Origin of the sequence: Pseudomonas sp. IPO3749, from assembly GCF_013386605.1 — a bacterium.
GTDB classification, from domain to species: Bacteria; Pseudomonadota; Gammaproteobacteria; order Pseudomonadales; family Pseudomonadaceae; genus Aquipseudomonas; species Aquipseudomonas azotoformans_A.
Window position 1 is genome coordinate 56,488 of record NZ_JACARN010000022.1, and the last position, 49,898, is coordinate 106,385.

Below are 49,898 nucleotides of genomic sequence, written 5' to 3' on the forward strand. Positions count from 1 at the left end.
AGTTGAGGAATGTGTTAGCTGACCCACCGTATTCGCGAGCAAGCCCGCTCCCACATTTACGGTGTTGTGCCTGGTGGAATTATGCGGCGCGTTCTTCACCGGGATTGCGCAGGAAATAGCGCTTATATTCCCGACTGAACTGCGACGTACTCTGATACCCCACGCTATGCGCCGCCTGCGCCACACCCATGCCGTCCACCAGCAACAGTTGCTGGGCCTTGAGCAAGCGCAGACGCTTCAAGTACTGCACCGGCGACAACAACGTACAGCGCTTGAAATGCTCATGAAACGTCGACGCACTCATGTGCGCATACCCCGCCAGCGTCTCGATATTCAGCGGCTCGGCGTAATGGGCATGCAAGTGATTCAACGACGTGGCGATCCGCGAAAACTGCCCCTGCTGTTCCACCAGCGCCCGCAATACATCCGCCTGCGGGCCCCGCAACGCGGTGAACAACACTTCCCTGACCCGCGCCGGGCCCATGATCCGGCTTTCCAGCGGATCGTGCAGGCATTCCAACAGGCGTTCGACGGCGCCGCGCATCGCGTCATCGAGCATTACCGAACTCATCGACTCCAGCGTCTGCGCCGTCGGTGGCGGCCCGGCCTGAATGCCCATGGCCATGACCAGTTCCCCCAGCACCACGCGGTCAATGCCCACCGTGACGCCGTACAACGGCGCGTCGGAGGCCATGGCAAAGGTCTCGCATTCGAACGGCACCGGCATCGCCTGGATCAGGTAATGCCCGGCGCCATACTCCAGCGTACGCGGCCCGAGGTAGGCGACTTTGCTGCCCTGGGCCACGAACATCAGGCTCGGTTCATAGATCTGCGGCCCACGCGCCACGTCGCAACTGGCGCGCAGCACTTGCACGCCGGGCAGGTTGGTTGGGGAAAAACCGTCGCAGGGCGTAAGCCCCTCAATCAAGGACACCAGTGTGGCGTTGGCGTCGAGATGGCGGGTGAGCAGCATGGCAAAAAACTTCGCGAAAAGGGGATGAGAACATCATCGCAGGTCTGGCGTCACAAGGATCCAAACACGGGGCACTCCCGGACGAATAGGCATGAGACTCGGAGCAATCGCCATGGCCGCATCAGGACCCGGCGCGGAGAATGCGCCGCCTCACCTGTCATTGCTTTTGCGAGGTTTCCCCATGTACACCGCCATCGGTTATGCCGCCCAGTCGGCCACCACTCCCCTCGCCCCCATGTCGTTCCAGCGCCGCAGCCCGCGTGCCGATGACGTGGCCATCGAGATCCTGTACTGCGGCGTCTGCCACTCCGACATCCACCAGGCCCGCAACGAGTGGGGCATCGCCGTGTACCCACTGATGCCTGGCCACGAGATCGTCGGCAAGGTCACCGCCATTGGTGCCAACGTCACCGCGCACAAAGTCGGTGACCTGGTGGGCGTGGGCTGCATGGTCGATTCGTGCCGTCACTGCGACGCGTGCCAAGCGGACCTGGAGCAATACTGCCTCGAAGGCCCGACCATGACCTACGCCACCCCAGACCGCGTCGATGGCAGCAACACCATGGGCGGTTACTCCGACAGCATCGTGGTCAGCGAACATTTCGTGGTGAAGATCCCGACCAAGCTTGACCTGGCCAGCGCCGCGCCGATCCTGTGTGCTGGCATCACCACCTACTCGCCGCTCAAGCACTACGGCGTGAAGGCCGGCGATAAAGTCGGCGTGCTGGGCATGGGCGGCCTCGGCCATATGGGCATCAAGTTTGCCAAGGCCATGGGCGCGGAAGTGACCTTGTTCACGCGCTCGGCAAGCAAGGCCGAAGAAGGCCGTCGCCAGGGCGCCGATCACGTGATCGTGTCCACCGACGAAGCCCAGATGAAAGCCGCCGCCGGCAGCTTCGACTTCCTGCTGGACACCATCCCTGTGCAGCACGACCTGAACCCCTACCTCGACGTGCTGCGCTTTGACGGCGTGCATATCCTGGTCGGCCTGATCGAGCCGGTGGACCCGCCCGTCAACGCCGCCAAGCTGGTGCTGGGCCGCAAAGTGCTGGCCGGTTCGTTGATCGGTGGTATTGCCGAAACCCAGGAAGTCCTGGATTTCTGCGCCGAGCACGGCATCACCTGCGACATCGAAATGCTCGACATCCGCAATATCAACGAAGCCTACAGCCGCATGATCGCCGGCGACGTGAAGTACCGCTTTGTCATCGACATGGCGACGTTGAAGGCCTGATCAGGCCTTCGCGCCCAACTCCGCCGACAGCCGGGCTGCGACCTGTTTGACCACAGGAATCAGCTCGGCCATTTTCTCCAGCGGCATGTAGGGCACGGTACTGGCGATGCTGATGCCGGCGACGATGCGCCGGCTGGCATCGCGCACCGGAGCGGCCACACAACGGATCGACGGTTCGTTGTCTTCCAGGTCGAACGCATAACCGCCCACCACGTATTCATGCATGCGCTGCTCGAACTGTGCCCAGGATTGCTCCGGGTGCTGCGGCCATTGCAGGCTTTTCCCACCCGCCGGCAGGCTGACTTCGTACAGGCGCTGCCACTCTGCGACCGTGTCATCCAACAGCAAGGCCTTGCCGATCCCGGTGCGTGCCAGCGGCATGCGATGGCCGACCCGTGAGCGCATTTCCGGGCCGTTGCGGCCGGGGTTCTTGTGCAGGTACAGCACGTCGTCGTATTCGCGGATGGCCAAGTGGATGGTGTCGCCGGTCAGCGCCGACAATTCATCCAGATAGGGGATCGCCAGAGTCACCAGCGGCAGCTCTTCCCGTGCCTGGAAACCCAGCTCGATCAACTTCGGCCCCAGCAGGTAACCGACCTGTGGCACCACCCGCAGGTAACGCTCTTCCACCAGGCAACTGGCCAGGCGGTGGGTGGTGCTGCGGGTGGTGCCGATGCGCTTGGCGATCTCTTTCAGATCCCGCGCACCGGCCGCCACCGCTTGCACCACGCCCAGGCCACGCAGCAGGGTCTGGGTGCCGGTGGGCGCGGCGTCTTTGACGGGGGTGTGGGCGTTTTCCTGCATATCGGGCCTATTGGGGAGTACGAAAACGGCGCCATTATGGCAAATCACGGACCTCAATACAGTGGAGATCCAAATGTGGGAGCGGGCTTGCTCGCGAAGGCGGTGTGTCAGTCAAAGATGTACTTACTAAAGCACCGCATTCGCGAGCAAGCCCGCTCCCACAGGGGTTAGGCGGTGTTCTTCCTAGCGCTGTTTCATGCGATCGATGATGACCGCAAGAAGCAGGATCGAACCCCGGATCACATACTGGTAAAAGGTGTCGATGTTCTTCAGGTTCATCGCATTCTCGATGATCGCCAAAATCAGCACCCCGGCAATCACGTGACGGATCATGCCGATGCCGCCGCTCAGCGACACCCCGCCCAGTACACACGCCGAGATCACGGTCAGCTCAAAACCTTGCCCAATCATCGGCTGGCCCGAGGTCATGCGCGAGGCGAGGATCACCCCGGCCAGGGCGCCGATCAAGCCGTGCACGGCAAAGATGATGATCTTGGTGCGATCAACGTTCACCCCGGCCAGCAACGCCGCTTCCTGGTTACCGCCGATGGCCATGGTGTTGCGCCCGTAGGTGGTGTAGTTCAGCAGCCAGCCAAAGAACACAAAGCACAGCACAGTGATGATGATCGGCACCGGCACACCCATCAGCTGGCCGTTGCCGAACACGAAGAAACCTTCGTCCATCACGCCGACGGCCTTGCCGTTGGAAAAGATGTACGCCAGGCCGCGTACGATCTGCATGGTCGCCAAGGTCGCAATCAACGCGTTGATGCGCAGCTTGGCGATGACAATGCCGTTGATCAGCCCCACCACCAGGCCCATTGCCAACGCGGCGGACACGCCGAGCACCACGCTGTCGGTGTCGCGGATCACAATGCCCGCAACCACGCCAGCACAGGCGATCACCGAGCCCACCGACAAGTCGAAGTGCCCCGACGCCAGGCAGAACAGCATGGTGCACGCCGCAATACCCACGGTAGAAATCGCCAGGCCCAACCCGCGCATGTTCAGCGGCGAAAGGAAGTTATCGATAAACAACGCGCTGAGCACAAAGATGCCCAACGCGGCGAGCAGCATCACCCAGTCATCGAGGAACTTACGCTGGTTGAAACCCGGCCAGAAGCCCTTTGCAGTTTTTACCTCAGACATCATTCACCTCGAATTCTTCAAGCCCGCGAACGCGGGAGAGCCAGTTGCAACAGCCGAGCCTCATCCGCTTGGTCGCGGGTGAGTTCGCCGGTCAGGGCGCCTTCGCTCATCACCAGGATGCGGTCGCTGATGCCCATGACTTCCATCAGGTCGCTGGACACCACGATCACCGCAATACCGCTGGCGGCGAGGTTGTGGATGATCTGGTAGATCTCCGACTTGGCGCCGATGTCGATGCCACGGGTCGGCTCGTCCAACAGCAGCACCTTCATCGGCATCGACAGCCAGCGGCCGAGAATGGCCTTCTGCTGGTTGCCGCCGGAGAGGTACATGATTTTCTGTTCGGCGTTGGGCGTCTTGACCTTCATCGCCTTGATCTGCCGGTCGGCGTTGGCCGTTTCCCAGCCGTCTCGCAGCAGCCAACCAAAGGTGGAATGGGCGCCCCGCGCGCTGATGTTGATGTTCTCGGCCACGCTGGACAGCGGAATAATGCCCTCCTTCTTGCGGTCTTCCGGGCACAGCAGCACACCGGCTGCGATGGCGTCACGGGGTGACTGCAAGCGCAGCGTTTGCCCGCAGAGTTCAAGGCTACCGGCGGTGCTGCGGGTCAACCCGCTGAGCAGCCGAAACAGCTCCGTACGCCCTGCACCGACCAGTCCGAACAGGCCAAGAATCTCGCCCTTGTGTACCTGCAGATTGACCGGCTCACGCAGGCCCGGCCCGAGCAAGCCCTCAACCTTCAGCGCCACTTCGCCCTGTTCCCGTGGCCGGTAATCGTAGATATCCTGGATATCGCGACCGACCATGCAGGTCACCAACTGGTCGTGAGTCAGCGCATTCATGTCATCGAAAGTGCGCACATAACGGCCGTCCTTGAACACCGTCACCGCGTTGCAGATGCGGAACACTTCTTCCATACGGTGCGACACATAGAGCACGACTTTGCCCTCATCGCGCAGGCGGGTGATGATCGCCATCAAGCGGTCGATCTCCCGCGCCGACAAGCTGCTGGTGGGTTCGTCGAAGGCAATCACATGGGCGCCACGGGACAACGCCTTGGCGATTTCCACCAGCTGGCGCTGACCGAGGGACAGGCGACCGAGCTTTTCGTCCGGGTCGATTTCATCCGCCAGGCCTTTGAGGCAGGCCAACGCTTGCTTGCGCAACTGGCTGCGGTTGACCACCCCGAAACGCGTCGGCAAATGCCCAAGGAACAGGTTCTCGGCCACGGTCATTTCCGGCACCAGGTGCAGCTCCTGGTGGATCACCGCCACACCGCTGGCAATGCTGTCGGCGGCCGACTTGAAGTCCATGGTCTGCTCGCCGATCTGCAGCGAACCACTGCTCGGCAAGTAAGCACCGCCGAGGATCTTCAGCAGCGTCGACTTACCCGCGCCGTTCTCGCCCATCAGCGCATGCACCTCGCGCGGCCGCGCTTCAAAGCTGATCTGCGCCAGGGCTTTCACACCGGGAAATTCCTTGCCGATGCCGTTGAAGCGCAGAGCCGCGCCGGTCATTTCCACAGCCCGATTTTGCTTAACTCTTCCTTGAAGTTGGCGCGGGTGATCAGGGTCACGTTGTCCAACGCGGTGAACTTGGCAGGCTCGGTGCCCTTGGTGACCCACTCGAACATGGCGCTGGCGGTTTTATAGCCGGAGGCGTCAGGGCTCAGCAGCATCGAGCCGTAAAAGCCGGTGTCGGTTTTCTTCAGCTCTTCAATCGCATCGGTGCCGTTGATACCCACGCCGATCACGTTCGCTGCCTTGAAACCAGCGCTTTCGGTGGCGCGCACGCCGCCCAGTACGGTGCTGTCGTTCATGCCGCCAATGATCAGGTTTTTCGCGCCACTGGGCAGTTTCACCAGGGCCGAGTTGGTGGCGTCCATGCTGCCCGGTACGTCGAGGGTTTTCTGCGCGCTGAACAGGATGTGGTCGGCGGGCAAGCCGGCAGCCTTGAGGCCTTCGACCGAACCGTCGGTGCGTTTCTTGCCGGTTTCCAGCTCATCGAAGGTGTTGATGACGGCGTAGGTTTCTTTCCAGTCCCAGTTGCGATGCTTGGCTTCGGCGGCCATGGCTTCGCCTTGTTTCTGGCCGATCTTGTAGGCATCCAGGCCGACGTAAGGCACGTCTTCCATGGGCTTGCCCTTGGCGTCGACGAAACGATCGTCCACCGCCAGCACTTTGAGGTTATTGAGCTTGGCCTTGGCCATGATCGCCGGGCCGAGGGACACGTCCGGCGGGCAGATCACGAAGCCCTTGGCGCCATTGGCGGCCAGGGTGTCGATGGCCGACAAGGTTTTTTCACCGTCCGGCACGGCGATCTTTATGACGGTGAAACCCTGGTCCTTGCCGGCTTTTTCGGCGAAGGCCCATTCGGTCTGGAACCAGGGTTCTTCGGCCTGCTTGACCAGGAAGCCGATCTTCACTTCCTCGGCGAGCGCCACGCTGCTGAACGCCATTGCCAGCGCCAGGGTGCCTAGAGTCTTCTTGAACATGGACCACCTCCTTCTTGTTATTGGAAAACGCTTTAGTCGTGGTACATCACAGAACGCCCGCCATCGATCATCAGGCAGGTTGCATTGATAAAGGGCGCCTCGTCAGTCGCCAGGAACAGTGCCGACATCGCCACCTCCACCGGCTGGCCGATGCGCTTGGGCGGGTGCAGGTCGAACGCGCGCTGACGCTCAGCGTGGGGGTCGGCGAAACCGTTCCAGTAGTCGACGTTGAGCTGGGTTTCGATGTAGCCCGGCGCGATGGCGTTCACGCGGATGCCTTTGGGCGCGTATTCGATGCCGAGGGCGCGGGTCAGGCCGAGCAGGCCGTGCTTGGCCACGGGATAGGGAAAGCAGCCGGGGATGATGTGGCTGGAATGGGTGGACGCAATGTTGATGATGTTGCCGATGCCCTGCTCGATCATGTGCGGCAACACCGCGCGGCAGCCGAACCAGGCACCGTCGAGGTCGATGGCGAAGCAGCGGCGCCAGTCTTCGTCGGTCATTTCCAGCGGGTCGCGGAACACATTGACCCCGGCGCAGTTGACCAGCACATCCACCCGACCGAAGCGCTCGATGGCCAGGTTTACCAGCGCCTGCCATTGATCTTTCGAGGTGATGTCGACGGCCTGCGCGTAGACGTCGGCGCCGCGCTCACGCCAGTGGGCGGCGACCTTCTCGACTTTTTCGCCCTGGATATCGGCGATGATCAACCGCGCCTGCTGCGCCTGGAAACACGCGACGATCGCCTCGCCAATGCCTTGGGCGGCGCCGGTGATGATCACCACTTTGCCTTTGAGCCGCTCGCCGTAGGTGGGCTCGGGCACGGCGGGGAGTGACAAGGGTTGTGCCTGCATCGCTTCACCTGTTTTATTTTTGGTAGTGAGTGCTGATGCAGCCGACTATAAACCCATCATTTGAAATATCTCAATATATAAATTTGCATCCCATATAATGAGCATTAAAATAAAAAAACCGGCGAATCGTCGCCGGTTATTTGTAGGGCCTTCTCCGTCAGCCGAGGGCGAAGTCGCGCAGTGCGTCGCCTTCCATGCGGTAGCGCACCCACTCTTCCTGGGGCTGGGCGCCGATGGATTTGTAGAAGGCAATCGCCGGTTCGTTCCAGTCCAGCACGCTCCACTCAAAGCGCCCGCAACCGTTATCAAAGGCGATCTTCGCCAAGTGGCGCAGCAGCTTCTTGCCCGCCCCGCCACCGCGCTGTTCCGGGTTGATGTAAAGGTCTTCCAGATACAGGCAGTTGCTGCCCAACCAGGTGGAATAGCTGAAGAAGAACACTGCAAAACCAATCGGCAAGCCGTCGCGCAAGCAGATCAGGCCATGGGCGGTGGCGCCCTCGCTGAACAGGCTGCGCTCGATGTCCACCACACTGGCGATCACTTCGTGCCGGGCTTTTTCGTACTCAGCCAGCTCCGTGATGAAGGTCAGGATTTGCGCAGCATCGCTGGGCACGGCGGGGCGAATCTCGATGGTCATGGGCGAGCCTTGGCAATTTCAAAGCACACATACTAAGGCGCTTTCGTGACGGATTGCAGTGCAATTTCACCACGTGCCCTTACTCCGCCCACAGGTAACGCTGGCACCAGCAACCCCACAACAATCGGCCAAGCGGTGCATGGTAAAACGTCCGGCATAACGCCAATGACTTCCAGGCCATCCCATGCATTCCAAATCTGCAGTGAGCACGCCGTTGTTCGCCCTGTTTTGCCTTGCCAGTTTTCTATTGTCGCTGTCTTACGGCTCGACCTTTCTGTTGTCGTTGCTGATTCATACGCGCGGCGGCAACGAGCACGATGCCGGCAGTGTGATCTCCATGGCAATGCTCAGCACCTTTGTGGCCGTGGTGGTCTCCGGGCATTTGGCCGATGCGCTGGGCGCGGCGCGGGCGATTGCGGGAATGGGCCTGCTGTTGGTGGTGGCGTGCCTGGGTTTTGCACTGATGCCTGGGTTCGGCCAGGGCTTGATGGGGTTTGGCCTGGCGCTGGGGCTCGGTTGGGGAGTGTTCTATACCTTGGGGCCGGTCATCGTGGCCCTGCTGGTAGAACCGCAACAGCGGGCGAAGTATTTTGCTTTGTTGTCCGGCAGCATGATGAGCGGAATAGGGGCCGGCCCCTTGCTCGGCCGCGCGGCGAGCGCGTTGGGGCTGCCGCTGACCAGCGCGTTCTACATCGCGGCCTGCGCCAGCCTTGTCGGTGTGGTGATGTTCTGGCGACTGGGCGCTCATCTCAAGCAAGACGCAGCAGTGGCAAAAATCTCCTGGCGTGCCACGCGCCAGGTGCTGTCATCGAAGGCTGTGTTCGCGATCATCATGGTCGGCCTGGGCGGTTGTGTGTTCGGTGGGTTGTCCTCGTTCCAGACCAGCTATGCAGCGGCGCATTCGTTGGACTATTCGCTGTTCTTCCTGGGTTTCCTGAGCGCGGCAATTACCAGCCGTTTGTTGATTGCAGGGCTTGTCGTCAAGCGGGATGCCTATCGCTCGGCGTGCGTGTTGTCGGGGCTGATGCTGGTGTCGGTGTTGATGTTCGGCTTCACGGTATCGGGGACCTTCAGCTACCTGCTCGCCGCCATCACCCTGGGCGTGGGTTATGGGCTGACGTACTCGGTGATCAACGGACTGGTGGCCAATGAAGCGCCCTTCGGCACCACGTCCCAGGCGTTGCTGCTGTTCAGCCTTGGGTACTTCGTCGGGGTATTCGGTTTCCCGCTGCTGGCCGGGCGGATCATCGTCGAATATGGCCTGCAATCGCTGCTGCTGAGTGTGACGGCAGTGGCGTTGATCAATTGGTTGATCAGCGTCGCCAGGCTGGTCTGGCGGCGGGCCTCGGCACACAAAATCTTACAGGTGAGCTAAGACCGTTCGTCGCCACCCAGGCACGAACACCAAGGCCGGGCTGACCAATAGAGGGTAAGGACATTAATCATATGGAGACATCCTCATGAAAAATTCCAAGTTTGCTGCCCTCGCCCTCACGGGCCTGTTGTCTGCTGCGTCGCTGAGCGCCTTTGCCGCCAGCTCGACCACCGGGCCAACCGATCCAACGCCGAATGCCACCACTGAGTCGCAGAAATCCATGGGTACCGGCATGGACACCAATGGTGGCGCGGTCATTGAGCCCGGCGCTGACCCGCGCACCCAAGGCAACGATAACCAGCGCCAAGCGCCTGCCGCCGTCGGTAACGGCAAAATGGGCCCGGCGGTCAATCAGCCCAATATCAACAAGGGCGATGACTCCAACGTCCCAGGTGCGCCGAAACAACCTGCGCCTTGATCCATCGAACGCAAGACGAACACCCGATCATTTCCCAGTGAAGAGGTACGCATGAACGTCGATAGAAACCTTGAGAAAGAAGTCCTCACCCGCCTGCTGCACGCTCATCCGCAAGGGCTGGGCAAGGAGGTGCTGGATAACTACCGCGGCGAAAAAGAGGTGGCCAGTGTCTTGGCATTCCTGCAGGACCGTGGGTTGATCAAGGATGGGCATGTGACCACTGACGCGGCCGGTGAGTATGCGTTGAATCTGCCGATCAAGCTGACGGCGTCCGGGGTGGATGAGGCGCGTAAGTTGGAGTCTGAAACGCTCTAACAGCCCTCATACAAAACAAAATGTGGGAGCGGGCTTGCTCGCGAAGGCGGAGTATCAGTGGCAAATCTTTGCCTGACACTCCGCCTTCGCGAGCAAGCCCGCTCCCACAGTTTTGTCCGCATTCAGCCAGCGAGTAGAGCATCGACCTCCGCAGTGCCGGGTGAGGTTGCTGGCCCCCAGCGTGTCACCGCCAACGCCGCTGCCGCATTGGCACGACGTGCCGCTTGAGCGGGTGCCAGGCCATTCGCCAACCCTGCAATAAACACCCCCGCATGGGCATCCCCCGCGCCATTGCTGTCCACCGCCTTCACCTTGAACCCCGGCACATGCTGCGCCTGGCCATTGCGGCTGACCCAGCAACCATTCGGTCCATCCCGCACCACCAGCAAGGCCTCCACGGGCAGGTGACGATTGAGATCGACCAGCGCATCCGCCACCGTACCCGCCCCGGTAAAGGCCAGGGCTTCCGGGCCATTACTGGTCCAGATATCGATACGCGGCAGCAACGCCACCATCAGCGTGGAGTCAGGCGCCTTGACCAACGGGCCCGGATCGAACACCACGGTGATCGCTCGCGGCAGCGCCAGCAGCCAGTCGAGCAATGCCTGCGCCTTACCTTCCAGCAACAGGCTGTAGCCGCTGACATACACGTAATCGTCCGGTTGCGGGACCACGCGCGCCAGGTCCTCGGCACTCAAGTCACCTTCAGCGCCGAGATGGGAAATGAAGGTGCGCTCGGTGGTGGCTTCGGTCAGCGAGACACACAAACCGGTGTCTTTATCGGTGCTGGGCGCCTGGGCCATTTCGACCCCTTCGGCCTGCATCGCCGCACGGGCCAGGTCACCAAAGCGCCCATTGCCATGACGGCCGAGGTAAACCACCGGCAACCCATTGCGCCGCGCGGCCGCCATCACATTGAAGCCCCCTCCGGCCTCAAAGCTGGCCGATTGCGCCAGCACATCGCCGCCGGTGGCGGGCAAAGTATCGAGGGCCATGACCAGGTCGACGATGACTTGGCCTGTGTGCAGCAATCTAGACATTAGGACGCTCTACCAAAGCCGGGCGACGGTCAGCTGCGCCACCCAGTACTGCATAAATCCCGCCGGCCACCACGAAGGTGACAATCCAGCCCAGACCATTGTGGCCCAGCCAGGAGTCGGACAAAGGCCCGGCGAACCAGATATTTTCGGCGGTGGTGCCGATGGTGGTGAAGCTGAAGCCCAGCACGATCGCCACCGCCCAGGCGCCGAACGCACGCCATTCCACACCGCCGCGATACCAGTAGACGCTGCTTGGGCTCACGTCCAGCAGGTCCTTGGGGCTGTAGTAGTGACGGTGGATCAGGTCAACCACGAAGATGCCGACCCACGCCGTAATCGGCACGGCCAGCAACGAGATGAAGGTGATGAACGGGCCGTAGAAACTGTCGGCGATCAGCATGAAGTAGATCGAGCCGGCGAAGATCGCCACGATGTCGACGATCACCGCATGCACGCGCTTGACCTTCAGCCCCAGCGTCAGCGTGGTCAGGCCCGCCGAGTACACCGACAGGTTGTTGGACAACAGCAGGCCACCAAACGCGGTGATCAGGTACGGCACCGCCATCCAGGTCGGCAGCATGTCGCGGATCGCGACGATCGGGTCGGTGGCCGAGGCCAGGTCGTTGTTGCCCACCGACAGCAGGCCGCCGAGGGTGATCAGCAACACCAGCGGAATGCCCGCGCCAAACGCGGCCGAGGCCACCAGGCGCACAGCCGTGACGCTGCGGTGTTGGTAGCGCGACATGTCGGCGCCAGCATTCGCCCAACCGATACCCGTACCGGCGGCCATGGTACCGACGCCGATGATCATCGCGCTCAACGGCGCCGGGGTCGCGTTGAACACCGCGCTCCAATCGATGGTGGCGCAGAGGAAGCCGCCCACCAGGATGTTCAAGGCGCCGAAGACGTAGGTGGCCCACTTCTGAATCACCAGCAACGTGGCGTGGCCCAGACCGGAAACCGACAGGGTCAGCAGCACGAAGATCGCGATAAAGATCAGGGTCAGCACCGGTGCGCTTTTCGCCTCGACCGGCGAACCAAACAGGATCGAGCACAACGACAGCAGCACAAACGCGGCCGTGGTGGTGTTGACGGTTTCCCAGCCCAGGCGCGACATCAATGACACCAGCGTCGGCCCGATATTGCCACGCACACCGAAGATGGCGCGGGACAGCGTCAGGCTCGGCGCACGTCCACGACGACCGGCAATGGAGATGATGCCCACCACCGCGAACGAGCCGGCAGCGCCGAGGATCGCCACGATAATCGCCTGCCAGATCGCCAGGCCGCGAAACGCCACCAACGTGGCGCCGAGCGGTAAGCCGAGGATGCTGATGTTGGCGGCGAACCACACCCAGAACAGTTGCAGCGGGTGCCCGTTGCACTCGCCTTCAGGGACCGGTTCGATGCCGCGTGTTTCCAATTGCCCGGCACTTTGGCCGGAAGAGGTGCTGCTCATGAGGGGGTGCTCCTGGTGCCTGTATTGTTGTGGTTGTGGCAGGGGTACAAAGCGAATCGTGTTTCCGGTCGTCCTGACTCAGCGCATTTTCAACAGCTCTTGAACCAGCGGCTGCAACTCCAGGCCATTGACCTGCTTGACCTGTTCGATCATCGCCTCAGGCCAGCACTGCAGGCCCAGGCACGCGCCCAGCATGGCGCCGAGAATGGCGGCAATGGTGTCAGTGTCGCCGCCAAGGCTGGCGGCCAGACACAGCGCTTCGAGGGCGTTCAACTCGCCCACCGCCACTTGCTGGGCCAGGGCGAACGAGACCACCACTGACTCCTGGGAGGCGACGGAGGTGCCGATCAATTCGTACAACAAGTCGGCGAACAGGGCTTTGTCGCCGCTGCCGACGCTCAAGGTGCGCGCCCAACTGATGCGCGTGGAAATACGCCCGCCGGCAATCCAGTGACCGTGGCCTTCCGCTTGCTGGGCAATCTGGGTGCCGATGTTCAGTGCTTCGCCCAGGTCCACGCCGTTGATGCCGGCCGAGACCACCGCCGCCACCGCCGCCGCGCTGGAAATCCCCAGGGTGGTGTTATGGGTAACCTGGCAGGCCTGGATCACCGCCTGAATAAACCGCGCCGGGTCGCTGACGTCGGCGGCGATCCCCACCGGGGTGATGCGCATCGCAGCGCCGTTAGTGGTGCCATACCGACCGGACTCTTCAGGGGTGTGACCGGCGAGAATCATGTCGATCGCACGCTTGGTGGACGGGCCGAGCAGATCCTGCGAGCCCTTGGCGCGCATCACCGCTTCCCAGTCGATCAAACGCTGGGCGAGCACCGTCGGCTCGATCACGCCCTGCCCTTCCACCAGCAACTCGCCCACCAGAATCGCCTGCTCGGTGTCATCGGTGATGGAACCGGCGGGCATGTTCGGCGCAATCGGCTGGTCGGCGTCGGCGTCTTCCAGGCCAGTGATGGCACCGAAACGCGCGCGGACCTGCTCGCGGCTCAAGGACTGGGTCGGCATGCCCAGGGCATCGCCCAACGCCAAGCCGTAGAAAGCGCCCAGGGCGCGAGTGTGCGGGGTCATTTCGGGTTTCCAAACTGAAGGTGCAGGCGAAAGTGCAGCGGGTCGAGCAAGCTTTCGACATGCTCCATGAAACGCTCACGGCGGTCGTAGGTGGTCCGTGAGGCCTTGAGAAACACCGTGCCCGCAGGGCGGCCGAGCAATTCGGCGTCTTCGTCGCTGAGGGGTTCGGCGCCGATCCACTGATCACCTTCGGCGCCGACGTAACCGTAGGCGGCCAGGGTGATGGTCAGGGAATTATCGATCAGGCCGACTTTAGGCAAGCTTTCCAGGCCGCCAGATGCAGGCATCAACGAGCGTTCCAGCGAGACTGCCGTGCCGTCGGTGGTGCGGCGACGGCGATCCAGGGCAATGAATTGGTCACTGCCGAAACGACTGAACAGGTCGGGACGGGTCACCGCTTCCAGGCGCAGGATGTCGGTGTTCACTCGCGCGCCTGTGTCGGCCAGGGCCTGCGCCCAACCGCTGCGTTGGTCGAGCACCATGCCGTCAAAGGTGACGATGGAGCCGACGCCGCTCTGGGTCGCGATGTAGTTACGTCGCTTGAGCTCGGCGAGGGCTTCGCGCAGGGTGCCACGGCTGACCGCAAACTCTTCGGCCAGTTGGTGCTCGCCCGGCAACAGGAAACCGTCGGCCATCACCCCACCCTCGATACGGCGGATGAGCTCGTCGACGACGCGTTTTTTCTTATCAAATCGGACATGTCTAATCATGTACAAATTGATAACCGAAAGCGGCCGTTTGCAGCAAGCGAATTATTTCAGGGAGATGAAAAAACCGGCCTCAGGGCTCCAGGCCGATACGGAAAAACTCGCCGCCGCTCCAGACGCCCAGCCAGTTCTGACCGTTGATCGGACGGCTCACCGCCAGCTCCACCAATTGGTAGAACGCATTGCGATGCACCAGGGCTTCGAGGTTGGTGCGCACCCGCAGATAGGGCGCAGGTTCCTGGGTGACTGGGTCGATCACCACCCGCAAGGGGTGTTCAAGGCCCGCTTCGATCTGATCGTCCACGTTGGTGGTAAAGCGCAGCACCTGGCTTTCGCCCTGCCCTTCGACCTCCAGCGTTACCGCCACGAACGGCGCATCATCGACGCTGATGCCGACCTTTTCCACGGGAGTGACCAGGAAGTAATCATCGCCATCGCGGCGAATGATGTTGGAGAACAGTTTCACCATAGGCTTACGCCCGATCGGCGTGCCCTGGTAGAACCAGGTGCCGTCGCGCGCGATGCGCATGTCGATGTTGCCGCAGAAGTCCGGGTTCCACAGATGTACCGGCGCCGGCCCCTTGCCTTTGGGCAGTTGGGCCAACAGATCGTTGGCCTTGGCGGAATCGGTCATGGGGTTCTCCTGGTGCTTATTGATCACTCATGCCCAGCAGACTGCGAGCGTACTGGCGCAGCGGGCGGGCAATCAGATCTTCTGGCTTGTTGTCGTGGAACGTCAGTAAACCGCCACGACTGCGAATACGTGCAGTATCAATCAAATACTGGGTGCTGGTCTCGATCAACATGATCTGGATGACGCCGCTGTCCAACCCGACACGGTCGAGGGCTTCCTGGTCGGCCCACTCATCGGCGTTGCCGATACGGTCATCCGCCTTGGCGAAACGGCAGTACAGCAGGTAGTGAGCACCGGCCGCGCGGGCTTCGGACATTGCCTGCTCCAGGCCTTCCGGCTGACGGGCGCGACGCACCATGGGGAAATACTCGATAAAGCCGTTGAAGGCTTCCTCGGCCACCACGTTTGGACGCGGATAAGCGCTGCCCGGCGGCACAAAGGCGCCTTGGGCGATAAATACGAATGAGTCCGGCTGTATGCGAACCGAGGCGGTGCGACGGGTATCGCTGTGATCCAGCAAACCGGCATCGCTCATCTGATAGCGGGTGCCTTCGGCCATATCGCTGACGGTCATGCAACCACTCAGCGTCAACGACGCCAGCAACAAAACCAGACTACGCATCCTAATCCTCCAGAAGCCGGTGACGGAAAACCGGCGAATGGGCGTGAGATGCAGGTTCTGCGCCAGCTTGGAACACTAGCCGCCGATGATCTTCATGATGGTCGCGCCACCGGAGAAGGCAACTTCCTGTTTATCGCCCAACGCCTTCATCAACAAGCCCTGCAGCGCCGGCAATGCTTGATGGCGAGGCTTGTCCAGCAGGTCGCCGACATAGTGGCGGTTACTCGACGACAGGCAACCGTGCAGCCACCCCGTGGACGACAACCGCAACCGCGAGCAGGTCCGGCAGAACGGCACGCTTTCGTTGGCGATGACGCCGAAATAGCCCTTGCCGGGTATTTCATAACGCACCGCCGTCGCGTCAATGGGCGCACTGGCTTGCAGGTATTCATGCTGTTCACCGATCAGGCCGAGCAGTTGTTGCAGGCTGACAAATTGCTGCAGGAATGCGTTGGAGTCCTTGGCCAGGTGGCCCATGCGCATCAGCTCGATAAAGCGCAGTTCATAACCCCGCTCCAGGCAGTACTCGAGCAGCGGCATCACCTGGTCGAGGTTCTGGCCGCGCAATGGCACCATGTTGACCTTGATCTTGATTCCGGCGGTGCGGGCCTGGTCCATGCCGTCGAGCACGGTGGCCAGGTCGCCGCCACGGGCGATGCTGCGGAAGGCGTCCGCATCCAGAGTATCGAGGGAGACGTTGATGCGTTTGATCCCGGCGTCCACCAACAGCGGCAGTTTGCGCGCGAGCAGTTGACCATTGGTGGTCAGGCTGATGTCACTCAAGCCCATTTGCCCGACGGCACCCATGAAGGCTTCCAGCTTGGGACTGACCAGCGGTTCACCGCCGGTGATGCGCAGGCGGTCGATGCCGGCTGCCTCGATCAGGTAAGCCACGCCACGAGCCATGGCCTCGGCCGAGAGTTCGTCCTGGGCAGCCACCAGCCGCTTGCCGTTGGGCACGCAGTAGGTACACGCGTAATTGCAGGCTGAGGTCAGGCTGATCCGCAAATTGCGAAAACGCCTGCCTTGACGATCAACGATCATGGATCACTCCGGCAGAGGATGATTCGGGCGCGCTAAAAGCTGACTGATAAATCAGCTTTTAGCAAGAGTCCTTGCCTGAGTATATTCCTGGGGTACTACGCGTGGCAGCAAATCATTACGTGGAAGGCGATTCCAGCGGCGGCTGCTCGGTGCTGTGCTTGCGCTTGTTGCCCATGCGCACGCCGATATCCATCAGGAACTGGAAGAAGCCTTCCTGATCTTCCAGCACATTGCTCCAGAACGGCGAGTGATACAGCGCCACGGCGCCGTGCACCAACGCCCAGGCGGCGCAGTAGTGGAAATACGGCGGCACGTCTTCGAGCTTGCCTTCGCTGATGCGACCCTTGATCAACAGGGTCAGGCGTTCGAAGTTCGACGCACGGATCTTGTGCAGTTCCTCGACCATCTCCGGCACCTGATGGCCCTTGACCACCTTCTCTTCCAGGCGGTCGAACAGGCGATAGCGCTGCGGGTCGCGCATGCGGAACTCGAAGTAGGCGCGGGACAGGGCTTCCTTGTCCTTGTCCACATCGGCCGAATGCAGCAGTTCGTTCAGGTCACGCTCGTAGTCGAGCATCAGGCGCAGGTAGATCTCGGCCTTGGACTTGAAGTGCTTGTAGATCGTGCCTTTGCCGATACCCACGGCATCCGCGATCATCTCGACGGTGACGCTGTCTTCACCCTGTTCGAGGAACAGTTTGAGTGCGGTGTCGAGAATTTCCTGCTCACGGCGGCGAAACTCACGGACCTTACGGGGTTCTTTGTGCATGAGGAAGAAGTCTGCAAAGGTCAAAATAGGGAGGGTTACGCAGGGCCACGGATACGCGGCGATACGATTTACCCGGTGCGAGGGATTATCCCGACTGAACGGTCGCTGGGCAATGCCTATGTGAACCCGAAACGCACTTTACTTTCAGTGCGCCAACGTTTTCATGGATCTCAGTCAGAAATAATACGCAACAACTGCCGTCGTGCGCCCGCCCAATGAGAACTCAAGGGAAGCGCGCGTATTCCAAATCTGTTTAAAAAACGATCAGTCGCGACTGGACTGAATCGGATACTGATCAATACTTGAACTGTCGGCGTGACATCTCCCCCAAGTGACGCGCCGACCTGGGTACCAACGGACCGCGTACCCTTGTTTTACTCCTAATGGTCTTAGCCCGGATTCACCCCCCAGAACCCGGGTTTTTTTTGCCTGGGATTTGGCGGCGCTAACCGGCTACGTGGGCCAACGGGAACAGGCGCTTGAAGTTCTCGGTGGTCTGCTCGGCAAACCGCTCATAGGACTCGCCGCGCAGCATCGCCAGGTAATCCGCCACATCGCGCACGTATTCCGGCAGGTTCGGCTTGCCGCGATGCGGAATGGGCGCCAGGTACGGCGAGTCGGTTTCCACTAGCAGACGGTCGGCCGGCACCTGGCGTGCGACGTCACGCAGGGCGTCGGCGTTGCGGAAGGTGACGATGCCCGACAGGGAGATGTAGAACCCCAGGTCCAGGGCCGCCTTGGCCATGTCCCAGTCTTCGGTGAAGCAATGCAACACGCCGGCCTGGGGCAGCGCGGCTTCGCGCAGCAGGGTCAGGGTGTCGGCACGCGCGCCACGGGTATGGACGATCACTGGTTTGCCGGTCTGCTGGGCGGCTTGCAGGTGCAGGCGGAACGACGCCTGCTGCAACTGCGCCGCTTCGGGCTCGTAGTGGTAATCCAGGCCGGTTTCGCCGATGGCCACTACGCGTGGATGATTGAGTTCAGTCAGCAGCCAATCAAGCGCTGGGGCTTCACCGGGCTTGAGGTCCAGCGGGTGAATGCCCACCGAGCAATCCACATCGGCGTAGCGATCAGCCAGGGCTTTGACGTCGGCTGCGTTTTCCGCGCTGACGCCGATGCACAGGAAGTGCCCTACCCCGCGCTGGCGCGCGGCTTCGAGGGCAGCATCCAGGGAACCGCCGTGTTGGGCCAGGTCGAGGCGATCAAGATGGCAATGGGAATCTACGAGCATAGGGATCTACAACTTAAATCACGAAAAATGTCTGGCCGACGATACACCCGTCGGCCACGGAAATTAACGGCGGCCAAGCAAGCCGACCCATTGCACCAGCAGCGCCTCAAGCAACAGCACGCGGTTAAGGTTGGCCTTGCCCAGCACCTTCTGGCGCTGGGCGAGGATCCAGTCCTGGATCGTCAGCACTTTGTCCTGGGCACTTTTCTGCGCCAGGTACTGCACCACTTTGCGCATGTCCGGCAGGCCCAGGCCATTTTCATCCTGGGTCAGCTGGTAGCGCAGGATCAGGCTTGACCAGTCGCAGAACCAATCGAACAGCAACAACAGGGGAATGTCCTTCCAGGCAGTTTCGGCCAGCTGGGTGGCGGAGACTTCCTGCTTGATGAGTTTCTTCACGCCCTCCACCACCAGCGCGCGTTGCTCACGCACGCCCTGGGCGTGCAGCTTCACCGCCGCCAAGGGTGAGCCGGCCGCCAGGGTCAGCAGTTCGACCCGTTCATCCGCGCTGCACTCCGGCAACGCCTGCGCGAGCCATTCGAGGCTCATGGCCTCGCTCGGCAGTGGGCACGCCTGCTGTACGCAACGGCTGCGGATGGTCGGCAACAAACGGCTGGACTGGTGGCTGACCAGCAACAACACGGTATCGCCGGACGGCTCTTCCAGGCTCTTGAGCAAGGCGTTGGCGGCGTTGATGTTCATCGCCTCCACCGGCTCGATCAACACAACCTTGCGCCCGCCCATCTGCGCGGTCTGCACCACGAAGCTGACGAGGTCGCGCACCTGGTCGACCTTGATCGCCTTGTCGGCTTCCTCGGGCTCCAGCACGTAGTTGTCCGGGTGGCTGCCAGCCTTGAGCAACAGGCAGGACTTACACTCGCCGCAGGCTTCCAGGTTGACCGGGCGCTGGCACAGCAGGCTGGCCATGAGGCGCTCGGCTAGGTCTCGCTTGCCGATCCCAACCGGACCATGCAACAGGTAGGCGTGGGCGTGCTGGGCACGGCCAGCCAGTTGTTGCCACAGGCTGTCCTGCCACGGGTAGGCTTCAGCCACGGGCGCGCTCCAGCAGTGTCGGCAACAGCGCGTCGATGGCGTGTTGCACCTGGGCCAGCGGTTGGGCGGCGTCCAGCAGGTAGTAGCGCGCAGGCTCGGCCGCAGCGCGCTTGAGGAACGCGGTGCGTACGGCGTCAAAGAAGGCCTGGCCTTCCAGCTCGAAACGATCCAGGCGACCACGGGCGCTGGCGCGGGCCAGGCCCACTTCCACCGGCAGGTCAAAGACCAGGGTCAGGTCAGGACGCAAGTCGCCTTGAACGAAGGTTTCGAGCGTGGCGATGCGCTCCAGGGACAGGCCCCGACCACCGCCCTGGTAGGCATAGGTGGAATCGGTGAACCGGTCGCAGATCACCACGGCACCGCGTGCCAGGGCCGGACGAATCACTTCGGCCAGGTGCTGGGCACGGGCGGCGAACACCAGCAGCAGCTCGGTGTCCGGGTTCATCTGCTCTTCACCCGGCGCCAGCAGCACCTCGCGGATACGCTCGGCCAGCGGCGTGCCACCGGGCTCGCGGGTCAGCACCACTTCGATCCCTTCGCTGCGCAAGCGCTCAGCCAGGTAATCGCGGTTGGTGCTTTTGCCGGCGCCTTCAGGGCCTTCCAGGGTTATAAACAAGCCAGTCACAGGCAGTCCTTAGTCAGAATTATTGCGGGTTTTGCGGCGCTTCAACCTCTGGCGCGGACTCGGCCGGCTTTTCAACGGGCACATCGGCCGGCGGCGTTGCATCTTCCGCAGGCTTCACCAATGGCGCCGGGCTGGAGCGGTAGTCGGCGCGGCGCTTGAGCTGGAACTCGCGCACGGCGGCATTATGCGCATCCAGGTCATCAGAGAAAATATGGCTGCCATCACCCCGTGCGACGAAATACAGGCTGCTGCCCGGCACCGGGTTCAGCGCGGCATGGATCGCCTCCCGGCCGACCATGGCGATGGGCGTCGGCGGCAGGCCGGCGACCATATAGGTGTTGTAAGGGTTCGCTTCCTTGAGGTGCGCACGGGTCAACTTGCCGTTGTAGCGCTCGCCCAGGCCGTAGATCACCGTCGGGTCAGTCTGCAACAGCATGCCGACCTTCAGGCGACGCACAAAGACACCGGCAATCTGCCCACGCTCTTCAGGCACGCCCGTCTCTTTCTCCACCAGGGAGGCCATGATCAACGCTTGATAAGGGTCGGTGTACGGCGCATCGGCCGCACGCTTGCTCCACTCCTGGGCGAGTACATCGTCCAGACGGTTGTAGGCTTTTTTCAGGAATTCGACGTCGGTCATCCCACGCACAAAGCGATAGGTATCGGGGAAGAACCGCCCTTCGGGAAACACGCCGGGGTGACCGAGCTTGTCCATCAGCTCCGTGTCGCTCAGGCCTGCGAGGGTCTGCACGATCTTTTCATGCTTGGCCAGCGCCGAGCGCACCTGGCGGAAGTTCCAGCCTTCCACCAGCGTCAGGCTGTATTGCACTACTTCACCCCGCTGCCACAGGCCGATCAGGCTTTGCGCCGTCATGCCAGGGGTCATGCGGTATTCGCCGCTGTGCAGCGGCTGGCCGTCGAGGTTGAAACGCCAGTACAGGCGCAACCAGAAGGCGCCATCCAGCACGCCGTCGGCTTCCAGGCGATTGAAGGTACCGGTGGGGGTCGCCCCAGCCGGTACGTCGAGCAATTGCTCCTGGGTCAGGTTCAAGGGCTGCTTCAGGGCCGCGTCGTATTTCCACGCGCCATAGCCCAACAGCAACGCCGCCGAGAACAGACCGATCAGCAGCAGTACAACCAGTTTTCGTATCAACTCAAATTTCCAATAGTGCGCGAACAATGCCCTGCAGTTTACGGGTGAGCGGCCCAACCGGCCAGCTCATCCCAGCGCAACCGCGCACCGGCCAAATGCCATAAACGCTGTTGCACACGAAGACTTCGTCGGCCTGCTGCAACTGCTCAAGATCGATGTCGGCCACGGCCACCGGGATTCCCAGGGTATGTGCCTGGGCCAGAATCTCGGCACGCATCACGCCGGCAACGCCGCAACGGGTCAGATCAGCGGTTAGTAACAAGCCGTTGCGCACCAGGAACAGGTTGCTGAATACGCCTTCAACGACACGCCCGGACACATCCAGCATCAAGCCTTCAGCGTGCTCGGCGTCTTGCCATTCGGCGCGGGCGATCACCTGCTCCAGGCGATTGAGGTGCTTGAGACCAGCCAGCAACGGCTGTTCGGCCAAGCGGGTCGCACACGCAAACAGACGAATACCGTCGACTGCATGGGCGTGGGGATAGGTAGCGGGCGGGTTGCCCTGCAAGATACGGCGCACCGGCGCGCCAGGGTTGATGCCATAACCGCGCAGGCTGTCGCCACGGGTGAGGATCAACTTGAGGACACCGTCGCCGAGGGCGGCGGCATAGGCCAGCACTTCGCTGCGGATCACCACGGGGTCCGCAACCAAGGCGAGGCGCCTGCAACCCTCATCGAGGCGCTGCAAGTGACGGTCGAGCAGCACCGGCTGCCCGGCCCTGACGGCGATGGTCTCGAACAGCCCATCGCCATACGCCAGGCCGCGATCTTTCAGGGGCACGCTGTCCGCTGGCTGACCGTCGACCCAGCTGTGCATCACTCGGCGAACCGGCGGAACACCAGGGATCCGTTGGTGCCACCAAAACCGAACGAGTTGGAGATCACCACGTCGATCGGCATCGGTTGCGCTTCGTGAGGCACGAAGTTCAGGTCGCAGCCTTCGTCCGGCTCATCCAGGTTGATGGTCGGCGGAGCGACCTGGTCCTTGATGGCCATGACGCTGAAGATCGCTTCGACCGCGCCCGCCGCACCCAACAAGTGGCCGGTCATGGACTTGGTGGAGCTGACCGCCAGGTTGTAGGCGTGTGCGCCGAACACCGACTTGATGGCTTCGGCTTCCGCCAAGTCGCCGGTCGGGGTCGACGTGCCGTGGGCGTTGATGTACTGCACCTGGTCCGCATTGACCTTCGCATCGCGCAGGGCATTGGTGATGCAGCGCGCAGCACCGGCACCGTCGGACGGTGGCGATGTCATGTGGTACGCATCGCCGCTCATGCCGAAACCGATCAGCTCGGCGTAGATGGTGGCGCCACGCGCCTTGGCGTGTTCCAACTCTTCCAGCACCAGGGCACCAGCACCGTCGGACAGTACGAAACCGTCACGGCCTTTGTCCCATGGACGGCTGGCGCGGGTGGGTTCGTCGTTGCGCGTCGACAGCGCACGGGACGCGCCGAAGCCGCCCATGCCGAGGCCGCAGGCCGCCATTTCAGCGCCGCCGGCGATCATCACGTCGGCTTCGTCATAGGCGATGTTGCGCGCCGCCATGCCGATGCAGTGCGTGCCGGTGGTGCACGCCGTGGCAATGGCGTAGTTAGGCCCCTGTGCGCCCAAGTGGATCGACAGGAAACCGGAAATCATGTTGATGATCGAGCCCGGAACGAAGAACGGTGAAATTCGACGGGGGCCTGAATCGTGCAACGTGCGGCTGGTTTCTTCGATATTGGTCAAACCGCCAATACCCGAACCCATGGCCACGCCGATGCGGTCACGGTTGGCGTCGGTGACTTCCAGGCCGGCGTTACGCACTGCCTGAAAACCGGCTGCCAGGCCGTATTGAATGAACAGGTCGAGTTTGCGGGATTCTTTGACCGAGAGATATTCCTCGACATTGAAACCCTTTACCGAGCCGCCAAAACGGGTGGAATAGGCAGAAAGGTCCGTGTGTTCGATCAGACCAATACCACTGTGGCCAGCCAGAATGCCCTGCCAACTGCTCGGCACATCCGTGCCCAGTGGCGACAACATACCCATACCGGTGACTACGACGCGTCTACGCGACACAGCACTCTCCTTTTTCTAATGACGACACTTTTGCTTCAGCGCTTGTTTTTCATCAGGGCTAAAGAAAAAACCGCACGCCGTTACAGCAGTGCGGTTTTTCCCTGACAGCAAGCGACGACTACAAACTATTACGCCTGGTGGCTAGTAACGTAGTCGATAGCAGCTTGAACAGTAGTGATTTTTTCAGCTTCTTCGTCCGGGATTTCGGTCTCGAATTCCTCTTCCAGAGCCATCACCAGCTCAACGGTGTCAAGGGAATCGGCACCCAGGTCTTCTACGAAGGAAGCAGTGTTGACCACTTCTTCTTCTTTAACGCCCAGTTGCTCGGCGACGATTTTCTTGACGCGCTCTTCGATGGTGCTCATACCTTGTTTAACTCCTAATGGACAAATTCAGGCAGCTGGCCAGTGGGTAAGTGTATAGAAAGCCTTTTCAGCTTTTCAACTGAAAGCTTCACCCTGTACCCGGTCGGCCACCTGCCTATAAATTAAGTTGCAGCTTTATAACGGATTTTAGACAGCTCGTATGACATTTTTTTGAAGCGATCCGTCACAATTTAACTCATGTACATCCCGCCGTTCACCGGGATTGTAGCCCCAGTCACGTATGCCGCACCGTCGGATGCCAGGAAAGTGACCACATTCGCGATCTCTTGGGCCTGGCCCAGACGGCCCAGCGGAATCTGCGTCAGCAAGGCTTCACGCTGTGCTTCCGGCAGCTCACGGGTCATATCGGTGTCGATGAACCCTGGGGCCACCGAGTTGACCGTAATCGACCGCGAGCCGACTTCACGTGCCAATGCACGGCTGAAACCTTCCAGACCGGCTTTGGCGGAGGCGTAGTTTACTTGGCCTGCGTTGCCCATGGCACCCACTACGGAGCCAATATTGATAATTCGGCCCCAACGCGCCTTGGTCATGCCGCGCAAAACGCCCTTGGACAGGCGAAACAGACTGTTCAAGTTGGTGTCGACCACGTCGTACCACTCGTCGTCTTTCATGCGCATCATCAGGTTGTCGCGGGTGATACCGGCGTTGTTCACCAGAATCGCCGGCGCACCGAACTGTGCGGTGATCTCGGCCAGTACGGCAGCCACGGATTCATCACTGGTCACGTTCAGCTCAAGGCCAGTACCTTGCACGCCGTTTTCCTTCAGGGTCGCGGCGATACGCTCGGCGCCCGAAGCGGAAGTGGCGGTGCCGATCACAACGGCGCCCTGACGGCCCAGTTCCAGGGCGATCGCCTGGCCAATGCCACGGCTTGCGCCGGTAACCAGTGCAACTTTACCTTGCAGACTCATGCAGGCTTCTCCTTAGTTCGGGGATTAGGCCAGTGCCGCGCGAGCGGCAGCGAAGGCATCCGGGGTATTGAGGTTGGCAGTCGACACGCCGTCGGCGCAGCGCTTGTTCAGGCCGGCCAGGACTTTGCCCGGACCGCACTCGACCAGCTCGGTGGCACCGTTGGCCGCCAGGGTCTGGACCGATTCAACCCAGCGTACGGGCTTGTAGAGTTGTTCCAGCAGGTCGCGCTTGAGGGTGTCGAGGTCGGCAGCCACGGCTGCGCTGACGTTCTGTACCAGCGGAATCTGCGGCGCCTGCCAGTTGATGGCAGCGATGGACTCGGCAAAACGCTCGGCCGCCGGACGCATCAGCTCGCAGTGCGACGGCACGCTCACCGGCAATGGCAGCGCACGCTTGGCGCCACGGGCTTTGCAGCCTTCGATGGCACGCTCGACCGCAGCCTTGGCACCGGCGATCACCACCTGGCCAGGCGAGTTGAAGTTCACGGCGCTGACCACTTCGCCCTGGGCCGCTTCGGCGCAGGCTTCGATCACCACGGCGTCATCCAGGCCCAGGATAGCGGCCATGCCGCCCTGCCCGGCCGGAACGGCTTCTTGCATCAGTTGGCCACGGCGCTCGACCAGCTTGACCGCCTCACCGAGGGTCAGGCTGCCCGCGACAACCAGGGCGCTGTATTCGCCCAGGCTGTGACCGGCGACGAATGCCGGACGCGCGCCGCCTTCCGCCAGCCACAAGCGCCACAGGGCGATCGAAGCGGTCAGGATGGCCGGCTGGGTTTTATCGGTTTGATTGAGCTGCTCTTCCGGCCCTTGCTGGGTCAGTGCCCACAGGTCGTAACCGAGGGCGTCGGAAGCTTCTTTGAAGGTGTCCAGGACCAGCGGGTATTGCGCGCCCAGCTCGGCCAACATGCCGAGGGACTGCGAACCCTGCCCTGGAAAGACGAATGCGAGGGATGTAGACATGTAACAAGCCCCTAATGATCTGGTCGTCAAAAATGCGCACTCCTACGGAGGGAGCGCACGAAACTGACAGATTGGATGGTCAATTGAACTGGCCGGTCACATTTAAGCACTCTCGGGCCGATTCGCCTAAGGCAACAGGTCCTCAAGACGGCCGTGCAGGCGTTGCGGCAGGTTTTCCTGGATCTCGATCAGGGCCCGCGCAATCGCACTTTGAAAGCCTTCCACACCGGCCGAGCCATGGCTTTTAACCACGATACCCTGCAAACCCAGGAAACTCGCACCGTTATGCCGTGCCGGGGCGAGGTCGGCCTGCAGGCGACGCATCAACGGCAACGCCAGGGCGCCAACCAGGCGCGACGCCAGGTTCTGCTTGAACAACGCCTCGATACGCGTAGCGATCATGGTCGCCAAGCCTTCGCTGGATTTAAGCAGGATATTTCCGACAAACCCGTCGCACACCACTACATCGGCTTCGCCACGGTACAAACCGTCACCCTCGACAAAGCCGATGTAGTTCAAGCCCCGCGCGCCTTGCAGCAAAGTGGCGGCCAGCTTGACCTGCTGGTTGCCCTTGATGTCTTCGGTGCCGATATTCAGCAAGGCCACCCGTGGCCGGGCAACACCCAGCGCTTCGGCGGCCACCGAGCCCATCACGGCAAACTGGAACAAGTGCTCGGCACTGCAATCGACGTTCGCGCCCAGGTCCAGCAGTTGGCAATAGCCTTTCTGCGTCGGAATCGCCGCCACCATCGCCGGCCGGTCAATGCCAGGCAACGTCTTGAGCACAAACCGCGACAACGCCATCAGGGCCCCGGTATTGCCAGCACTGACACAGGCTTGCACCTTGCCGTCACGCAGCAGCTCCAGCGCCACCCGCATCGACGAGTCGTGCTTACCACGCAGGGCCGCCGCTGGCTTTTCATCCATGGTGATGGTTTCGCTGGCTGGCGTAATCGTCAGGCGCGCGCGATCCACCGCCGGATGGCTGGCAATCAGTTCTTCAAGTAGGGAGGGTTGACCGACGAGGGTCAGGTGCAGCGAGGGTGTAGCGGACAGGCTGGCAATGCAGGCCTGAACAATGTTGCGGGGACCGAAGTCCCCGCCCATTGCGTCTATCGCGATGACTAGAGCAGACAAGTGATTACTCGTCAGCGCCCTTGTCGATCACTTTACGACCACGGTATACGCCTTCTGGCGATACGTGGTGACGCAGGTGAATTTCACCGGTGGTTTTTTCTACAGACAGAGTGCTCGCCGTCAGGGCATCGTGCGAACGACGCATGTCACGGGCAGAGCGGGATTTTTTGTTCTGCTGAACAGCCATAATTGATTAACTCCTAAACGTTTGGGTCACGCTTTAACTGCGCCAATACACTGAACGGGTTGGACCGCGTTACCTCGTCCTCGCTCGGTTCGGGCTCGTCATCGAGCCCCTCCGGCTGCTGGCATTCTTCCGGATGATGAGCAGGCACAATGGGCAAGGCGAGCAGAAGCTCCTCCTCGATCAGTGCATGCAGATCCAATGGATCTTCGCCCAGTTCCAGCACGTCATAACCTTTCGGCAACGACTGGGTATTCGCACCCTCCTTCACCACAGCATAACTGCACTCACTGTGGATCGGCAGGGTGACCAGCTCAAGACAACGCTGGCAAACCATTTTGACTTCGGTGTCGATAAAGCTGTGGATTACCACAGACTTACGTTCATCTCGTTCAAAAACGAATTTGGCCTGCACCGTACCGACAGTGTCGGAAAGCGGGTCGCAGAGTCTCTCCAAATCGGCCAGCAGCAATTCACCTTGAAGGGAAGTGCCACGATCAGCCAATTTGCGCGGGTCAACGTGAGGTGGAATCGGGTCATTCAACATAGGCGCAGCATTATAGGGATGCACCCAGCCATGTCAAAGGAAATTCAGCCCTGTGCGTCAGCCGGTCGCCCCGCTAGAATCCCCGGCCGCCCTGAGGAGACGCCCATGCTGCCTTTATTACTCGCATCCAGCTCGGTTTATCGCCGGGAATTGCTGAGCCGCCTGCACCTGCCATTCATCTGCAGCTCACCGGATATCGACGAAAGCCACCGTGCAAATGAGTCCGCCGTGGAACTGGTCAAGCGTCTGGCCGAACAGAAAGCCCGCGCCCTCGCCACCAGCCACCCAGGGCATCTGATTATAGGCTCCGACCAGGTCGCGGCGCTCGATGGCCGGATCATCGGCAAACCGCACACTTTCGAAAACGCTCGCGAACAACTACTCGCCGCCAGTGGCAAGCGTGTGAGTTTCCTGACCGGCCTGGCGCTGCTTAACAGCAAAACCGGTCAATGCCAGATCGACTGCGTACCTTTTACCGTGCACATGCGCGAACTGGACGCGGCACGCATCGAGCGTTACCTGCGGATTGAGCAGCCGTACGACTGTGCGGGCAGTTTCAAGGCCGAAGGGTTGGGCGTGAGCCTGTTCCAGAGCACAGAGGGGCCGGATGCGACGAGCCTGGTAGGCCTGCCACTGATCCGACTGGTGGATATGCTGCTGGCCGAAGGCGTACAGATCCCTTGAAGCCCACCCCAAAACCACTGTGGGAGCTGGCTTGCCTGCGATAGCGGTGGATCAGCCGATATTGATGTCGACGGGCCCACCGCTATCGCGGGCAAGCCCGCTCCCACATTTGAATCGATGCGCCTGCTGGATCAGCGCAGGGATGGGCCTTGGAAGCCCATGTAAAAGGCCAGCTTCTCGGCGACGCTGGCACCCAGTTTCTTGGAGAATCGATCAAACGGCGATTCCTCAACCGTAAAGTCCACCAACTCTTTCTCGCCAATCACATCCCGCGCCACCGAACTGGCACTGCCCAGGCCATCGATCAGGCCCAGCGGCAACGCTTGTTCGCCCGACCACACCAGGCCGGAGAACAACTCCGGATGGTCTTTGTCCTTCAGACGATCGCCGCGCCCCTGCTTCACGCTGGCGATGAACTGACGATGCGTGGTGTCGAGCACACCCTGCCAGAACTGGGTTTCGTCAGCCTTCTGCGGCTGGAACGGATCCAGGAACGACTTGTGCTCGCCCGACGTGTAGGTGCGACGCTCTACACCGAGCTTCTCCATGGTGCCTACAAAGCCGTAGCCGGCCGCCGTTACACCAATGGAACCCACCAGGCTGGCCTTGTCGGCGTAGATCTGGTCGGCAGCACTGGCGATGTAATAGGCACCTGAAGCCCCTAGGTCGGAAATTACCGCATACAGCTTGGTATCCGGGTGCAGGCCACGCAGGCGGCGAATCTCGTCATACACGTAACCGGACTGCACCGGGCTGCCGCCTGGGCTGTTGATGCGCAGGATCACACCCTTGACCTTGGGGTCTTCAAATGCGGCACGCAGGCTGCTGACGATGTTGTCGGCGCTGGCGGACTCCTTGTCGGCAATCACCCCGCGCACTTCGATCAGTGCGGTGTAGTTGGCACCACGGGTTGCACTTTTTTCCATGTCCATCAGCGGGCTGAACAATGCGAGCATGGCGAGAAGCCAGACGAACGTCAGCAGCTTGAAGAAGATCCCCCAGCGCCGTGCACGGCGCTGTTCCTGGACGCTGGCCAGGAGGGTTTTCTCCAGCAGCTTCCAGCTTTTATCGTCGCTGTTTTCAGCCTTTTCGGGCGCTTTCCACTCGTCACTCATGCCATCAACCCCAGCAAAGACTTATTGGGCCCGGCTGAGCCAGGCCTGCAATTCGGAAAAATGATCGATCGTCAGACGCGGCTCATATTGCTGCAAGGCCTCGGCAGCCTGGGCGCCATAGCTGACCGCCACACTGTCCATGCCCGCATTGCGTGCCATCATCAGGTCGAAGGAAGCATCACCCACCATCAAGGCCTGGCGTGGCGACACGCCGCAATGGGCCAGGATCTGCTCCAGCATCAGAGGGTGAGGCTTGCTGGCAGTTTCATCGGCGGCGCGGGTGATATCGAAATAATCTTCCCAACCGTGGGCCTTGAGCACCCGATCCAGCCCGCGACGCGCCTTGCCGGTGGCGACCGCCAGGTGATAACCCTCGGCGCGGAACGCCTCCAGAGACTGCACCACACCGTCGAACAACGGCGAAGGCGTGGCTTCCAGGGCGATGTAGTGGTCCGCATAGTGATCACGGAAGGTGACCAGCTCAGCGTCGCTGATCTCGGGATACAAGGTGCGAATCGCCTCAGGCAGGCCCAGGCCGATGATGCCCTTGACCGCGTGATCGGTGCACAGCGCATAGCCCGAGCGGGTCGACGCCGCGTGCATCGACTCGACAATCCGGCCAATGGAGTTGGCCAGGGTGCCGTCCCAATCGAAAATCAGCAGTTTGTAATCAAGGTGCGACACTCAAACGCTCCACGGTCTTGGCCCACATCTCATCGACCGGCGCCTGCAGCTTCAACTCGCCACCATCAGGCAGTGGCACTGTGAGCATGTAGGCGTGCAGGAACAGGCGCTTGCCGCCCAGGTCGCGGATTTCCTTGGAGAAATCCTCGTCGCCGTACTTGGTATCGCCAGCAATGCAATGGCCGGCGTGCAAGGTGTGCACGCGAATCTGATGGGTACGCCCGGTCACCGGCTTTGCCTCGACCATAGTGGCGAAGTCACCGAAGCGACGCAGCACCTTGAACAGGGTCAGGGCTTCTTTGCCCTCCTCGTCCACTTCCACCATGCGCTCGCCGGAGCGCAGGTTGCTCTTCTGCAACGGCGCGCGGACGCTCTTGATGGAACTGGCCCAGTTGCCGCGCACCAGCGCCATGTAGCGCTTGTCCACGCCATCGCCACGCAGGGCGGTGTGAAGGTGGCGCAACATGCTGCGTTTCTTGGCGATCATCAGCAGGCCAGAGGTGTCACGGTCCAGGCGATGGACCAACTCCAGCTCCTTGGCGTCCGGGCGCAACTGACGAAAGGCTTCGATCACACCGAAATTCAGCCCACTGCCGCCGTGAACCGCAATACCGCAAGGCTTGTTGATCACGATCAGCTTGTTGTCTTCGAAGACAATCGATGCTTCCAGGCGTTGCAACAAACCCTGGGCCAAGGGCACAGGCTCGTCACGCTCGGGCACGCGAACCGGCGGCACACGGACGATATCGCCCGCCTGCAACTTGTACTCGGGCTTGATCCGACCCTTGTTCACCCGCACTTCACCTTTACGCAAGATGCGGTAAATCAGGGTCTTGGGCACGCCTTTGAGCCTGGCCAGGAGAAAATTGTCGATGCGTTGGCCGGCATATTCCGGCGAGACCTCGAGCAGCTGGACGCTGGGGGTCTGGGGGGCGGTAGTCGTCATGGCGGCGATGATAACAATTTTTTATGGAATTGAAGCACTTAATCATTGCTGCTATAGTCGCGAACGCCGCCAAAAGCGGCCTGGACAGAGGACTTGCGGCAAACTGCCGGCCCTGACCATCGCAATTCATCAGGACGCGAGGCCGTCCTACGGGGCTTTCGCCACCCTGGAAGGCTCAAGATTGTAACAAGCGCAGGTGACATGAGGCCTGAAGCGAGTGCAGAAAGCAGAGTGAATACTCGCGTTCTGCGCCGATATTTACGGCCAGTTCACAAAGTGCAGTCAGTCTTGGACCAGACCACGGCGAATGCTTCGGAAACAACGCCTGTTAAGAGCTGAGTGAGAGCGCAACCGCCCACACCTAGTCTTGTTTAGCCATGAGCGTGGACTCCCCATTGGAGAACACGGTAAATGCCAACCCGCTGCGGATTCTGCGCGCGGCAGCACCCGAATTATCAGGGATACGTGTAGGGTGGAGATGCACAACCGTCGGACCGTGTAGCACTAGGCTTATATTTAGACGCTTCATCTCGTCCACAGTCGCCGGTTGATTCCTCCTCCTGACCTTAGCTTTTGTTGAAGTGGTGCCTTTGTCACCACCGCTAACAAGCAGGACGCGTCCGTCGCGATACCGGCCCAATTGGCTGGTTTTTGCTGGACACTGGAGTGGCCAACCACTCTTGACGCACCTGACACCGACCGTGAGAAGTCGTGTGTGCCGAACGCCGTTTCCGGCAGCCCGGAAACCGACGGTACAACATGAAAAGAATGCTGATTAACGCAACTCAACCCGAAGAGTTGCGTGTTGCACTGGTAGATGGCCAACGCCTCTACGACCTGGACATCGAATCCGGTGCACGCGAGCAAAAGAAGGCCAACATCTATAAAGGCCGTATTACTCGCATCGAACCAAGCCTTGAGGCTGCCTTTGTCGATTTCGGCTCCGAGCGCCACGGCTTCCTGCCCCTCAAGGAAATCTCCCGCGAATACTTCAAGAAAGCCCCTGAAGGCCGCGTGAACATCAAGGACGTCCTGAGCGAAGGCCAGGAAGTCATCGTCCAGGTAGAAAAAGAAGAACGTGGCAACAAGGGCGCAGCCCTGACCACCTTCATCAGCCTGGCCGGCCGTTACCTGGTCCTGATGCCAAACAACCCACGTGCTGGCGGCATTTCCCGTCGCATCGAAGGCGAAGAGCGCAACGAACTGCGTGAAGCGCTGAACGGCCTGATCGCACCGGCCGACATGGGCTTGATCGTTCGCACTGCAGGCCTGGGCCGCAGCAGCGAAGAAATGCAGTGGGACCTCGACTACCTGCTGCAACTGTGGACCGCTATCAAAGAAGCGTCCCTGGATCGTTCCGCGCCGTTCCTGATCTACCAGGAAAGCAACGTGATCATCCGCGCCATCCGCGATTACCTTCGCCAGGACATCGGCGAAGTGCTGATCGACAGCGTTGAAGCCCAGGACGAAGCCCTGACCTTCATCCGCCAGGTAATGCCGCAGTACGCCAGCAAGATCAAGCTGTACGAAGACAGCGTTCCGCTGTTCAACCGTTTCCAGATCGAAAGCCAGATCGAGACCGCCTTCCAGCGCGTGGTCGAACTGCCTTCCGGTGGCTCCATCGTGATCGACCCGACCGAAGCCCTGGTGTCCATCGACATCAACTCGGCGCGTGCGACCAAAGGCAGCGACATCGAAGAAACCGCCCTGCAGACCAACCTAGAAGCGGCTGAAGAAATCGCCCGCCAGCTGCGCCTGCGTGATATCGGCGGCCTGATCGTGATCGACTTCATCGACATGACCCCTGCCAAGAACCAGCGCGCCGTGGAAGAAAAAGTCCGCGAATGCCTGGAAGCTGACCGTGCCCGCGTACAGGTCGGTCGCATCTCGCGCTTCGGCCTGCTGGAAATGTCCCGTCAGCGCCTGCGTCCATCCCTGGGCGAGAGCAGCGGCATCGTCTGCCCGCGTTGCAACGGCACCGGCATCATCCGTGACGTTGAATCGCTGTCCCTGGCGATCCTGCGCCTGATCGAAGAAGAAGCCCTGAAAGACCGCACCGCCGAAGTCCGCGCGCAAGTGCCAATCCCGGTTGCAGCCTTCCTGCTCAACGAAAAACGCAACTCGATCACCAAGATCGAACTGCGCACCCGTGCCCGTATCGTCATCCTGCCGAACGATCACCTCGAAACCCCGCACTTCGAAGTGCAACGCCTGCGTGACGACAGCCCGGAAGCCCACAGCGGCCAGTCCAGCTACGAAATCGCCGCTGCTGCCGCCGAAGTGGAAGAAGTCCAGCCAGCCGCCGCGACCCGAACCCTGGTTCGCCAGGAAGCTGCAGTCAAGACCGCTCCAGCTCGTGCCAATGCACCGGTTCCAGCTGAAGTTGCAGCGCCAGTTGCCGCGCCGGCCGCCCTGCCTGAGCCGAGCCTGTTCAAAGGCCTGGTGAAATCGCTGGTCAGCCTGTTCGCCACCAAGGAAGAACCAGTTGCTCCGGTTGTGGTTGAGAAACCGGCCTCCGAGCGCCCTGCACGCAACGAAGAGCGTCGCAACGGTCGCCAACAGAGCCGTAACCGCAACGGTCGCCGTGACGAAGAGCGCAAGCCGCGCGAAGAACGTGCACCGCGTGAAGAACGCGCTCCACGTGAAGAGCGTGCCCCTCGCGAAGCCCGTGAAGAAACCCCGACCGTAGAACGTGCACCCCGCGAAGAGCGCGCCCCACGTACTCCGCGCGCCCCACGCGAAGACCGCAAGCCACGTGGCGAGCGTGAAGAGCGTGTGCGTGAACTGCGTGAGCCGCTGGACGCAGCCCCTGCTGCCGTAGCCGGTGCCGCCGCTGCTACCGAAGAGCGCCCAGCTCGCCAGCCACGTGAAGAGCGTGCGCCACGTGAAGAGCGCCAACCTCGCGCCCCGCGTGAAGAGCGTCAACCGCGTGCCGAACAAGCCGCTGCCGCCAGCGAAGAAGAAGTGCTGACCGGCGAAGAGCAACTGCAGGAAGACGGTCAGGAAGGCGCCGAAGGCGATCGTCCACGCCGCCGCTCCCGTGGCCAGCGTCGTCGCAGCAACCGTCGTGAGCGTCAACGTGATGCCAACGGCAACGTGATCGAAGGCTCGGAAGAGACCGGCGAAAACGCAGAAGCCGCGACCAGCGAACCGACTGGCGCTGAACTGGCTGCCGGCCTGGCCGTTACCGCTGCTGTTGCCAGCTCGGTCATCAGCGCTCCTGCTGAAGCCCAGGCTCACGAGCAGGCTGAACGCGCCACTGCTGCTGTCGAAGAAACCGTAGTGGTTGAAGCACCTGCTGCCGAGGCCCCAGTGGTTGAAGCGCCGGTTGTTGAAGCACCAGCAGTTGAAGCGCCAGTTGTAGAGGCACCGGTTGTCGAAGCCACTACCCCAATCGAAGCGCCGGCTGTTCCGGAAGTGGAAGTTGCCCAGGCACCTGAAGCCCAACCAGAAGTTGAAGTGGCGGTCGTTGAACCGGCACCTGTGGTTGAGCCCGAGCCAGTGGTTGAAGCGATTGTTGAAGCACCGGTTGTCGACGCCGCTCCAGAAGTTCGTGAAGTTCGTGAAGTTCGTGAAGAACAGACTGCCTTCCAATGGACTGCCGAGCCAGCCGCTTCGGTTGAAGCGCCAGAACCTGCCCCAGTGGTAGAAGAAGCGCCGGCACCGGTTGCCGAAGTCGTGGTTGCCGAGCCAGCCCCAGTGGTTGAGCCTGCTCCGGCCGCAGAACCTGCACCCGCAGTTGAAGCACCGGTGGTTGCCGAAGTGGCAGCGCCAGTGGTTGAAGCCGCACCGGCCAGCGCCCTGACTGAAAACGGCCGTGCACCGAACGACCCACGTGAAGTGCGTCGTCGTCGCAAGGAAGCTGAAGCCGCAGCAGCTGCTGCCGCGGCACAGGAAGCAGAACACGAGAGCAAGCCTCTCGCCTGATTCCAGCAGCCACTAAAAAGCCCCGCCTGAGTGATCAGGCGGGGCTTTTTTATTCAAAAACGGGAAAACCGTGGCTGCTGGCCCGACGCCTTTACCAGCCCATGCCGCCTGCCATCTTATCGTAACGATTTGCCGCGTTCTCGAGCGCCCTGTGACCAGCATCGGCCGACTGGACTGGACGGCTTTTCCGAGAGGCGGGCTCGTGGTGTGTCGCCTCAGCTTTCACCTCAGCTTTGGGCTGACCCGACGCCTGGGAGGAAGCATGAGGGATAACGGCAGGGGTAAAGACGTTTGGCTGAATAGTATTAGGCATTGGCTCTACTCTCATATTCATTGAGGAAACTCTACCGGTCCGGCTAGAGCCCCTTCAGTAGAAGCGAGGCCTTGAATCGCGGGCATCGGAGTTATCCCAGCGGAAGGTCAGAACCATCACCAGCCTGTGTACGCTTGCTTGCATCTTCCCAGTTCAGCCTGCTGGGCACATCTACATCCCATAACACACCGGGATCCTCAACTTGTACCTCTCTTAAGGCAGGCCGCTCAAACAAGGGCCGGGCCCCGCGATCTCCCGTCAGCGCCATGAGTGCCGGCCCATACATGCGCGCAAAAGCAACCGGATGCCCGTATTGCCCGGCGTACACCGGCACGCTGATGCCTTCCAACCCCTCGATCACCCGCTCAATACTTGCGGCGCGGATAAACGGCATATCCCCCAGCACCACCAACCAGCCGTCTGCCTCACCAGTGGCCGCAACCGCCGCTGCAATACTGTCGCCCATACCAGCCGAACGCAGCAGCAGGACGTCACAACCATAGGCTTCGGCCAACCGAATGACATCCGCACGATCAGGCGACGTCACCACCCAACGCCTCACGACGCGCTCAGGCAGGTTCACCAGCACCTGCTCGATCACCGGCCGCACCACGCCGTCCAGGCCAACACAATCCACCAACAACTTATCCTGGTCCGCCCCGGCTTCAGCGCGGAAACGACTGCCCTGCCCTGCCGCCAGCACAATCGCCGTGACGGTCACTTTGCGACCACCGGCAACGGCTTCTTCTGCATCGGCGCTACGCCGTTCTTGATCGCGACAATTTCCGCCATCAACGACAACGCGATTTCGGCCGGCGTGTGGCTGCCGATATGCAAGCCAATCGGCCCGTGCAGGCGCGCAATCGCCTCGGTCGATAAGCCAAGCGCTGCCAGGTTTTCCCGGCGTTTCTGGGTGTTGACCCGCGAACCCAGGGCGCCAATGTAGAACGCCGAGGAATTCAGTGCCGTGAGCAACGCCATATCATCCAGACGCGGGTCATGGGTGAGGCAGACGATGGCCGTGCGCTCATCGGTCTGGATGTTCAGCACCGCTTCATCGGGCATGCCCGGCACAAAGCGACCGTGCTGTTCTTCCCACCCGTAGACGAACTCGTCGCGGGGGTCGCAGATCAACACTTCGAAATCCAGCAAACGCGCCATTTCCGCCACATAACGTGACAGCTGACCGGCGCCGATCAGCAGCAGGCGCCAGCGCGGGCCGTAGATGGCGCGCAAACGTTCGCCGTCGAAGGTCACCACATCGGTCTTGCTTGCGTCGCTCAGGGTGACTTTGCCACTGGTCAGTTCCAGCTCACGTGCGACGATCTGATGATCTTCACATCGCGCAAGCAAGTCGGCTACCCACGCCCACTCATCCACCCGCTCCTCGGTCAGGCGCAGGGTGCCACCACATGGCAGGCCAAAACGCGCGGCTTCATCGCGGGTAACCCCATAGGTCACCAACTGCACCGGTGGCCCGTCTTCAGGCAAGCGACCATCCTGCAGGCGTGCAATCAGGTCATCCTCGATGCAACCGCCCGACACCGAACCGATCACCACGCCATCGCCACGCAATGCCAGCATCGCCCCCGGCGGCCGTGGTGCGCTGCCCCAGGTCTGGACCACGCTGTACAACACCACTCGCTGCCCGGCGCGGCGCCATTCGAGCACGCTGCGCAGGACATTCAAATCAACACTGTCCACATAACCTCCTGCAAGCGTTAAAACCGATTCACTTACTGTAAAACAAAAGCCGCCAAAGTAATGAGCCAGAAACGCAAACGCCCCGAACCAGTCGGGGCGTTTGTGGGTTGCTGTGGCGTCAGCTCACGCCAGCAGCGGCTTACTTGACGACAGGTGCAGGGCCTTCGGCCACGCCCAGGTCATCGATTTCGCGGGTTTCCGAGATACCGGTACCGCCGGACGCCAGCTCGCTTTGCAGCTTGTCGGTGTCCAGTTCCTTGACCCACTTGGCCACAACGATGGTGGCAACGGCGTTACCTACCAGGTTGGTCAGCGCGCGGGCTTCGGACATGAAACGGTCGATACCCAGGATCAGCGCCAGGCCGGCAACCGGCAGGTGGCCTACGGCCGACAAGGTCGCAGCCAGTACGATGAAGCCAGAACCGGTCACGCCAGCAGCGCCTTTGGAGGACAGCAGCAGCACCAGCAGCAGGGTGATCTGGTGGGTGATGTCCATGTGGGTGTCAGTCGCCTGGGCGATGAACACGGCGGCCATGGTCAGGTAGATCGAAGTACCGTCGAGGTTGAACGAGTAGCCGGTCGGGATCACCAGGCCTACAACGGATTTCTTCGCGCCCAGACGCTCCATCTTGATCAGCATGCGTGGCAGTGCGGATTCCGAGGAAGAAGTACCCAGTACGATCAACAGCTCTTCACGGATGTAGCGGATCAGCTTGATCACGCTGAAACCGTGAGCGCGGCAGATACCGCCCAGCACTATCAGTACGAACAGGATGCAAGTGATGTAGAAGCAGATCATCAACTGGCCCAGCTGCACCAGCGAACCTACGCCGTAGGCACCGATGGTGAACGCCATGGCGCCCAGGGCACCGATTGGCGCGAGCTTCATGATCATGTTGATGATGTTGAACATCACGTGGGCGAAGCGATCGATGAAGTCCAGCACCGGCTTGCCGTAGGCACCCAGGCGGTGCAGGGCGAAACCGAAGATCACCGAGAACATCAGCACTTGCAGGATGTCGCCGTTGGCGAAGGCGCCGACGATGGTGTTAGGGATCACATTGAGGATAAAGCCGACGATGCTCTGGTCTTTACCGGCAGTGACGTAGGCCGCCACTTTGGAAGCGTCCAGGGTCGCTACGTCGATGTGCATGCCGGCGCCCGGTTGCACAACGTTGACCACGATCAGGCCGATCAGCAGTGCGATAGTCGAAACGATTTCGAAGTACAGCAGCGCGTAGCCGCCGGTTTTGCCGACCGATTTCATGCTTTGCATGCCAGCGATGCCGCTGACAACGGTGCAGAAGATGATCGGGGCGATGACCATTTTGATCAGTTTGATGAAACCGTCACCCAGCGGCTTGAGGGCCACACCGGTCTGCGGGTAGAAGTGACCGAGCAAAATACCGATAACGATTGCGACGATCACCTGGAAGTACAGGGATTTGTAGATTGGCTGACGAGTCGTCATTGCAAAGTTCCTCAATCGTCCCGTGTGGCAAAGATCCGCCATTGCCCACGACACTTGAATTGCGAACCCTCCTGCACTGGAGGGATTTGTTGTTTGCGAGCCCTGTAGGAACAAGCCTGCGCTGTAATCCTTATCGCAAACGCCGTGCCACTTTGCTTAAAAACCCTGAAGGCCTTTAGACATCAGGGCTGGGGGCTCCTGGGCGCCCTCCCCCGCGCCAAAACAGGTGGCGGATTTCCGCCCACTCGACCCATCCCGTCCTACAATTTGGCGGATATCCGCCTTGTGACCGCATCCTCGCCTGGCTACCATCGGCCCCTCCATGGACGAGGCCTTCGCATGCGTGAACGTACCATCGCCAGTCATTACGCCCGGGCCGCCCTCGGCGGGGCGCGTCGGGCCGGCTATGACTACTCGGGCCTGCTGCAACAGGTGGGCATCACTCCGGAGCTGCTGACCGAACCCCGCGCCCGCATCGCGCCGGAACAGTTCACCCGCCTGCTGCAAATGCTCTGGCTGGCGCTGGACGACGAATACCTGGGATTCGCCGACGGCCCGAGTAAACGCGGCACTTTCGCCATGATGTGCCACGCGCTGATCCACTGCCGCACCCTGGAGAAGGCCCTGGAACGCGGTTTATTATTTTATAGCCTATTCCCACAAGGCCCGCGCTGGCAGCTGACACGCGAAGGCGAAATGGCCCGCTTGAGCCTGGACGACTCGCAGTTGTGGGACCCGGATCATTTCTTGAGTGAGTGCCTGTTGGTGATCTGGCATCGCCTCGGCAGTTGGCTGATCGGCCAGCGTATCCGGTTGCATCAGGCCACTTTCAGCTACCCAATGCCGGCGCACGCCAGCGAATATGACCTGTTGTTTCCCTGTGCCCAGGTATTCGGTGCACCGAACAGCAGCCTGGTATTTCCCGCGCGCTACCTGAACCTGCCGTTGTTGCAGGATGAACGCACCCTCAAGCACTTCCTGGAACGCTCCCCCGCCGATCTGCTGTCGCGGCCGGACGAAGGCGACAGCTTGAGCAGCCAACTACGCCGCCTGCTCAGCCGCGACCGCACGCCCTGGCCGGACCTGGAAGCCGTGGCCCAGCACCTGCACATCAGCCCGCAGACCCTGCGCAGGCATTTGCGCGAAGAAGGCACCAGCTTTCAGGCACTCAAGGATGAGCTGCGGCGGGACATCGCCATCTATCATCTGGGCCGGGCGGATTTGTCGTTGCAGGAGATTGCCGAGCAGCTCGGGTTTTCTGAGCCGTCGGCATTTCATCGGGCGTTCAAGAAGTGGACGGGGCTGACGCCGGGGGCGTATCGCGCGCAGGAGAGTTAGAGGAAAAAGTTATCTTTGTGGTGAGCGGGCTCACCACAAAAACCGATCAAACGGCGGGGAAGTGAATCTTGAACGCCGCGCCGCCCAACGGCGAATCACCCAAGGTCAACCGCGCGCCATAGCTTTCAATGATGTCCTTGACCACCGCCAAGCCGATCCCCTGCCCCGGATGCTGGCGATCAAGCCGCTCGCCCCGCTGCAGAATCCTTGCCCGCTGATCCGGCGGCACGCCTGGGCCATCGTCTTCAATACACAGCTCACTGCCTTCGAGGTTTTCCACGAAGCTGATGCGCACTTCGCCCAAACACAGGCGGTAGGCGTTTTCCAGCAGGTTGCCGAGCAACTCCAGCAAGGCGCCCTTCTCGATCGGCACGTCGCACTCTTCCGGAAGTTCAAAGGACACAGTGACGCGCTTGTCGCGGTAAACCTTGTCCAGCGTATCGCACAGGCTTTGCAGCACCGGTTCAAGCCGCACCTGGTGACGCACCAGGCCGCTTTTACGCAGGCTGGCACGTTGCAACTGGTAGCTGATCTGCTGGCTCATGCGCTCGATCTGCGATTGCAGCACCCAGGCCTGGTCGCGATCTTCCGGGCGCTGGGCCATGTCTTCGCTCACGCCTTGCAGGACGGCGAGCGGGGTTTTCAGGCTGTGAGCAAGGTCGTCGAGCGAATCGCGGTAACGCGCCCGTTGTTCACGCTCACTGTGCAGCAAGCGGTTGAGGGAGCCGGTGAGGCGCAACAGTTCGCGGGGATGTTGTTCGGACAGGCTCTCGCGGGTGCCGCCTTCGATCTGGTCAAGCTCCTGGCTCAGCCGTCGCAGCGCCTGCAAACCCCAGGTCAGCCCCAGCCACAGCAACGTCAGCAGCACCAGCAACGCGGCGCCAAAGCCCAGGTAGAGGTTTTCGCGCAGGCCTTCGAGGGTCAGTTGGTATTCGCGCACCGGTTGCAGGGCAACGATGCTGAACGCCGCACTTTTACCGCCGAGCAGCCTGACCTCCACGTCATAGACGAAGAACTCCTGGCCATTGGCCTCGCGAATCCGTGCAAATTCATTGCCGCGCCCGTCGTAGCGCGGTTTGTAGTTGATATTTTCTTCCTTGGTCGCCCGCGAACGCCACACCAAGTGGCCTTCACGGTCGTAGATATAGCCGAGCAAGCGGCTGTCGCTGAGATTGAAGCGTTCGTCCGGCAACTGCGCTGGCATCAGCAGGCGGTTATTTTCGACCCGCGCGGCAGAGATGAGCGTGGTGACGTCCGAGGCCAGGCGCTGCTCGATGGAATCCTGCAACGCCAGGCTGAACGCCCCTTGCATCGCCGGCAACAAACCCAGCATGAACAGCACGGCCAGGGTCGCGGCCGCCAGCATCAAGCGCACGCGTAGCGAGCGAATCAACGGCAGCGCTCATTGAACAGGTAGCCCAGGCCACGCACCGTGTCGATTGGCTTGAACCCGGCCGGGCCTTCCAGCTTGCGACGCAGGCGGCCGACCAGCACTTCGATGACATTCGGATCACGCTCGTCGTCATCGGGGTAGAGCTGTTCCATCAAGCGATCCTTGGCCACCACTTGCTGGTGATGGCGCATCAGGTACTCAAGGATTCGGTATTCGTAGGCCGTCAGCGCCAGGGGCTGTTCGTCGAGGGACGCCTGCTTGCGGTTGAGGTCCAGCAGCAGCGGGCCTGCGACAATCGTCGACTGGGTAAACCCGCTGGAACGGCGCAACAAAGCGTTCATCCGCGCCTCCAGCTCTTCGAACTGGAACGGCTTGACCACGTAGTCGTCGGCACCGGCCGCCAGGCCTTCGACCTTGTCCTGCCAGTTGCCACGGGCAGTGAGGATCAGGATCGGGAAGGTCTTGGCCTGGGTGCGCAGTTGGCGGATCAGGTCCAGGCCGCCCATGCCGGGCAGGCCCAGGTCGATGATCGCCAGGTCATGGTTGAACTGGCCGGTCTGGTACAGGGCCTCTTCGGCATTGGCCACGGCCTCGACCACATGCCCGCTGTCGGTCAGGCGGGTCAACAGGTGATGACGCAGCAGCGCCTCATCTTCCACCACCAGCAATTTCATAAGGCTCTCCAAAGCAAATCAACTGTCCGACAGAGGGATATCATAGCGGCCCTGCAAGTCTTGCGGGCGCAGTTTAATGCCATTGAACTGGCCGGTCAGGTGTTCATAGCCGGCGCGATAGGCCGGCTGCGGGGTTGCCAGGCCCAGGGACTGGCCCCAGGGCGTGGGTTGGCTGGCAGATTCTTCGAAACTGACACGCTGGATCAAGGTGCTGGATTTCTTGGTTTTCTCACCGCCGAACGCGGCAAAGGCACGATCGCCTGCCTGGGCTCCGGCAGTGGCACTGAGCATGGTTAACGCCAACATCAGCTGTTTGATCACGGTCATGGTGTTACCTCTACGCGTTTGGCTGCTGCCCTTGTGTGAGTTCCAGACTACGCAGGCGCCCCTGAACTCCCCCTGAACAGGCTCTGAACCTCACCTGAACCGCAGCGGGCTATCCTGTTGCCCATCAACTCGGCAAAATACCGCCCATGAATTCCCTACCCGCTTGCTGCACCCCACTCGACGCCCATTGGCCGCTGCCCGAACCCTTGCCGGGCACGGTGTTTCTCAGCACGCGCTTTGACCCCGCCTTATTAACGGCCGGCGATTTCCAGCGTAGCGCCGTGCCGCCACCGGCCAGCATCCAGCGCTCGGTGCCCAAGCGCCAGGCCGAATTCCTGGCCGGTCGAGTGTGTGCCCGCGCGGCCCTGCAACAACTCGATCGCCTCAACTACATCCCCGCCATCGGTGAAGACCGTGCGCCGGTTTGGCCTGCGCATATCTGTGGCTCCATCACCCACAGCACCGGGCATGCGGCGGCGATTGTCGCGCACAAGGCACAATGGCGTGGGCTGGGGATGGACTTGGAGAATGTGCTGAGCCTGGACCGGGCGGAGCGGCTGGCTGGGGAAATCCTCACGCCCGATGAACTGCAACGTATGGCAACGCTACCGCGAGAGCAGATCGCACAATTGGTGACATTGACGTTTTCGGCCAAGGAGAGCCTGTTCAAGGCGCTCTATCCGATTGTGCAGAAGCGTTTCTATTTTGAGCATGCCGAGGTAATGGAGTGGACTGAGGCCGGGTATATAAGGCTGCGGTTGCTGACGGATTTGTCCGAGGAGTGGTGCCACGGCATGGAGTTGACGGGACAGTTTGCGGTGGATGACGGGCAGTTGTTGAGCCTGGTGGCTATCGGCGCCTGATCCGGTATCAGGGTTTCTCCTGATCCCTCGGCCAACTCAGGCTGAAGCACGCCCCACCCAGGTTATTGCTCTTGCCAATCAACGCCCGCCCGCCGTGCCAATAGATGATCCGCCGTACGATCGACAACCCCAGCCCGTGCCCGCCAGACGCACGAGTGCGGCTGTCGTCCAGGCGCAGGAATGGCGTGAAGATGCGCTCCCAGGCACTCTCAGGCACACCGGGGCCATCATCCTCCACGTCGATGCGGCAACGCACCTGGCCCACCTGATAACTGATCAACACCTGGCCCTGGGCATGACGCATGGCATTGCTCACCAGATTCTGCAGCGCACGGTGCAGGTAACGTGGCTCGGCATCCACCCACGCATCCTCCCAATGCGCCGAAGACAGGCAAATGCCCCTGCTCACTTTGACCTGCGGACGCAGTGGCGATAATTCGCCTATCACCTGATCAAGCAGCGCATCGAGGTCGACCCGCTGGAAATTCAGCTCCGGCGAGCCTTGTTCCAGCCGCGCATACGTGAGCATTTCATCGACCAGGCCATCAAGGTCCTGGATATCGCTGTCCATGCCTTCCAAGTATTTACGCCGCGCCTCGGCCGTGGTGGCATCACCGACCATCTCCAGGCCGAACCGCAAGCGCGCCACCGGTGTGCGCAGTTCGTGGGACACCGCGCGTACCAGTTCACGCTGGATCGCCAGCAACTGCTGCAAGTGCTCGGCCATGCCATTGAACGCCGCGGCCAGGCGCCCCACCGAGTCAGCGCCACGGGCCGGTACGCGAACTTCCAGGTTGCCCTTGGCGATCCGGGTGGCGGCGGCTTCCAGGCCGCGCAGCCGCCGTTCAAGCTGACGTACCAATAGATAGACGATCAAACCGATCAGCGTCAGGCCGATCAACGCGATCAGGATCAGCCATTGCGGCGGGTAAGGGTTCATCTGATACAAAGGCCCCAGTTCCAGCACCCATGGCGTGCCGACCATGCCAGCGAACACGCGGATCGAATCGCCGCCCTTGCCCAGGGCCATCACGGTGTCGCCTTCCGAGACGCGGCGGCGCTGGTCTTCGTCCATGTCGGCCTGGTCGAGCGTCATCAGGTGCATGTCGAAGCCAAACCCTTTGGCGTCTTTTATATCCGCCAGGCGTTGCGGCTGTTCAGCCACCGGGAAGCGCACCAGTTCGTCGGCGAGCAGGTAGATAGTTGCGCGCGCCAGCTGTTCGCTGATCTGCTGCACTTCGCCCGTGAGTACCAGTTGCGACTGATCACTGACCAGGCGCAGCACCCGCGCGGCGTGAGGCCCGGTCTGCTCCACCAGCACCTGGCCGCGTTGCAGGCGATTGCGCTGGCTCAAGTCCAGTTGCGCATCGGCCAGGGGGCGCAGTTCCAGGGGAATGCCGAGCAAGCGCTCCCACACGGCCAAGGCGCGCTGGCGTTCGATGGGGCTCATGGGTTGCAGGTTGTCGCCCATCAAGGCGAAGGTGCCGTGGGCCAGGCGCTCGCGGTATTGGCCGCTGCGCACTTCATTGAGCAGGTGCAGGGCCAGCACGCCGAGCAGCGCCACCAGGATCAGCGCCGCGCACATGCCGCCGTAGATGCGCAGGAAGATCGAGTTCACAGCGGCATGTCGGCAGCAGCTTCAGGGACGAACAGGTAGCCCTTGCTGCGAATGGTCTTGATCAGGCGCGGATGGATCGGGTCGTCACCTATCTTGGGGCGGATGCGCGAGATACGCACGTCGATGGAGCGGTCCTGGCCGTCGTAACCGATACCGCGCAGGGCGATGAAGATTTCTTCGCGGGACAAAATGCGCCCGGCATTGGCCACCAGCAGCCACAGTAGGTCGAACTCGGCACTTGTCAGCTCGATACCGGCATTATTCAGCCAGGCTTCGCGCAGGGCATTGTCCACCACCAAGGGGCCGAATTGCAGGCGACGCTGGTTCTCCACGGCCGCCGGTTCCGCCGGTTCGCTGCGCCGTAGCAGGGCCTGGATGCGCGCCAGCAACAGGCGCGGGCGCACGGGTTTGCACACGTAATCGTCGGCGCCCATGTCCAGGCCCAGTACCTGGTCCATGTCATCGGTGCGCGCGGTGAGCATCAGGATCACGCCGTCATAGCGCTCGCGCACCTTGCGGCAGATGCTCAAGCCGTCTTCGCCGGGCAACATCAGGTCGAGGATCACCAGGTCAGGCTGTTCGTCGATGATGCGCGCCGCGGCCAGGGCGCCATCGCCTTCCACGGACACTCGCAGGCCGTTGCTCTCCAGATACTCACGGGTCAATTCGGCCAATCGCTGGTCGTCTTCGACTATCAATACCTGCCAGGCTTCTTGCTCCACGGGTGACCTCAATGTCTGTCATAAAAGGCGGGCATGATCTGGGTAACTGCACAGCCCGATGCGGCCGATTGTAGCCATGGGCCAGCCCTCAAACACAAGCCGGGAAATCCATTCGGTGATCGCGTTTTTTTGTGATAGGGTTCGCGCCCTTCGAAAATGGGCAGGTTGTTTTAAGCCCGAAACATTTAATGACAAACGGCGTAATCCAGCAGCAGTGCGGCCTACACACCCATTCAACCTTTCTTACACATTTTACCCACAGCGTTATCCACAGGTTACTGCGTTGCTAACCCCTCGAAAACGCATTATCTTGTACCTCGGCACTGTAGAAGACCCTACATGTGGGGTTTTCGAAGAAAGCACCCAACCACACAAGTGGCAAGAAATTCAAGCGTTTTATTGCTAGCGCAGCATGGAACCAACCGATTTTCAGTAGACCAAACCGCTCACGCGGATGGCAGCTGTTTCCCATCCCCGATATGGAAAACGGTACGGGTGTTGCAGGAAGAGCCTGGCACTCGCAATCAAATATAGAACGTGGAGACAACCCCCCATGCAAACCGACACAACTCGCGAGAACCCGCAAGGCTCCGTGCCGCAGGCCGCCGATTCGAACCTGGATCTGTCCGCCACTGCACCCGGCCAATTGCGTGTGATCAAGCGTAACGGCACTGTCGTTCCTTACACCGATGACAAAATCACCGTCGCCATCACCAAAGCGTTTCTTGCAGTTGAAGGCGGCACCGCTGCCGCCTCGTCGCGCATCCACGACACCGTTGCCCGCCTGACCGAACAAGTCACCGCGACCTTCAAGCGTCGCATGCCTTCGGGCGGCACCATCCACATCGAAGAAATCCAGGACCAGGTCGAACTGGCCCTGATGCGTGCCGGCGAACAGAAAGTTGCCCGCGACTACGTGATCTACCGTGACGCACGTTCCAAGGAACGCGCTGTACGCACCCCAGCTGAAGAAGCTGCGGTACAAGCTCACCCATCGATCCGCATCACCCTGGCCGACGGCACGTTTGCCCCGTTGGACCTGGGTCGCCTGAACACCATCGTCACCGAGGCCTGTGAAGGCCTGGAAGAAGTCGACGGTGACCTGATCCAGCGCGAAACCCTGAAGAACCTGTACGACGGCGTGGCCCTGACCGACGTCAACACCGCCCTGGTGATGACCGCCCGTACCCTGGTTGAACGCGAGCCGAACTACTCGTTCGTGACCGCGCGCCTGCTGATGGACACCCTGCGTGCCGAAGGCCTGGGCTTCCTGAAAGTCGCCGACAGCGCCACCCACCACGAAATGGCCGACCTGTACGCCAAGGCGCTGCCTGCCTACATCGCCAAGGGTATCGAATTCGAATTGCTGAACCCGATCCTGGCCACCTTCGACCTGGAAAAACTCGGCAAGGCGATCAACCACGAGCGTGACCAGCAGTTCACCTACCTGGGCCTGCAAACCCTGTACGACCGTTACTTCATCCACAAGGACGGTATCCGCTTCGAACTGCCGCAAGTGTTCTTCATGCGCGTGGCCATGGGCCTGGCAATCGAAGAGAAGCAGAAAGAAGACCGTGCCATCGAGTTCTACAACCTGTTGTCGTCCTTCGACTACATGTCGTCGACCCCGACCCTGTTCAACGCCGGTACCCTGCGTCCACAGCTGTCCAGCTGCTACCTGACCACCGTGCCGGATGACCTGTCGGGCATCTACCACGCGATCCACGACAACGCCATGTTGTCCAAATTCGCTGGCGGCCTGGGCAACGACTGGACCCCGGTGCGTGCACTGGGTTCGTACATCAAGGGCACCAACGGCAAGTCCCAGGGCGTTGTACCGTTCCTGAAAGTGGTGAACGACACCGCCGTCGCCGTGAACCAGGGTGGCAAGCGCAAAGGCGCTGTCTGTGCCTACCTGGAAACCTGGCACATGGACATCGAAGAGTTCATCGAGCTGCGCAAGAACACCGGTGATGACCGTCGTCGTACCCACGACATGAACACCGCCAACTGGATCCCTGACCTGTTCATGAAGCGTGTCTTCGACGACGGCCAGTGGACCCTGTTCTCGCCTTCCGAAGTGCCGGACCTGCACGACCTGACCGGCAAGGCTTTCGAAGAGCGCTACGAGTACTACGAAGCCCTGGCTCAGTACCCTGGCAAGATCAAGCTGTTCAAGACCATCCAGGCCAAAGACCTGTGGCGCAAAATGCTGTCCATGCTGTTTGAAACCGGCCACCCATGGCTGACCTTCAAAGACCCGTGCAACCTGCGCAGCCCGCAGCAGCACGTGGGCGTGGTCCACAGCTCGAACCTGTGCACCGAGATCACCTTGAACACCAACAAGGACGAGATCGCCGTTTGCAACCTGGGCTCGATCAACCTGCCGAACCACATCGTCAACGGCAAGCTGGACACCGCCAAGCTGGAACGTACCGTCAACACCGCCGTGCGCATGCTCGATAACGTGATCGACATCAACTACTACTCGGTGCCACAGGCGCAGAACTCCAACTTCAAGCACCGTCCGGTCGGCTTGGGCATCATGGGCTTCCAGGACGCGCTGTACCTGCAGCACATTCCTTACGGTTCGGACGCTGCGGTCGAGTTCGCCGACAAGTCCATGGAAGCAGTCAGCTACTACGCGATCCAGGCTTCCTGCGACCTGGCCGACGAGCGCGGCGCCTACGAGACGTTCCAGGGTTCGCTGTGGTCCAAAGGCATCCTGCCGCTGGATTCGCAACAGATCCTGATCGAGCAACGTGGCCAGAAGTACATCGACGTTGACCTGGAAGAATCCCTGGACTGGGCGCCAGTACGTGCCCGTGTGCAGAAAGGCATTCGTAACTCCAACATCATGGCCATCGCGCCGACCGCGACCATCGCCAACATCACTGGCGTATCGCAGTCGATCGAACCGACTTACCAGAACCTGTATGTGAAATCGAACCTGTCGGGCGAATTCACCGTGATCAACCCGTACCTGGTTCGCGACCTGAAAGCCCGCGGCCTGTGGGACTCGGTCATGATCAACGACCTGAAGTACTACGACGGTTCGGTGCAGCAGATCGAGCGCATCCCGCAAGAACTCAAAGAGCTCTACGCGACCGCATTCGAAGTGGACACCAAGTGGATCGTTGACGCCGCCAGCCGTCGTCAGAAGTGGATCGACCAGGCTCAGTCGCTGAACCTCTACATCGCTGGCGCTTCGGGCAAGAAGCTGGACGTGACCTACCGCATGGCGTGGTACCGTGGCCTGAAAACCACTTACTACCTCCGTGCCCTGGCCGCGACCAGCACCGAGAAGTCGACTATCAACACCGGTAAGCTGAACGCGGTTTCCAGCGGCGGTAACCACGGTGATGATTCGGTGCTTGCAGCGCCAGCCGGCCCGGCCCCCGTGCCAAAGGCCTGCGCGATTGACGAGCCGGATTGCGAAGCTTGCCAGTAAGCTGAGTCGGTTCCGGATCGCAACAATCCGGAACTGAAAAAACGCCGACAAACCTGAGCATGATTGGGTTTGTCGGCTTTTTTATGGCCGCTTAGAAAAGCACCGTGTAAATACCTGGGCCTGGAGCACCGCCTCGCCCTCCCCATAGCTCCTTACGATTGCCAATCACCGCCATGGAATGTGCATTCGTTTCATAAGTCCCCACCATCCCCCGCGCAAAATCACTTTGAAAGCCCGGCCTGTAGTGATCTTTCAGCCCAAGCCTATGCAAGCCCTCGCGGGAATGCTCGCCATCATTCAAGCTGATCAGCGCATCCTTGAAGCTTCTCGTGGCATTTCTGTCGTTTTCGCCAGGAGAGCCACTATTCCCTTCCATCTGCGCTCGCTTGGCACTCGCCGCATACATAAAGTTTGCGTTGGTCATTAATGCAGGGTCATCACCCTTGAAGCGCGCCTCTCGCGCAGCCATGCGCAGCTCATCCTTGGTCAGCTTGAGTTTGAATCCATCACGCATCTCCACCTCATAGGTATTGCCCTTCAACTCGACATTCTTGAAAACATCTTTGGGGTCCTGGCCGAAATGCTGCATGGCAGCCTTGATAGAAGACACCGTCGTGCAATTACCTTCGTAGCCTTGAGAGAAACCACTCCAAATGTTATCCGGCTTTTTCCCACGCACACTTTTATCAGGCTGGTAATCATGGTGTTTCGCCCCCTCAGTGATGGGCTTGTTGCTCATGGATTCGGAAGGGCCAAAATTCTCCGGGTTCACACGGCCGCCACCGCCACCTCCGCCACCTCCTCCA

At 61.1% G+C, this 49,898-nt stretch carries 47 protein-coding genes and 1 pseudogene; 9 read left to right on the forward strand and 39 right to left on the reverse strand.

The annotated features are described in order from the left end of the window. Positions 1 to 79: 79 nt before the first annotated feature. Entirely contained in the window at positions 80 to 973 is an 894-nt protein-coding gene (locus HX812_RS11480; protein WP_038847050.1) for an AraC family transcriptional regulator, read from the reverse strand. Positions 974 to 1,154: 181 nt separating this feature from the next. On the opposite strand from HX812_RS11480, the gene HX812_RS11485 reads away from it, so the two are divergent. Next, on the forward strand, positions 1,155 to 2,207 hold the full coding sequence (locus HX812_RS11485) for an NAD(P)-dependent alcohol dehydrogenase (RefSeq protein WP_038847048.1): 1,053 nt from the start codon (positions 1,155 to 1,157) through the stop codon (positions 2,205 to 2,207). On the opposite strand, the gene HX812_RS11490 is transcribed toward HX812_RS11485, so the two are convergent. The 6 genes from HX812_RS11490 to HX812_RS11515 form a co-directional block, all read right to left on the reverse strand. Then, a complete protein-coding gene (locus tag HX812_RS11490) occupies positions 2,208 to 3,011 on the reverse strand; it encodes an IclR family transcriptional regulator (protein ID WP_016979999.1) in 804 nt (267 codons plus the stop codon). 183 nt (positions 3,012 to 3,194) lie between these two features. After that, positions 3,195 to 4,160 carry an L-arabinose ABC transporter permease AraH gene (gene araH / locus HX812_RS11495; protein WP_038850349.1) on the reverse strand — a complete coding sequence of 322 codons (966 nt, stop codon included), beginning with the start codon at positions 4,158 to 4,160 and terminating at the stop codon, positions 3,195 to 3,197. Between the two features lie 17 nt (positions 4,161 to 4,177). After that, entirely contained in the window at positions 4,178 to 5,677 is a 1,500-nt protein-coding gene (araG, locus tag HX812_RS11500) for an L-arabinose ABC transporter ATP-binding protein AraG (RefSeq protein WP_038850348.1), read from the reverse strand. Beyond that, positions 5,674 to 6,654, reverse strand: coding sequence for a substrate-binding domain-containing protein (locus HX812_RS11505; RefSeq protein ID WP_033901250.1), 981 nt, complete (start codon positions 6,652 to 6,654; stop codon positions 5,674 to 5,676). Before HX812_RS11505 ends, araG begins: the two co-directional genes overlap by 4 nt. 32 nt (positions 6,655 to 6,686) lie before the next feature. Beyond that, a complete protein-coding gene (locus HX812_RS11510; protein WP_038850347.1) occupies positions 6,687 to 7,508 on the reverse strand; it encodes an SDR family oxidoreductase in 822 nt (273 codons plus the stop codon). A 157-nt stretch (positions 7,509 to 7,665) separates the two neighbouring features. Next, positions 7,666 to 8,145, reverse strand: coding sequence for a GNAT family N-acetyltransferase (locus HX812_RS11515; protein ID WP_010208407.1), 480 nt, complete (start codon positions 8,143 to 8,145; stop codon positions 7,666 to 7,668). A gap of 184 nt (positions 8,146 to 8,329) precedes the next feature. On the opposite strand from HX812_RS11515, the gene HX812_RS11520 reads away from it, so the two are divergent. From HX812_RS11520 to HX812_RS11530, 3 genes are all read left to right on the forward strand, one after another. Continuing rightward, positions 8,330 to 9,520, forward strand: a complete 1,191-nt coding sequence (locus HX812_RS11520; protein ID WP_038850346.1) for an MFS transporter — start codon at positions 8,330 to 8,332, stop codon at positions 9,518 to 9,520. 85 nt (positions 9,521 to 9,605) lie between these two features. Beyond that, on the forward strand, positions 9,606 to 9,938 hold the full coding sequence (locus tag HX812_RS11525; protein ID WP_038850345.1) for a hypothetical protein: 333 nt from the start codon (positions 9,606 to 9,608) through the stop codon (positions 9,936 to 9,938). A 51-nt stretch (positions 9,939 to 9,989) separates the two neighbouring features. Next, complete coding sequence (locus HX812_RS11530) at positions 9,990 to 10,253, forward strand: hypothetical protein (RefSeq protein ID WP_033901254.1); 264 nt, start codon at positions 9,990 to 9,992, stop codon at positions 10,251 to 10,253. Positions 10,254 to 10,375: 122 nt separating this feature from the next. On the opposite strand, the gene HX812_RS11535 is transcribed toward HX812_RS11530, so the two are convergent. The 20 genes from HX812_RS11535 to HX812_RS11630 form a co-directional block, all read right to left on the reverse strand. Then, positions 10,376 to 11,293, reverse strand: a complete 918-nt coding sequence (locus tag HX812_RS11535; protein WP_177128279.1) for a PfkB family carbohydrate kinase — start codon at positions 11,291 to 11,293, stop codon at positions 10,376 to 10,378. Continuing rightward, positions 11,286 to 12,752 carry a cytosine permease gene (locus HX812_RS11540; protein ID WP_038847776.1) on the reverse strand — a complete coding sequence of 489 codons (1,467 nt, stop codon included), beginning with the start codon at positions 12,750 to 12,752 and terminating at the stop codon, positions 11,286 to 11,288. Before HX812_RS11540 ends, HX812_RS11535 begins: the two co-directional genes overlap by 8 nt. A gap of 78 nt (positions 12,753 to 12,830) precedes the next feature. Then, on the reverse strand, positions 12,831 to 13,832 hold the full coding sequence (locus HX812_RS11545; protein ID WP_038847778.1) for an ADP-ribosylglycohydrolase family protein: 1,002 nt from the start codon (positions 13,830 to 13,832) through the stop codon (positions 12,831 to 12,833). After that, entirely contained in the window at positions 13,829 to 14,542 is a 714-nt protein-coding gene (locus HX812_RS11550; protein ID WP_033901258.1) for a GntR family transcriptional regulator, read from the reverse strand. The genes HX812_RS11545 and HX812_RS11550 overlap by 4 nt, the downstream gene beginning before the upstream one ends. Positions 14,543 to 14,612: 70 nt before the next feature. Beyond that, on the reverse strand, positions 14,613 to 15,173 hold the full coding sequence (locus HX812_RS11555) for a DUF1285 domain-containing protein (RefSeq protein WP_016979737.1): 561 nt from the start codon (positions 15,171 to 15,173) through the stop codon (positions 14,613 to 14,615). Between the two features lie 16 nt (positions 15,174 to 15,189). Then, complete coding sequence (locus HX812_RS11560) at positions 15,190 to 15,795, reverse strand: DUF4823 domain-containing protein (RefSeq protein WP_033901260.1); 606 nt, start codon at positions 15,793 to 15,795, stop codon at positions 15,190 to 15,192. Between the two features lie 75 nt (positions 15,796 to 15,870). Then, positions 15,871 to 16,839, reverse strand: coding sequence for a GTP 3',8-cyclase MoaA (locus HX812_RS11565; RefSeq protein ID WP_038847781.1), 969 nt, complete (start codon positions 16,837 to 16,839; stop codon positions 15,871 to 15,873). A 115-nt stretch (positions 16,840 to 16,954) separates the two neighbouring features. Continuing rightward, a complete protein-coding gene (locus HX812_RS11570; protein ID WP_016979740.1) occupies positions 16,955 to 17,608 on the reverse strand; it encodes a TetR/AcrR family transcriptional regulator in 654 nt (217 codons plus the stop codon). A gap of 445 nt (positions 17,609 to 18,053) precedes the next feature. Beyond that, the gene (locus HX812_RS11575) at positions 18,054 to 18,839 is read right to left on the reverse strand and encodes a TatD family hydrolase (protein ID WP_038847783.1); all 786 of its coding nucleotides are present in this window, start codon (positions 18,837 to 18,839) and stop codon (positions 18,054 to 18,056) included. A gap of 63 nt (positions 18,840 to 18,902) precedes the next feature. Further along, positions 18,903 to 19,892, reverse strand: coding sequence for a DNA polymerase III subunit delta' (locus HX812_RS11580; protein ID WP_038847785.1), 990 nt, complete (start codon positions 19,890 to 19,892; stop codon positions 18,903 to 18,905). After that, complete coding sequence (tmk, locus tag HX812_RS11585; RefSeq protein WP_033901265.1) at positions 19,885 to 20,517, reverse strand: dTMP kinase; 633 nt, start codon at positions 20,515 to 20,517, stop codon at positions 19,885 to 19,887. Before tmk ends, HX812_RS11580 begins: the two co-directional genes overlap by 8 nt. 19 nt (positions 20,518 to 20,536) lie before the next feature. Next, a complete protein-coding gene (gene mltG / locus HX812_RS11590; RefSeq protein ID WP_038847787.1) occupies positions 20,537 to 21,670 on the reverse strand; it encodes an endolytic transglycosylase MltG in 1,134 nt (377 codons plus the stop codon). A gap of 1 nt (position 21,671) precedes the next feature. Continuing rightward, positions 21,672 to 22,487, reverse strand: coding sequence for an aminodeoxychorismate lyase (gene pabC / locus HX812_RS11595; RefSeq protein WP_038847789.1), 816 nt, complete (start codon positions 22,485 to 22,487; stop codon positions 21,672 to 21,674). Further along, positions 22,487 to 23,731, reverse strand: a complete 1,245-nt coding sequence (gene fabF / locus HX812_RS11600; RefSeq protein ID WP_016979749.1) for a beta-ketoacyl-ACP synthase II — start codon at positions 23,729 to 23,731, stop codon at positions 22,487 to 22,489. Before fabF ends, pabC begins: the two co-directional genes overlap by 1 nt. A 128-nt stretch (positions 23,732 to 23,859) precedes the next feature. Continuing rightward, the gene (gene acpP, locus HX812_RS11605) at positions 23,860 to 24,096 is read right to left on the reverse strand and encodes an acyl carrier protein (RefSeq protein ID WP_003175607.1); all 237 of its coding nucleotides are present in this window, start codon (positions 24,094 to 24,096) and stop codon (positions 23,860 to 23,862) included. 191 nt (positions 24,097 to 24,287) lie between these two features. Further along, positions 24,288 to 25,031: a 3-oxoacyl-ACP reductase FabG gene (gene fabG / locus HX812_RS11610; protein ID WP_005790544.1), complete on the reverse strand. Its 744-nt coding sequence runs from the start codon at positions 25,029 to 25,031 to the stop codon at positions 24,288 to 24,290. A 24-nt stretch (positions 25,032 to 25,055) separates the two neighbouring features. Further along, a complete protein-coding gene (gene fabD / locus HX812_RS11615; RefSeq protein WP_038846333.1) occupies positions 25,056 to 25,994 on the reverse strand; it encodes an ACP S-malonyltransferase in 939 nt (312 codons plus the stop codon). A 126-nt stretch (positions 25,995 to 26,120) separates the two neighbouring features. Beyond that, positions 26,121 to 27,131 carry a phosphate acyltransferase PlsX gene (gene plsX / locus HX812_RS11620; protein WP_080642387.1) on the reverse strand — a complete coding sequence of 337 codons (1,011 nt, stop codon included), beginning with the start codon at positions 27,129 to 27,131 and terminating at the stop codon, positions 26,121 to 26,123. Positions 27,132 to 27,135: 4 nt separating this feature from the next. Then, the gene (rpmF, locus tag HX812_RS11625; RefSeq protein WP_008152339.1) at positions 27,136 to 27,318 is read right to left on the reverse strand and encodes a 50S ribosomal protein L32; all 183 of its coding nucleotides are present in this window, start codon (positions 27,316 to 27,318) and stop codon (positions 27,136 to 27,138) included. A 13-nt stretch (positions 27,319 to 27,331) separates the two neighbouring features. Then, the gene (locus HX812_RS11630; RefSeq protein ID WP_017737760.1) at positions 27,332 to 27,862 is read right to left on the reverse strand and encodes a YceD family protein; all 531 of its coding nucleotides are present in this window, start codon (positions 27,860 to 27,862) and stop codon (positions 27,332 to 27,334) included. 105 nt (positions 27,863 to 27,967) lie between these two features. On the opposite strand from HX812_RS11630, the gene HX812_RS11635 reads away from it, so the two are divergent. Continuing rightward, positions 27,968 to 28,546, forward strand: coding sequence for a nucleoside triphosphate pyrophosphatase (locus HX812_RS11635; protein ID WP_038846341.1), 579 nt, complete (start codon positions 27,968 to 27,970; stop codon positions 28,544 to 28,546). A 131-nt stretch (positions 28,547 to 28,677) separates the two neighbouring features. On the opposite strand, the gene HX812_RS11640 is transcribed toward HX812_RS11635, so the two are convergent. Genes HX812_RS11640 through rluC form a run of 3 tightly spaced genes read right to left on the reverse strand, consistent with a single transcriptional unit; the run spans position 28,678 to position 31,291 of the window. Continuing rightward, on the reverse strand, positions 28,678 to 29,661 hold the full coding sequence (locus HX812_RS11640; RefSeq protein ID WP_038846344.1) for a S49 family peptidase: 984 nt from the start codon (positions 29,659 to 29,661) through the stop codon (positions 28,678 to 28,680). Between the two features lie 21 nt (positions 29,662 to 29,682). Continuing rightward, positions 29,683 to 30,345, reverse strand: coding sequence for an HAD-IA family hydrolase (locus HX812_RS11645; protein WP_038846346.1), 663 nt, complete (start codon positions 30,343 to 30,345; stop codon positions 29,683 to 29,685). Further along, positions 30,332 to 31,291, reverse strand: coding sequence for a 23S rRNA pseudouridine(955/2504/2580) synthase RluC (gene rluC, locus HX812_RS11650; protein ID WP_033901273.1), 960 nt, complete (start codon positions 31,289 to 31,291; stop codon positions 30,332 to 30,334). The genes HX812_RS11645 and rluC overlap by 14 nt, the downstream gene beginning before the upstream one ends. Before the next feature lie 768 nt (positions 31,292 to 32,059). Here rluC and rne point away from each other — a divergent pair. After that, positions 32,060 to 35,218, forward strand: a complete 3,159-nt coding sequence (rne, locus tag HX812_RS11655) for a ribonuclease E (RefSeq protein ID WP_200864516.1) — start codon at positions 32,060 to 32,062, stop codon at positions 35,216 to 35,218. 404 nt (positions 35,219 to 35,622) lie between these two features. Here rne and HX812_RS11660 read toward each other — a convergent pair whose 3' ends face one another. The 3 genes from HX812_RS11660 to HX812_RS11670 form a co-directional block, all read right to left on the reverse strand. Further along, positions 35,623 to 36,252 (reverse strand): NTP transferase domain-containing protein, encoded by a 630-nt coding sequence (locus HX812_RS11660; protein WP_050572431.1) that lies wholly within the window; start codon positions 36,250 to 36,252, stop codon positions 35,623 to 35,625. After that, positions 36,249 to 37,235, reverse strand: a complete 987-nt coding sequence (locus tag HX812_RS11665; RefSeq protein WP_038846350.1) for an XdhC family protein — start codon at positions 37,233 to 37,235, stop codon at positions 36,249 to 36,251. Before HX812_RS11665 ends, HX812_RS11660 begins: the two co-directional genes overlap by 4 nt. Positions 37,236 to 37,374: 139 nt before the next feature. Beyond that, positions 37,375 to 38,706 (reverse strand): dicarboxylate/amino acid:cation symporter, encoded by a 1,332-nt coding sequence (locus tag HX812_RS11670; RefSeq protein ID WP_033901277.1) that lies wholly within the window; start codon positions 38,704 to 38,706, stop codon positions 37,375 to 37,377. A 339-nt stretch (positions 38,707 to 39,045) separates the two neighbouring features. Here HX812_RS11670 and HX812_RS11675 point away from each other — a divergent pair, with 339 nt between their 5' ends. Further along, positions 39,046 to 40,044: an AraC family transcriptional regulator gene (locus HX812_RS11675; RefSeq protein WP_038846351.1), complete on the forward strand. Its 999-nt coding sequence runs from the start codon at positions 39,046 to 39,048 to the stop codon at positions 40,042 to 40,044. A gap of 46 nt (positions 40,045 to 40,090) precedes the next feature. Here HX812_RS11675 and HX812_RS11680 read toward each other — a convergent pair whose 3' ends face one another. From HX812_RS11680 to HX812_RS11690, 3 genes are read right to left on the reverse strand one after another with little or no spacing between them, the layout of a single operon-like run. After that, on the reverse strand, positions 40,091 to 41,437 hold the full coding sequence (locus HX812_RS11680) for an ATP-binding protein (protein ID WP_038846352.1): 1,347 nt from the start codon (positions 41,435 to 41,437) through the stop codon (positions 40,091 to 40,093). After that, positions 41,434 to 42,111, reverse strand: coding sequence for a response regulator transcription factor (locus HX812_RS11685; protein WP_016973689.1), 678 nt, complete (start codon positions 42,109 to 42,111; stop codon positions 41,434 to 41,436). The genes HX812_RS11680 and HX812_RS11685 overlap by 4 nt, the downstream gene beginning before the upstream one ends. Positions 42,112 to 42,129: 18 nt before the next feature. Then, positions 42,130 to 42,438, reverse strand: a complete 309-nt coding sequence (locus HX812_RS11690; RefSeq protein ID WP_016979766.1) for a hypothetical protein — start codon at positions 42,436 to 42,438, stop codon at positions 42,130 to 42,132. A 146-nt stretch (positions 42,439 to 42,584) separates the two neighbouring features. Between HX812_RS11690 and HX812_RS11695 the strand changes: the two genes are divergently transcribed. Then, positions 42,585 to 43,301, forward strand: a complete 717-nt coding sequence (locus tag HX812_RS11695; protein WP_038846355.1) for a 4'-phosphopantetheinyl transferase — start codon at positions 42,585 to 42,587, stop codon at positions 43,299 to 43,301. Between the two features lie 7 nt (positions 43,302 to 43,308). On the opposite strand, the gene HX812_RS11700 is transcribed toward HX812_RS11695, so the two are convergent. Both HX812_RS11700 and HX812_RS11705 read right to left on the reverse strand, forming a co-directional pair. After that, a complete protein-coding gene (locus HX812_RS11700) occupies positions 43,309 to 44,919 on the reverse strand; it encodes an ATP-binding protein (protein WP_038846357.1) in 1,611 nt (536 codons plus the stop codon). Continuing rightward, positions 44,916 to 45,641, reverse strand: coding sequence for a response regulator (locus tag HX812_RS11705; RefSeq protein ID WP_038846358.1), 726 nt, complete (start codon positions 45,639 to 45,641; stop codon positions 44,916 to 44,918). The genes HX812_RS11700 and HX812_RS11705 overlap by 4 nt, the downstream gene beginning before the upstream one ends. Before the next feature lie 553 nt (positions 45,642 to 46,194). On the opposite strand from HX812_RS11705, the gene HX812_RS11710 reads away from it, so the two are divergent. Beyond that, positions 46,195 to 49,092: a ribonucleoside-diphosphate reductase subunit alpha gene (locus tag HX812_RS11710; protein WP_033901283.1), complete on the forward strand. Its 2,898-nt coding sequence runs from the start codon at positions 46,195 to 46,197 to the stop codon at positions 49,090 to 49,092. Positions 49,093 to 49,183: 91 nt separating this feature from the next. Here HX812_RS11710 and HX812_RS11715 read toward each other — a convergent pair. Then, a pseudogene (locus tag HX812_RS11715) lies at positions 49,184 to 49,898 on the reverse strand (hypothetical protein); the annotation flags it as partial.

Bases quoted from the DNA above. Each gene is read 5' to 3' on its own strand.
- HX812_RS11480 (WP_038847050.1), bottom strand. From the start codon at position 973: ATGCTGCTCACCCGCCATCTCGACGCCAACGCCACACTGGTGTCCTTG.
- HX812_RS11485 (WP_038847048.1), top strand. From the start codon at position 1,155: ATGTACACCGCCATCGGTTATGCCGCCCAGTCGGCCACCACTCCCCTC.
- HX812_RS11490 (WP_016979999.1), bottom strand. From the start codon at position 3,011: ATGCAGGAAAACGCCCACACCCCCGTCAAAGACGCCGCGCCCACCGGC.
- araH (WP_038850349.1), bottom strand. From the start codon at position 4,160: ATGTCTGAGGTAAAAACTGCAAAGGGCTTCTGGCCGGGTTTCAACCAG.
- araG (WP_038850348.1), bottom strand. From the start codon at position 5,677: ATGACCGGCGCGGCTCTGCGCTTCAACGGCATCGGCAAGGAATTTCCC.
- HX812_RS11505 (WP_033901250.1), bottom strand. From the start codon at position 6,654: ATGTTCAAGAAGACTCTAGGCACCCTGGCGCTGGCAATGGCGTTCAGC.
- HX812_RS11510 (WP_038850347.1), bottom strand. From the start codon at position 7,508: ATGCAGGCACAACCCTTGTCACTCCCCGCCGTGCCCGAGCCCACCTAC.
- HX812_RS11515 (WP_010208407.1), bottom strand. From the start codon at position 8,145: ATGACCATCGAGATTCGCCCCGCCGTGCCCAGCGATGCTGCGCAAATC.
- HX812_RS11520 (WP_038850346.1), top strand. From the start codon at position 8,330: ATGCATTCCAAATCTGCAGTGAGCACGCCGTTGTTCGCCCTGTTTTGC.
- HX812_RS11525 (WP_038850345.1), top strand. From the start codon at position 9,606: ATGAAAAATTCCAAGTTTGCTGCCCTCGCCCTCACGGGCCTGTTGTCT.
- HX812_RS11530 (WP_033901254.1), top strand. From the start codon at position 9,990: ATGAACGTCGATAGAAACCTTGAGAAAGAAGTCCTCACCCGCCTGCTG.
- HX812_RS11535 (WP_177128279.1), bottom strand. From the start codon at position 11,293: ATGTCTAGATTGCTGCACACAGGCCAAGTCATCGTCGACCTGGTCATG.
- HX812_RS11540 (WP_038847776.1), bottom strand. From the start codon at position 12,752: ATGAGCAGCACCTCTTCCGGCCAAAGTGCCGGGCAATTGGAAACACGC.
- HX812_RS11545 (WP_038847778.1), bottom strand. From the start codon at position 13,832: ATGACCCCGCACACTCGCGCCCTGGGCGCTTTCTACGGCTTGGCGTTG.
- HX812_RS11550 (WP_033901258.1), bottom strand. From the start codon at position 14,542: ATGATTAGACATGTCCGATTTGATAAGAAAAAACGCGTCGTCGACGAG.
- HX812_RS11555 (WP_016979737.1), bottom strand. From the start codon at position 15,173: ATGACCGATTCCGCCAAGGCCAACGATCTGTTGGCCCAACTGCCCAAA.
- HX812_RS11560 (WP_033901260.1), bottom strand. From the start codon at position 15,795: ATGCGTAGTCTGGTTTTGTTGCTGGCGTCGTTGACGCTGAGTGGTTGC.
- HX812_RS11565 (WP_038847781.1), bottom strand. From the start codon at position 16,839: ATGATCGTTGATCGTCAAGGCAGGCGTTTTCGCAATTTGCGGATCAGC.
- HX812_RS11570 (WP_016979740.1), bottom strand. From the start codon at position 17,608: ATGCACAAAGAACCCCGTAAGGTCCGTGAGTTTCGCCGCCGTGAGCAG.
- HX812_RS11575 (WP_038847783.1), bottom strand. From the start codon at position 18,839: ATGCTCGTAGATTCCCATTGCCATCTTGATCGCCTCGACCTGGCCCAA.
- pabC (WP_038847789.1), bottom strand. From the start codon at position 22,487: ATGCACAGCTGGGTCGACGGTCAGCCAGCGGACAGCGTGCCCCTGAAA.
- acpP (WP_003175607.1), bottom strand. From the start codon at position 24,096: ATGAGCACCATCGAAGAGCGCGTCAAGAAAATCGTCGCCGAGCAACTG.
- fabG (WP_005790544.1), bottom strand. From the start codon at position 25,031: ATGAGTCTGCAAGGTAAAGTTGCACTGGTTACCGGCGCAAGCCGTGGC.
- fabD (WP_038846333.1), bottom strand. From the start codon at position 25,994: ATGTCTACATCCCTCGCATTCGTCTTTCCAGGGCAGGGTTCGCAGTCC.
- rpmF (WP_008152339.1), bottom strand. From the start codon at position 27,318: ATGGCTGTTCAGCAGAACAAAAAATCCCGCTCTGCCCGTGACATGCGT.
- HX812_RS11630 (WP_017737760.1), bottom strand. From the start codon at position 27,862: ATGTTGAATGACCCGATTCCACCTCACGTTGACCCGCGCAAATTGGCT.
- HX812_RS11635 (WP_038846341.1), top strand. From the start codon at position 27,968: ATGCTGCCTTTATTACTCGCATCCAGCTCGGTTTATCGCCGGGAATTG.
- HX812_RS11640 (WP_038846344.1), bottom strand. From the start codon at position 29,661: ATGAGTGACGAGTGGAAAGCGCCCGAAAAGGCTGAAAACAGCGACGAT.
- rluC (WP_033901273.1), bottom strand. From the start codon at position 31,291: ATGACGACTACCGCCCCCCAGACCCCCAGCGTCCAGCTGCTCGAGGTC.
- rne (WP_200864516.1), top strand. From the start codon at position 32,060: ATGCTGATTAACGCAACTCAACCCGAAGAGTTGCGTGTTGCACTGGTA.
- HX812_RS11670 (WP_033901277.1), bottom strand. From the start codon at position 38,706: ATGACGACTCGTCAGCCAATCTACAAATCCCTGTACTTCCAGGTGATC.
- HX812_RS11675 (WP_038846351.1), top strand. From the start codon at position 39,046: ATGCGTGAACGTACCATCGCCAGTCATTACGCCCGGGCCGCCCTCGGC.
- HX812_RS11685 (WP_016973689.1), bottom strand. From the start codon at position 42,111: ATGAAATTGCTGGTGGTGGAAGATGAGGCGCTGCTGCGTCATCACCTG.
- HX812_RS11690 (WP_016979766.1), bottom strand. From the start codon at position 42,438: ATGACCGTGATCAAACAGCTGATGTTGGCGTTAACCATGCTCAGTGCC.
- HX812_RS11695 (WP_038846355.1), top strand. From the start codon at position 42,585: ATGAATTCCCTACCCGCTTGCTGCACCCCACTCGACGCCCATTGGCCG.
- HX812_RS11710 (WP_033901283.1), top strand. From the start codon at position 46,195: ATGCAAACCGACACAACTCGCGAGAACCCGCAAGGCTCCGTGCCGCAG.